Below are 57671 nucleotides of genomic sequence, written 5' to 3'. Positions count from 1 at the left end.
CTATCCCGAATATCGTATTAAGCGGTACAACGATACATGCAACGAGAAGTGTTAACCGAATTGCCGAAAATGCTTCTTGATCTGTTACGGCTGCAACGTATACATCAATCCCTCGTTCAAAAGCCTTTAGAAAAATCGTGATGAGCGGCAGTAATAGAAAGAGAGATAAAAATAAAACTGTAATCGTAATAAATACAATTGGTACAAACCTAGATTCTTTTTTAGGTGATTTGCTTTTTACTATTTTCTTTTCTAGTAATGTTGGTTCCATTTTCTCCCCTCCTATTCGCTTTTCAGTTCATGCCTTCTACTCCAGCTTTGAATCATATTGATAAGAAGAAGGAAAAGGAGAGAAATAATAAGCATGACAGTCGCTACAGCTGTTGCGCCCGCATAATCATATTGTTCTAGTTTTGTCATAATCATCAGTGGTGCGATTTCTGTTTTCATCGGCATATTCCCTGCGATAAAAACGACAGATCCGTATTCTCCTAATGCTCGTGCAAATGCGAGTGAAAAACCCGCCAGAAGAGCGGGAAAGATTTCTGGTAAAATGATTTTCACAAATATTTGAAAGCGTGATGCCCCTAAACTCGAGGCCGCTTCTTCTATTTCTTTATCAATATTTTGCAGTACCGGTTGCACCATCCGAACGACAAATGGTAAACCGATAAAAGTAAGTGCAACGATTATTCCAAGTTGTGTGAATGCTACTTTTATATGAAACACGCTTAATAATTTTCCAATCCAGCCATTTTCCGCATATAAAGTGGTAAGTGTAATACCAGCTACAGCTGTAGGAAGGGCAAACGGTAAATCAATGAGTCCATCTAATAGTCGTTTCCCTGGAAATGTGTATCGAACGAGTACCCAAGCAATTAATAAGCCGAAAATAGCATTTACAACGGCCGCTGCAAATGAAGTTGTCAAGCTAACTTGATAGGAATGTAATACACGCTCGTTCGTTATAACCCCAGCAAACTTCTTCCAACCTAACTGTGAAGTTTGAATAAATACGATAGAAAGTGGTATAAGTACGAATAAACTCATATACAGCATTGTAAATCCAAGAGATAATCCAAACCCTGGTAAAACACGTTTCTTTCTCATCTTCTTTCACCTCATCCCCCTTTAACAGCGCTCATTATTTTTGATACATTTTATCGAATACGCCGCCATCATTAAAGTGTTTTTCCTGTGCTTTTTTCCAGCCACCAAACAATTCATCTACCGTAAACAATTGGATTTTCGGAAATTGAGATGCATATTTTTCTGCTACTTTTTCATTACGAGGACGATAAAAGTTTTTCGCCGCAATTTCTTGCCCTTTTTCTGAGTACAAATATTCCAAATATCCTTCTGCTACTTTTTTCGTTCCTTTTTTATCAACGACTTTATCTACAACCGCTACTGGTGGTTCCGCAAGTACACTAATAGAAGGGGTTACAATTTCAAATTTATCTTTTCCAAGTTCTTTTTGTGATAACAACGCTTCATTTTCCCACGCAATTAATACGTCTCCAATTCCTTTTTCAACAAATGTTGTCGTTGCTCCGCGTGCTCCTGAATCAAGTACTTCCACGTTTTTATAAATTTGACCAACAAACTCTTTCGCCTTATCTTCACTATTATTATATTTTTTCAGTGCGTATCCCCACGCGGCTAAATAGTTCCAACGTGCTCCGCCTGATGTTTTCGGATTAGGCGTAATGACAGACACACCTTTTTTCGTTAAATCATCCCAGTCTTTAATTCCTTTCGGGTTTCCCTTTCGCACTAGAAATACAATTGTTGATGTGTACGGAGTTGAATTATCCGCAAATCGCTTCTGCCAGTCTTCTGCTAACTGTTTCTTCTTGCTAATCGCATCAATATCATAAGCAAGCGCTAGCGTAACAACGTCTGCTTCTAGACCATCAATAACAGAACGCGCCTGGCTTCCAGATCCTCCGTGTGATTGTTTTACATTTACCGTTTGCCCATTCTTCTCTTTCCAATACTTCGCAAATTCTTTATTAAAGTCTTGATATAATTCCCTAGTTGGATCATACGAAACATTTAACAGCTCAACTGTTTTTTTATCTCCACTTCCTTCAGAATTACTAGTGGATGTTGCCGAACCACACCCTGATAAAAGCACAACTGCTGATAATACAATACCTGTACTTTTCATAAACGCTGTCTTACCCCACTTTTTCATTGTTAAGCCCCCTTAGTTTATATAATAGAAAAAGGCACACAATATATTCACAAAAGTGAATATTGTGCGCCTTCAGTTTATCTGATTAGCTTCTCATGTATTTTATTCTATTCGATTTCTTTTCATTTTAATTCCGTAATTCATATGTGTCAACTTGGATTTTGTTTTTTCTTCCTAAATAAAAATCAGTGAGGATCGTCCCTCACTGATTACAGTTTCAATTTATTTCTTCAACTTATCCGTCTTCGCAATAAATTGTGCTGCTTCTGCGCGGCTTACCGCTTTATCTGGAGCCCAGCCATTATCTGTTCCATTTGAAATGTTTTCTTGGATTAAAATATCGGCGTATTTCGCACCCCAATGATTGTTTAAGTCAGCAAATTCTTTTGGTAGTTTAACATTTTCATTTCTTTCTAATTTATATGCATTTACTAGCATAGAAGCCATTGATGCACGATTAATTAACCCACTTGGGTTAAAGTTACCCTTCTCATCACCTTTTACAATACCTGCTTTTTCAACAGCGGCAATATATGGAGTTGCCCAATGATTTTGTGCATCACGGAATGATGGCTTTGCATCTTTCTTAATTTCTAAACCTAAAACAGTTGCTAATATTTTCGCAGCTGAGCCACGGTCGATATTTTCAGCCGGAGCAAATGTACCGTCTGGCTTACCGTGCACTGCTTCTTTATCTACTAAATATTGAACTGATTCTTGTGCCCAAGTCGGGACATCTGAGAATTTAGGCTTCTGTTCAATTGCACTTGCATCGATTTCAAACTGTAGTTGATATTTATGATCATATTTAATTGCTGGAATTAATATATGCATTTGCATATTATATTTTTTCGAGAACTCACCGATTTCAAATTGAACAACTTTCGTGCCATTATTCGCTTTATCTTCGGAGATTACTTTTACATCATGGAATGTCCCTACTTTATTTGGATCTTCTACTCTAAGATACTGAAAATAGCTGCTATCTTGAACTGTTAACGTAACGATTTTTTTATCACCTTGAATAGTTACTTTTGGATTTTTTAAATATGTAGATGCAACTGATGTATCATTCGTTTGATCTTTATAAGTCTTTAAAATAACATCATATGTACCATCTGCTAATTTGCTAGCTGCTTTCATTTCTACTGCCGCTTCTGCTTTCGCAATCGGTGCCATAATACCACTAAATGGAACCGCTAAAGTTGCTGCTATAACGAACGCATTAACATATTTTTTCTTAATCATTATCAACATGACCTCTCTCTTTATATGATTATACCCAACACAACTATCATATTGATAATGATTATCAATGTCAAATAAAAAATATCATTTCCTACACAAATATGCCTTTCGTTCATTTTTAAATAGTAAATAATGTGCCGTATGAACTTTCCGTTCTAAATAATCAATAGAATACGAGCTTGATGGATCAACTAAATCACCTATCGCACCTGAAAGATGATCAATGACTTGCTGCAAAATTTCTAAGTTTTCCTTCTCACTTTCCGCGTTCATTTCATCCATAATGTCACAAATAAGATATTGAACTCTCCGTAAACGTAATTCCTTTTGCTCCACGTATATCTCCTCCTTATTAGTCATATTACGGTTTAAATATATGGGGTTATAGCTTAATCAATTCTAAAAAATACAAAGGCAACCATCTTCATCAAGATGGTTGCCCCTATTTTTATACTTGCATCGCTTTCTCTTTTAACGCTCTTCTTAACAATTTACCCGTCGTATTCTTCGGCAATTCTGTTAAAAATTCGATACTCATTGGCACTTTATATTTTGCTAAATGTAACGTGCAATAATGCATCAGTTCTTCTTCTGTTACTTGAACTTGTTTCAGAACGACGTAAGCTCGTACTGCTTCTCCTAAGTTTTCATCAGGAACGCCAATTACGACAACTTCTGCTACAGATTCGTGTGTGTATAATACTTCTTCTACTTCACGAGGATATACGTTGTAACCACCAACTAAGACGATATCCTTTTTGCGATCAACGATATAGAAGTAACCTTCTTCATCCATTTTCGCTAAGTCTCCTGTATATAACCAGCCGTCTTTCAATGTCGCTGCTGTATCTTCTGGTGCGTTATAGTAGCCTTTCATAACGTTAGGTCCGCGAACAATTAATTCACCGACTGCACCAACAGGTACTTCTTCCCCAAGTTCGTTCACAATTTTATTTTCTACATGCCAAATATTTGTACCGATTGACCCTGGTTTACGCGGACGATCTAGCGGGTTAAAACAAGTAACTGGTGATGCTTCTGATAAACCGTATCCTTCTGAAACGATAACGTCAAAACGTTTTTCAAAGTTTTGCAGAAGAGCAACAGGCATGGATGCACCACCTGAAATACAAAGGCGAAGCGTCTTCACATCTTCTGCGCTTGCTTCTTCGAATAAATATAAATAATTGTACATCGTCGGTACACCAGCAAAAATCGTTGGCTCATACGTACGACAAATACGGAACACTTCTTTCGGACTAAATTTCGGTAACATTAAAATAGTCGCTCCGTTCACAATCGGTGCATTGACCGCCACTGTTAAGCAAAATACATGGAACATTGGCAGTGCCGCAACGACGCGATCAGCAGCAGTAAATTGTAAATACGACGCCACATCGTTCGCATTACTATATAAATTTTTATGTGTTAACATAGCGCCTTTCGGTTTTCCAGTCGTGCCTGAAGTGTATAGAATAACCGCTACATCTTCTTCATCTAGCTCTGGGCCTTCGTAAGTTACATCTCCAGCCCCTATCATTCTCGTAAACGTTTTCATTTTTTCGGTTTCTGTATGGTTAAAATCTGATGAGGTTTCGCATATGATGATGTTTTCAAGTGAAGGAAGTCTTGTTGTAAGAGATTGTATAACAGGTAGAAGGACGTCGAGTACGATGATTGTTTTTACATCTCCATTTTGTAAAATGTAATGCATTTCGTCTGCTGTATAAATTGGATTCACTGGAATGACAGTTGCTCCAGCTTTCATTGTTCCGTATAAACCGACCAAAAAATGTGGTGAGTTTCCAACAACTAATGCGACATTGTCCCCTTTTCCAATGCCCATTGCTGCTAAATTGCTAGAAAACCTTGTGACCATTTTGTTTAATTGGTCATACGAGACCGACTGATCCATAAATATATAAGCCGGTTTATCCCCCTTCTTTTTCGCCGTTTCAGCCAAAGATTGAACGAGATTCACACAAACCCCACCTTTATAAAATTTAGAATATTTAAAAATTCTAAATTAATTATATTAAAAGAAAATTAAAGTGGCAAGTGATATTCCATTAACTGCATATACAACGATCACCTCCTGTTGATTCACTTTGGAAGGATAAGGGAATTTCATTTGTTAGCAAATGATGAAACGAAGGCTAAAATCATTTCAGAATAATATGCACTCATCTTTTCACTAAGTTTTTCTAGTTCCTCTTTATTCAAGCTCGTATGCTCCCCATATAAGTTGATTGCATCCGCTCCATTTTCATGAAAGAACAATGTAACATATAACGTTGGTATTCCTTTATTGTCCTCATCTATCGACAGGACAAGATCTGGCGCTTTATTCACCGTACTAAACGTTTCATTTCTTTTCCATTTCTTATTTTGAAACATAGTTTGTATATCATCTATCTTTCGTTTGTTATCTGTATGCGTAAAATATATAACATGATCTTTCGCTGGCTTTCCAATAGATAAAAGTGTCCGACTTGAGGAAGTTTCATCGTTACAAGCTGTCATTCCGATGACGAAGCTAAGCAGTAATACAACGTACATTACTCTTTTCATTTCGAACCGCCTCCTTTGAATATATATATTCCTTTACGAGGGGCAAATGTACTGTGATTTTATGGTGAATGAAATGATATCGACGATTTTTCGAATATATCAACCGCAACTCGAAATATATCAGCGATTTTCCAAATATATCGACCGTAACTCAACTTATATCAGCGATTTTTAAAATATATCGACTTACCGACAAAACGTGACAATCTACGTAAAAAAAGAGGCTGCCCATTACGGTAGCCTCCCTCATTTTTAGAAGAATAAATGTAAGAAATCTTCTGTTGTAATATTACCGAAATAGCGTACGATATCTACGCCTTCTAAAGCTGCAGTGAATGCATCTTTATCAAATTGTACACCTGTTAGACGCTCTTCAATGTCATGTACATCTAGTGAACCGAAGAAGTCACCGTAAATTTTACATTCTGTTACTGTTCCTTTTTTCACTTCAAGACGAACATCAACTTGTCCAACTGGGAAGCGGTGTGAATGTTGTAAGTTGAACTTCGGAGATTTTCCGTAGTTCCAATCCCAATTTTGGTAGCGCTCTTCAGATAGTTTATGGATTTCTTTCCAATCATTTTCTGTTAATTCGTACGTTGGAATTTCTGTTTCCCCTTCGAAAATTGTTTCTAGAAGAAGTTGTCTAAACTCTTCTGTCGTCATTTTTTCGTTTAAGAACTCTGTAATGTTCGCAACGCGGCTACGGATTGATTTGATTCCTTTTGATTGGATCTTATCCATTTTTACTTTTAATGCTGATACGACGTGATCGATTTCAGAGTCAAATAGTAACGTACCGTGACTGAACATACGACCTTTCGTTGAGAACTGCGCGTTACCTGAAATTTTTCTACCTTCAGCTAAAATGTCGTTACGACCACTTAGTTCTGCATTTACGCCTAATTTACCAAGCGCTTTCGTTACAGGCTCTGTGAATTTTTTAAAGTTGCTGAAACTGTCTCCATCATCTTTCGTAATAAAGCTGAAGTTTAAGTTTCCTAAATCATGATATACTGCGCCTCCGCCTGATAGACGACGAACAACATGAATACCTTGTTCTTTTACGTAATCTGCATTAATTTCTTCTACTGTGTTTTGGTTTTTACCAATGATAATGGAAGGTTCGTTAATGTAGAACAGTAAATATGTTTCGTTAATATCTAAATTCTTCACACAATATTCTTCAATTGCTAAGTTTATTCTAGGATCTGTAATTCCTTTATTATCAATAAATAACATCGTATCACCTCATGAGTTCCAGATGTAACCACTATGCGCTAGCGTAATATGGCCACTGAAAATTTGTTTTGCTTCTGTTACTAAATCAGATGTGTTGCCTGTATGTGGTAAGTGCGTTAATAAAAGTTCTTTTACATTTGCATCTTTCGCAATACTTGCTACTTCTGTACTATTCATATGCCCTGCTTTTGCAGCCTCTTGATGTGCATACATATTACACTCACAAATGAAAAGATCAGCATCTTTTGTGAATGGAATAAATTCAGGAATATAACTGGAATCAGCGCTATATACTACAGCGTCACTACCAGCTGTAATGCGCATCGCAAAGCATGTAACAGGATGAACAGTTTTTAAGAATGAAATCGAGAACGGTCCAACTTGAAGTGTTTCTTCTGGGTTGTACGCGATTCCTTTCGTATGCGGTTCATGCGTTAAAGAATGGAATCCATTCTCGTCAAACGTATGACCGTATATTGGTAATTCCGGTAGTTGCCCCTTCGCCCCGCTCATAATTAATCTCGCATATTGCAATACCCCAATGTCTGCAACATGATCGTGATGATAATGCGAAAGTACAACTGCATCTATATCAGATGGTGTTATATATTTTTGGAGCTGTGCTAGTACACCACTACCACAGTCTACAAGTAAACGAAAACCATCGTGTTCAAACAAATACCCCGACGTTGCTTCTCCCGCTTCTGGAAATCCGCCCCAAAAGCCGACAACAGTCATTTTCATATGTATCCATCCTTTCTAAAACCGAGTAGGAATGCATGTTTCACTTACATCCTACATTGTTAACTATAATCCATTTCCTAAACTTTTTCATTAATTTTCAATTTTGTTATAAAACAGTTGTTGACTTTTACTTTTTGTACTAATACAATGATAGTAAGAAATGGAAATGGAGGGATTGACATGATCGATCAACCAATGGAGTTTTTCAGAAATTTACCGACGAAAACTTGTGCGCACTGCGGGAAAGAAATTGATGAGCAACACGAAGCATACCATAACAAATGTGATGACTGCGTTCACGAAGAATAGTAGTTTGTGAACATAAAAAAACCTAGCAGACATAGTCTACTAGGCTAATAACATCGTATCCTTCTTCATCGTTGAACCTTTCACCAAGAGCTCCAGTTCAAACTCATACAATTCTTTTTGTCGATAATTTTTCGTATGGATTTTATCCATCATCAGGTCGACAACTTTTCGGGCCATCTCATCGATTGGCTGTTCAATTGTCGTAATACCTGGCTCTGTAATCTGTGATAATATTTGATTATCAAAACCGATAACAGCGAGATCATCTGGAATGCTCCAGTCATGGCGTTTTGCCTCTGAAATAATTCCAGCTGCAACCTCGTCGCCTCCTGCCAAAATCGCGGTAGGATTTTTTTTGTCTTTTAATACTTCATGGAATATTCTCTTTCCATCGTCCCAAGAGAAAGCGTTTTCAAGAAAATCGATCGCTTCTACTTGGCGGCTCTTCTCTGTTATGGCACGTAAAAAGCCCATTTTTCGCTGTTGGCTAACCACTTTGGTTTCGTTTCCACGGCAAAAAATAAGATTACGATATCCTTGTTCTAACACATGCTTAGCAGCTATGTATGCTCCTTGTGCATGATCAAACTTCACTGTTGGAACATTTGCTTCCTCAATATATTCATTACATAACACGATTGGACCGTGCTGTAAGTATGGCTCTACATCTTCCCACGGATTTTCTAGTGAACATAGAATAATCCCATCTACTTGTTTCGTAGATAATAATTGTAAATACTCCATCTCTTTTTCCGGTAAATATCTTGTTTGACAAATAATCAGTTTATATTTATGTTCAGAAGCAGCAATCTCGATTGCTTCGATAAATCTACTGAAGAAAGGATTTGTAATCCTTGGAACTAGCACCGCAATTGTTTCCGTCTTTTGTTTACGAAGCCTTCTCGCCGCAGAATTAGGAACGAAGCCTAAATGCTTCATTGCTAATTGAACCCTTTTTTTCTTCTCATCTGAAACATATGGATGATTATTAATCACCCTAGAAACCGTTGTCCTTGATAACCCCGCTAATTTCGCCACGTCCTCTATAGTCGACACGAAATTCTCCCCCTTTGCATGAAAACGTTTTCTTAAATTGATTATATAGTATATTATTGGAAACTGCAATATGGGTTGTTATGATTTTACTATATTAATATTATACATAGGGAAAAGTCTGTTAATGGGAGGAGAGTTTATACTGCTTTTAGAAGTTTACAGTAGGCATATTTATAAAAGATACAGGGGGATATTTCATGAATCGGACGGATCGTTTATTAGCTATATTAATTGAATTACAAAGAAGACAAACTGTTACAGCACAAAGCTTAGCTGAAAAATTTGAGACAAGTATAAGAACGATTTATAGAGATATGGATGCACTTAGTGAATCTGGCGTCCCACTTTTCGCCATGCCTGGCCAAGGTTATTCATTAATGGATGGTTATTTCTTACCACCCATTCAGCTTACGTCTGAAGAGGCTGTTACTCTTTTATTAGGCGGTGATTATATCGAGAAAACTTTCACTTCTTCTTTCTCTGTACACGCAAAATCAGCAAAAGAGAAACTTGAGGTCGTCCTCCCTACTGATCAACAAAAGAAAGCCCGAGAGTTACGAGGGACTTTCCGTTTCCTTTCTCCTATATTTTCACACAAACAATCTGAACAAGAAAAACTTGAAAAACAACTTATCCTGTTGCAAGAATCTATCCAAAAAGAACAGGCTATCTCTTTTTCTTATCGTAAACCAAGAGAAACTACAAAAATAAAACGGACCGTTCATCCTTACGGTTTAGTCAATATTTCAGGAATTTGGTACATCGTTTCTCATTGTGTACTTCGAGAACAAATACGTAATTTTCGCTTAGATCGAATGGAGGAATTACAGCAAGTACAAGAATTCTTTACAAAACCCGAAGACTTTTCTTTGCAAGAATATCAGCCTGAAAGCAACCGTACTGTGATGATTCATTTATTATTCCCAGCCCATATTGCACATAAAATTATTGAATCACGATACTTCTTCATAGATTCATACGAGCATAGAGACAATGGTTTTCACGTCTTTTTGAAATCGAGAAACATAGACGAAGTATTTCAATGGGTATTAAGCTGGGGAAGCCAAGTGCAAGTACTTGAACCAAACGTTCTATCTGAGAAAATTCATGATGAAGCAAAGAAAATGTTAAAACTTTAATTGTTGCATTTCACTACTGACATAATGTTGTCAGCATTACTTCTTTATAGTAGGGAGTAACAAATACATTTTCATAAAAAGGAGTTAGTGATATGAAGAAATTTGAAGAGTTAGCAACGTACTACATAGAGGAATTAGAAAAGTACTCTATAGAACAATTTAGGATGAAGCCTTCTCATGAGGTATGGTCTCTCGGTCAAATGTATAATCACTTAATTTCAGCTACACGCATGCAGTTAGATGCAATCTCAAAATGCACAACTGAATTGCCTTCTGTAACTAACAAGAAAACAGATATGGGAGAAAAGGTATATATGATGGGAGCTTTCCCAGACATAAAAATCAAATTACCAGATCATCCTGGATATACGCCTGAAAACCCATCTAATAAAGAAGACGTACAGAAACAGCTTCTAGAATTAATTACAATTGTTAAAGACATTGAGCCAACACTTTCTTCTATCCCAAGTGATTGTAAAGTCGAACATCCTGGGCTTGGTTACTTACATGCAGCAGAATGGTTCCAGCTTATTTCTATGCATTTCGCACATCATCTTCGTCAGAAAGACAGACTGGAAACAGAAGTTTTAGTATAAAAAATGATAAAAGGTGGTTTGATCTATATCCAAACCACCTTTATATTTCTACTTCCCATATATCTTTACGGTTTAGATATTTCCTGCATAAATCCAGCCATACTCGCTAATAAACTAGTGAAAACGAAAAGGACAATAATAAGAGGAATAAGTTTCTTCTTATATAAATTTGTTATCGTTTTCAAACCGATGCCTAATAAAATGTAATACCAAATATTAAATATATCTATTCTTTGAGCGATTGTATGCAAAACCATGTTATCCGTTGCTATTGCCCCTAAACTCGTATAAGATATCTCATATCCATTTAGAGACAATGCAATGAATCCGTTTAAAATCATCCCTAATCGTAATACAAACGAAGCATAAATAATGATAGGAAATGTTTCTTTATAGGTAATATCAACCCCGAAAAAAATCATAATGTTTTTATAGAATATAGGCGCAAAAAATAAAGCTACGATTCCACTGACTACGGAAACCCCGAGTGTAGTAAAGAAAGTTATATATTTCGGTACCGTAAATCCCGTTTTATCATGAAACATACTAAACGCAGGATTGTTTAAAGTATTCCATGACATGAAAGCACTTGAAATTATAATTAGTACTATTAAAAGTACAAGTGGTAAAAGTATATTTCTTTGATTCTTCATCCTTTTAAATTGCACTGTTGGCGAAGTGAATATCCCTAAAATTGATGGTTTTCCCGAAATTTCTTCACGTATAAGACTACTAGCTTGCAAGACAATTCCCCTTCCTCATTACATTTATAACTCCTCCCACTTCGTCCAAACTTCTCTCCCGTTTATATGGTACATATTATCCTCTCGATCCATAAACCCGTGCACAATAAACTCACGTCTAATCGTACAAAAATCATCGTGATACTGTTTTATAAAAGTATTAATTTCTTTTTCCGTATATTGATTTCCAGCGTTTAACTTGCTAATTAAATGCTCTAACAATACTAGTTTTTTCTTCTTTTGACCTGGAATCGATTTTAGGCGGTCCTCTTTATCGAAAAAGTTACGAATCGTCGTATCTCTGAATTTCATTTCATTTTCGGTCATTTTGTTATCCTCCACCGTTTTTTTAATACTACAACTTTATTGTTCGTCCTTATTATTTTTCTTCATTCTTTTACTTACAACATCCATAAGGTAATACCCGCTAATTAGCACATAGTAAACTAAAAGTATTCCTAGTGCGTCTTTCATATTTGTATATTTTTCTTTATGAAACAAGATAGGTGAAAGGGCGTAAACAAGAAAGATGATTAGCGGATTTAAAATAAAATAATAAGTAAGATTTCCTTTCATCATATCAACTCCTCTATATCTAGTTTTCTCTATAAATTGTTGTAAATCCTTTTCTTTCGTCTCTATATCTTGTAAAAAGGTTTATATAAACTACAGAAAAGACCTCCTACATTAAAATAAAAAAGCACCGAAAAGGTGCTTTTTTTTCTACGCTTCAATCGATTGATTTTCCGCAATATTTTTAAATTGTCGTTTGTGCATCCAAGTTAAGGATGCAATTGTTCCAAGTGATAATACAACAATGAAAATCATGAGCACCCCTACGTTTTGCCACATGAAGTTAAAGTCTCCACTTGATACGACTGCTTTCAATCCTGATACAGAGTATGTCATCGGTAACCAAGCATTGAATGGTTGTAATAACTTCGGAATCAATTCTAGTGGGAATGTTCCAGCACTTGTTGTAAGCTGAATAATTAATGTGATGATGGCGATGAAACGCCCTGCATCACCGAATGCTGTTACTAAACATTGAATTAATGCGATAAACGCTAAACTTGTAACGATGCTAAAGAGTATGAAATACGGAATACTTTGTACTTCTACACCTAATCCGAATAGCAATATCACATCTGCTACTATCGCTTGAATAATACCGACTGATAATAACACGCCGAACTTACTAATAAACCAACTAAATCCTGATTTTGGAACGCCAACTGTATCACGTAATGGATATACGATTGATAATAGTAATGCCCCAACAAATAAACCGAGTGATAAGAAATACGGTGTAAATCCAGTTCCATAGTTAGGAACTTCCGCCATTTTCTCCGTCTTCACTTTTACAGGACTTGCAAACATATCATACGTTTTATCCGTCCCTTTCACTTCACCAGTTTTTTCTGCCCCTTCGCCAAGTTTCTCAGCAAGTTCGCCTGAACCGTCGTTTACTTTTACGAGGCCATCTGTTACTTTTCCAGAGCCGTCTGCTAGTTTATTTACGCCGTCGATTAGCTGGGTTGAGCCGGTAGACATTTGATTTAGGCCACCATTTAAATCGCCTAGGCCTGTTGTTACTTGATTTGAGCCATCTGCTAATTTGGTTACTCCTACAGATAATGTGCCTAAACCTCCTGTTACTTGACTTGAACCGTCCGCTAATTGATTTATTCCACCTGCCATTTGATTTGCTCCTACAGATAACGTGCCTAAACCTCCTGTTACTTGACTTGAACCACCCGCTAATTGCATTATTCCGCCTGTCATTTGGCTTGCTCCTGCAGATAATGTACCTAAACCTCCTGTTACTTGGCTTGAGCCATCTGCTAATTGATTTACACCACCTGCCATTTGGTTTGCTCCTGCAGATAATCTGTCTAAGCCACCTGTTACTTTACCCGAACCATCTGCTAATTGATTTATCGCATCAATTAATTGACCGGATTCGTTTTTAAATTTATTTGCCCCTTCTTTAGCGGTATTTAACTTCGTACCAAACCCTTGGAAATTTCCAACAAATCCTTTTTGTGCACTCGCTAATTTCTCAATACCATCTGTTAAAGATTTCAATTTCTCTGTGTCCGGTAGTTTGTTTTGCGTATCACTTGTGTTTTGATCTATTTCGCCTTTTAATTGTTTTACTTCTTCATTTAATTTATTTGTTCCACCCGCTACTCCCGCAGCTTTTTGCTGAACTGTCGCTGTACTTTTTACAGCACTTGTTATGAATGGTTGTAACTGCTCTTGATATTCTTTTGGTAAACTTTCAATTTGCTTTTGTAAATTCGCTACATCTTGCGCTGCATTTTTTGCATCTCCTGCTGTTGATTGCGTAAGTTCATTTAACTGATTTATATTCGCCCCAGCTCCATCTATTTTCTCATTTACTGTATTCAATATAGAAGGGCCTTTTGACTGCATTTCCTCTAAAGCTGCAGCAGAACTTTTCACTTTACTATTTAAATCTTGCAAACCTTTTTCAATGTTTTGAGAGGCTTCCTCTAATTGTCTTTGCCCCCCAACCAATTGTTCCATACCATTTGATAGATCCGTTGTTCCTGTTTTTAATTCACCGGATTTACTTACTAATTTGTTCAAACCACCGGTCACTTTCTCAGATCCATCATATAATTCACCAATTCCTTTTTGCATTTCACCCGTTTTGCTATTTAACGTATTTAAACCGTCTGTTACTTTTCCTGATCCATCTATTAATTTCCCTATACCTGTCTGCATTTCACCTGTTTTGCCATTTAGCGTATTTAAACCTGCTGTTATTTTTCCTGATCCATCTTGTAATTTTCCTATACCTGTCTGCATTTCACCTGTTTTGCCATTTAGCGTATTTAAACCTGCTGTTACTTTTCCTGATCCATCTTGTAATTTCCCTATACCGGTTCTGCTATTTAACGTATTTAAACCTGCTGTCACTTTTCCGGATCCATCTTGTAACTTATTAGATCCATCTGCTAATTTCTGAACCCCATCCTTCATCTCTCCAGACTTCCCTTGAAGTGTATGAAGGCCATCCGTCACTTTACTTGAACCATCATGCAACTCACTTGATCCGTCGTGTAGTTTATTTGCTCCTTCCGCCCCATCTGCTAATCCTTTTGAGACGTCTTGAATGGAATCGAACATTTTCTCTGCATATGTTTTCGTTAACGTACTTGATACTTCACCTTTAATTTTTTCAATGGCTGTTCCGCCAATTTGTGAAGATAAGAAGTTTAAGCTTTCGTTTGGAATGTATTCTAAGTTTAATGGTTTTGGATCATCTTTTAATAACGTTGTAGCGTTACTTGAGAAGTCATTTGGAATGCGTACTAACATGTAATACTTTCTACCTTCCATTCCTTTTTTCGCTTCTTTTTCACTTACAAATTCCCATTTAAAACTTGTGTTATCCTTTAAATTATCAACGAGCCCTTTTCCGACCTCAATTGGTTTCCCATCAAATACTGCACCTTTATCTAAATTGACTACCGCCACTGGTAAATCATCTAATTGTTTATACGGATCCCAAAAGGCCCATAAAAACATACCTGCATATAAAATTGGCACGAATAAAACCGCGATAATTGGAATTAATATTTTTTTACTTTTTATAATTTCAGTAAACTCTTTACGAAGTAACTGATTCCATTTCATCATTTCTCCCCCTTTTCTAAATGACCAAAATGTTCATTTAGTCATTTTTATCCAAACAAAAAGGCTATACCTATTCATACATATGCCTTATCCCCGAATTTATACTATGCAACTGTTCCTTACTATGAAATGAATATTTCTATTATCCCTCCCTAAAATAAATGTATGACCGAATTGTTCAAACAGTCACTTTTTATAATAATAAAAGGATTATCTTAGTTTGACAATCCTTTTAATAAATAAAGTTCAAATAATTCTGCGATTTTTTCTTTTTCTAGCGGTTCATGATTTTTTTCCCAATCAAAAATAAGCGATACGTATAAGCGAAGCATAATAAATGCTGTAATTTCTGGATCACATTTGCTAATTTCACCTTTTTCAATCGCAATCTTTAAATACGATTGAATGACGGAAACGATTTCCACATCTACTTGTTGCATCACTTCTTGTACTTCTTTCGTTCCCATATCACGCTCTTCTTGAATTAACTTAATCATGAGCTGATGTTCTTTTCTGAATTCTAATATGCTATATAATGCTCTATGTACATTTTCAAAAAATGAAACATCTGAACGAATTGCATTCTCTGCAACTTGCTTCATCTCTGTAATTAAATTAGAAATAATTTCACCAAATAGCTCTTCTTTATTTTTGAAAAAAGTATAAATCGTTCCTTTTCCTACATTCGCTAACTTCGCTACTTGATCCATCGTTGTTGCTTTATAACCGAACGCTGAAAAAGACTTTGTTGCAGCTTCAATAATAGAACGTTTTCGATCTATCGCCACATCGTCACCTCCAAAAATGACCAATTGGATAATATAGTCAATCAGTACATCTTTGATATTACCACACGCTTACATTCTATACAAGTTCTCTTTTTTATTATTTCCAGCATAAAAAATTCCAGTCAAGTTATATAATACTGTCATAGTGTATCAGAAGAAAAGGGAAAAAGAAAAGGTGTTCTGAAGATATACGATTAAACCTTACTTAACGACAACGAATTTCCCTTTTTTCAAATAATCAAATAAAAAAACAAGAAAATCTTTACATTTAATAGTAATATAGAAAATAGACAAGTTTATCCGACTTTAATGGGCAGTAAGACCCCCACCTCAAAATTCAGCGAAAGCAAAGAATTTAGGTGTGGAATCAACTGCCCATAAAAGTCCGATTGGTGAAGGCTAATAATCAGTGGGGGCTGAAGAACCCCCCCACTGATTAAAGTTTCACTTTATCAAAATAGTGGAGGCTTTTTCAGTCATGATGCGTGCGCTTCGTTTAAATATAAAGCAAGCTTTTTGTAATCGTGTTTCTTTAATTATTATGTTTAGTGGATTCGTTCTTATTTGTATTTATCACTATTATTATGTACTTCGTTATTTAGGAGACGCAGCGAATGGTCCTATATCAACAGATATGAAATGGATCGGATTTCGCGACAATGAAATGGATGTTTATTTACTATTAATGCCCGTTATTGCGAGTTTCCCCTTTAGTACAAGCTACAATTCGGATAAATCAGATGGTTTTAAACCGTTCGTGAGTAAAGGGATTTCTTTCTTTCCTTATTCAGTAACGAAATATATCGTTACGTTTTTTTGCGGAGGATTTCTTTATACACTTCCATTCATCTTATCGTTATTATTTTGCAAATTAACCATTCCAGACGGAGCACCTACGGCTGGTTCAGGTATCATAAATGATGATGGGATGTTCGCAAACCTATATTTAGATGCACCTCTCGCTTACATTACTGTATATATCGGAATTAATTTTTTATTTGCAGGTTTAATGGCCCTTTTAGGACTTGCTGCATCTGTATGGTCACAAAAAGACTATATGGCGATTCTCTTTCCATTTGCAGTTGCCTCCATTCCGTACGTCCTGCTAAATACAATATTCCCTACAATAGGCGGAGCACCTTTTCATTTATATGACCCAAAGCAACCATTACAAGGCATGTCACCGTACATTTTAACGATGCAATGTACCTTCTTCCTTCTCGTTAGCTTATTCATGTATATACAAGGAGTAAAGCGGGATAGAAAAAAATATAGAAGAAGACTGCAAAAAAGAGATCGGTGTAGAAAAGCGTTTCAAGCAATTTCAGACTAATTCATTGAACGAATAAGAGCGTAATTCCCTAAGCTAGCTTAGAGAATTACGCTCTTATTATCATGTAACCATCCCCTTTACGGCGTACCTGCCAATCCCCATAAAATAACGAACAACGCAAAATAAATCGCTTTAATACCTACAACTGAACATAATAAAATAATTGCATATTTACTTAATTCTCTTCTTGCACCTATTAAAGTAAAAATGACTGCCAAACTAAATGTTATATAGGACGATGCTGTATGTATTAAGTTATACGTGATATCTAAATTTTGAGTAAGTCCTGTTACATCTGCTACAAATTGGAACATGACGATTATACTAAATAAAATCGCTAACTGATTCATTAATTTTCCATTTATTTGTGCTGGCATCGTTGCCCCCCTCACAAAGACTGAATGTTCAATTAATTTTATCACTAGATTACATAAAAAGGAATCACCTCTTTATACCATTCTATGACGCTACAAAAACAAAAAAGAACGCTTAGTTCCCTAAGCGTTCCCCTCATTTAAGAAGCTTTCTTCAAATCAATTTGAGCAAGTACCGGATCATGGTCACTTACACGTCCGTGCTCTTTCATAATGTTTGAGTTTAAGTGTACTGGGTCTACAATTGTATATGGTGCGATGTTGTTTGTTACTAAAATATGATCTAACACTTGTGCATTTCCTTCATGAATGTACGTGTAGCGGTTCTCTTTCGACACTGTGTTTAACATATTTTTTAAGTTTGTTCCTTCTAGTGCTTTTAATGGTTTAGCAAACTCAAAATCGTTCATATCCCCTAACACAACAACTGGTGCATTCGTGTTCTTTTTCTGAATTCCTTGTACGAATTGATTTACTTCTTGCGCTAACTGAATTCGTTTTTCTTCACTCTTTAATACGAGCGGCTGCACTTTTCCAAATGGCGTTGCATCCCCTATTTTTGAGTTTAAGTGATTTGCAACGACAACAACGTTTTGTCCTTGGAACGTAAATTCTGCCGCAAGCGGTTTACGTGTACTTTCAAATAGTGGATTTTCGTCTCCAATGCGAACAACATTTTTATCAAGTAACTTCGGTACTGCTGCTAATTTCACACGTGATGGGTTGTAGAAGAAGCCAACGCGAATATTCGCTCCTGGTGCTCCTCCGTCTAGATTATTATGCGGAGCAATTTCTACATACTCATACTTTGGTCCGCGAATCTCTAGAACTGCATCAATGATACGTTTTGCGCTTAAAGAAGCATCTGTTGTACCATCATTAATCGTTCCGTTATTATCTTGCATTTCCTCTACACCGATAATATCTGGCATTTTTAAATTGTATTTAATAGAATACGCTAACGCTTTTACTTTTTCATCTGTTGTTTCTTTTTTATTCGCCGAGAAGTTTTCAATGTTATATGTAGCAACTGTTAACTTATCAAGACGAGGCTGAATATTTGCGCCTACTTGCTTAAATCCACCGTCCACTACAGATGGTAATTCCGTTATTGGCGAAATGCGGAACGAACCGTAATCATATCCGACTACACCTGTTATATCTCCAGTGAAAGTATCTCCTACTTTTGCCACATAATCACGAGGTACTTTGACAGAAAGACGCTCTGGGTTTAATTGATTGTCATCTAATACAGGTGTGCCGTATTTTGTTACGACTTTATTTCCGCCATTTTCTACTGTTACATATAAATTTCCGTTTTTCTGAGGTGCAATAATTTTTGGCGTTGGCATCGTAACGCGCATACCTTCTATACTTTCATAAAAGTCGATTGCATCTTCATTTGGATCAAATAAACCGAATGCATCATTATCGATAATTTGATCTGGGATTTTCACACCGTTTTCTCCAAGTACAATCGGTGCTGGTAAAGGTTGATCGTTTGCGATTACAGCAACGCGGCTCGCTTTAATTTCCGTCGTCGTTAAATCTGTGTCAAACCTTTCTGCATATCCTGGACCAACATATTCTTCTACTTCTCCATCAACTTGAATTAGGTCCCCTACCGCTACATTCGCATCTTTTTTGTACACATAAATACCTTCTGAAGTAGCTGGATCATTATCCGGCTGATTATCTTCTATATAAAAACCATTTTTATCAAGCGTTGTTACAACGCCTTCCACATTGTATACTTTCTTCCCTTTGTAAGGAGAAATATGTGATTTTCCTTGAATATCATGAATACGTACTGGTTCATTATTTACGATAATAAATGAAAATGTTGAAATCGCTGAAGAAGTAAGCCCTTCTTTCTCTGCGATTGCTTTAATTACACTATTTTCATTCACTACAATTTGTCCGTTATAACGAACACTCTTATTTGTAGGATTAGAGCCATCTAACGTATAGTAGATTGTTGCTCCTTCTGTATTCGTTGTTAATGTTACCGCTGTTCCCTTCGCAACTTCTCCGCCACCTGGTGAAGCTACTACATCGCTAACACGGTTTTGTCCTTCCCCTTGAAACTTATGAGCTGTTACTGATTTTAAACCAGGGCTACTAAAATATAATTCAAGCGTCCCTGTTAAACTAACTTTCTTCCCGATATTTTCAGGATGATCTTTCACATTTACTGCCGCTCTCACATCGCCTTTTGGCAACTGAACAGGCATGATTTTGTCTGGATTCGTTTCATTTTGCGAATCCGCAATTGCTACGTTTGTATCATCAAACTTAGCCGGATCTTTCGTGTATTTAGAAGGACTTTGCGTATATCCGACAATATATCCTTCCACGATCCCCTTCGTTTTACCTTGCTGCTTAAATACTTGAATTGCTTTTTCTACTGACATAGAAGTCGTTTCTTCTGCTTGTACTAAAGTTCCAGTAAATGAAAGCAATAGTATAAATGATAAAAAGACACTTAACAATTTCTTCACAGCCATTTTCCTCTCTCTATTTCATATTTTTTCAACATGTCTATCATAACAAATGATTCGTTATATAGAACCATACTTCGACAAGTTTTACAAAAAATTTATTTAATTTACAAGCTTTCAAACTATAATACAAAATAATAATTTTACACCTTCTAAGAATGCACTCTATAATGTTAGAGAGAGAAAACAGAAAATATCGAAATTTTATTGGCATGTAAAATGGATTCATTTGAATAGGAGTGATTGGATGGAAGTGCAAACAGAAACATACCGCGCAGCTATGAATGGAACATTAGAACGTCATTTTTCAGATATGATTGCCGTTATACCAACTAGAATTACAATTAAGCAGTTAAAACAGCGGTTAGAAACGATCGCTACTAAAGTTGACGAATTGAAAATTGTTTATAGTGATGAGACAAGCATTATTGTTGAGTTGCATATGGATGAAACAATCATACCGTATGAACTGCATATTGATGAGGCGAATGACCCAGAAGAATATAAAATGTACAATAAACAAGATTCTACAATCGTAGATCGTCATTTTGAAGATGCTGCTTATGGTACTGAAATTTTCACTCGTACGCTATTTGTAGGCGATGTGCTGGACTGCTTTTTCCAGCAGTTACAGTTTTTATGGAACCTAGCTCCAGACTTGTTATTTGTAATCGATTCAAGTGCCGCAATGAAAGTGATATCTAGAAGCTATATTGAATATCACGTTGAAAATGAATTGTTGCCTGACATTCCTGATTTATACGTTATTCATTCTGTTTATGAAGACGGTAAAGACGGTGAGCCTACGCAATATTGGTTTCATACACATGGTCTTTTAAGAGCAGGTGTGACAGAGATAGAATTAATTATTCCAAACCGCATTTCTTCCTACTACGGTATTGGCGATCTTTTTCAAACGTTTGCTAATAATGCCGTTGAAAATGGACAAGTCCCTATGAATGAGCCTATCGTTATCGCGCATAGTCAGCAAGGTTCTATACATACAGTAGCTGTTCCATGGGAAAAAGGATTATCTTATATTGGGCATAAAACGAGTATGGATCAATTATCTTCAATTGAGGATGAAGAAGTGAAACTACAACCAATAGATGCGCAAAACGTATTTCTTGGCGGAATGGATGACCGAGATGAATACCATCAATCTCCATCCGTTCTCTTATTCAAATTAAATACTTCAGAAGAATATATTGAAAGTTTTTTCAAAGAATACGAGGAAGCTACAGGTCTCATGTTCTATAAAACAAATAGTGAAACCGATCGTATGGCTTACAATGCGAAGAATACTTTCGGGTATTTCAGCAACATTTTTCACATTGAACAATCAAATGAAGATTTTCGTTTCCTCGCTAAGTTTGGTGTCTCTTACGAAGAAGGAAAAAGTGAACATATGTGGTTTGAAATGCAAAACATTACGGAAGATTTCATTCAAGGAATACTCATTAACGAACCATATTTTATAAAAGATATGAGTGAAGGAAATAGTTATCATTTAGATTTTGATAACTTAACAGAGTGGATTATTTATGCAGGGGATGCCGTTATAAAGCCAAATAACTTATATATGTTTGTTGGCGAATAAGTAACAAAACGCCTTCAATATGATTGAAGGCGTTTCACTTTATTGTGCGATTAATTCCGTATCCATTACTTTCTCCAGATGAGATAGTACACGCTTTGCCGCTAACTCACCTTGATCAATACAGTCCGGAAGACCAGAACCAGCGTAAGAACTACCTGCCAAGTATATACCTGGCAACTCTTTCTCCATAAATGTCGTGAGTTTCTTCATTCGCTCGTTATGGCCTACTGTATATTGGGGCATTGCTTCTTTCCAGCGGCTTACGACTGTAAATTCTGGATCCTCTGTAATATCCATCGTCTTTCGTAAGTCTTCTAGTACAAGCCTAACAAGTTCCTCTTCTGTTTGTTCTACAACTGCTTCATCACCAGGGCGTCCAACGTAACACCTAAGAAGCATTTTTCCTTCTGGCGTTGTATGTGGCCACTTTTTATGTGTCCACGTACATGCTGTAATGGTGTAATCGTTATTTCGAGATACGACAAACCCTGTACCATCAATATCACGCTGAATGGCTGATTCTTGGAAAGCCATTGCCACGTTCGCAACTGATGTGGACGGAATATTGCGGAAGAAACGAAACTGCTTGTACTGCGCAAACATAGATGGCAGTACTTTATGTGATGTTGCCACTACGACCGCGTCCGCTTCTATTTCTTTTCCGTTACTAAGAGTAATCGTATAACCATCACCAAGTTTTGCAATTTTTTCAATGCGAGTGCCCTTTATTATCGTACCTTCATGCATCTTCATTTCGAGAGATTCTACGATAGATTCTAAACCGTTTTTCACTGTTTGGAAGATTCCTTTTTTCGGTTCAGTTTTCTCTTCTTTCGGTGCAAGTGTACGCATACCGAGTGAAATACTGCGATGTTTCTGCTCGATTTGATACATTTGCGGGAATGTTGACATTAAGCTCATTTCATCAATATCCCCTGCATAAATACCCGATAGTAATGGTTCGATTAAATTTTCAACCACTTCGTTGCCGAGGCGATGTCTGAAAAACTGCCCGAGTGATTGGTCAGATACTGGCTTTGATCTCGGCATTAACAGATCAAAGCCAGCTCTTAGTTTACCAATTGGAGAGAGCAGCCCGGAAAATAGAAACGGCGTAATTTGCGTTGGAATTCCCATCATTGATCCGCTCGGCATTTTATGTAACCGATTGTTTACGAGGATAAATGATTGACCGCCCTTATTATTTACAAGTTCATCGCCAAGACCTAATTCTCTCGCTAATCTTGCTGCACTTTCTTTTCGTGCTAAGAAAGAATCCGGTCCGCGTTCAATTGTAAATCCATCTTTTCGAACGGTTTGAATTTTCCCGCCAAGTTTACCCGATGCTTCTATCAGTAATGTATCGATCGGCAAGTTGTTGTCACGAATTTCTTTTTGCAAGTTATACATTGTTGTTAATCCTGTGATGCCACCGCCGATGATTACAACTTTTTTCCTCAAGCAGGCTCCCCCTTTCTTCTTACAATACAGATTCTTTTTTCTTTAATACAACATCTGTTAAGCAATCAATAAATGCGTCCGATGCATTTGGCATTTCTGGACGATAATATTTCGCGCCAATTTCATCTGTTACAACTTTACACTCAAAGTCGTTGTCATATAAAACTTCTAAATGTTCCGCAACAAATCCAACTGGTGCGTATACGAATGAAGTATAACCGTACTTTTCATTTAATTCTCTCGTTAAATCTTGTACATCTGGACCAATCCAAGGATCTGGCGTGTTTCCTGCACTTTGCCAACCTACTGCATAGTTTGCTACTTCCGCACCTCTTGCGATATAGTCAGCTGTTTCATTTAATTGATCTGGATATGGATCGCCAAGTGCGATAATTTTTTCTGGTAAGCTATGTGCAGATACGATTAATACTGCTTTTTCGCGTTCTGCTTCTGCCATACCGCTATATATACCTTTCACTGCATCAACCCAGTACTGGATGAATTTCGGTTCTTTATACCAGCTATCAATGCCGTGAATTGTTAAGTTTCCAAGTTTCTCTGCTTCTTCTTGTGCTCGTCCTACATACGATTTCACGCTAAATGTAGAATAGTGCGGCGCAAGAACAAGTGCGATTGCATCTTGTATACCGTCGTTATGCATATCTTTCACTGCATCTTCAATGAACGGTTCGATATGTTTTAAGCCAAGATACATATGATACTCTACTTCATCTTGTACTTCATTTAAACGCTGTTCTAACTTTTTAGCTTGCTCTAATGTAATAGTAGCTAAAGGAGAAATACCACCAATTGCACGGTAACGCTCTGTTAAATCTTCTAGCATTTCAGGACTTGGCTTTCTTCCTCTGCGAATATGTGTATAGTAACGTTCAATATCTTCTTCTTTATATGGCGTTCCGTATGCCATTACAAGCAAACCAATTTTCTTTTTCATACAGCAATGCTCCTTTACTTCGCTAACTGCCCTTTAGAGTATTCATGAATAAATGTAGTTAAACGTTTTAATGTATCTGGATTTACTTCTGGGAATACACCGTGTCCTAAGTTAAAGATATAACCTGGCTGTTTCATTCCTTGATCTAAAATACCTTTTACATGTTCTTCAATAACAGACCATGGTGCAAGTAAGAATGACGGGTCCATATTACCTTGTACCGCCTTATGAACGCCACGCGTGCGTGCCTCTTCAATCGGTAAGCGCCAATCTAAGCCTACTACATCAAGTGGTAAGTCGTGCCATTCATTTACTAAATGTGCAGCTCCTACGCCGTGCATAATCATTGGAACACCCATCGGGCGAACTTCTGCAAAAATACGCTCCATTGCTGGTTTAATAAATACGCGGTAATCTGCTACATTTACTGTTCCAACCCAAGAATCGAAAATTTGAACCGCTTTTGCTCCTGCGTTAATTTGCGCTTTTAAATATGTAATAACCATATCTGCTAGCTTATCCATTAAAGCGAACCAAGCTTTCGGCTCTGCATACATGAACGCTTTCGTATTATGGTAGTTACGAGATGGACCGCCTTCAATCATGTAGCTCGCTAATGTAAATGGTGCTCCTGAAAAACCGATTAACGGTACGTCTAACATTTCCGTCGTTAATAAACGAATCGTATCTAATATGTACGGCACGTCATCTTCTGGATTGATTTCCCCTAGCTTTTCTACGTCTTGTAAAGAACGGATTGGGTTATCAATAACCGGACCAATACCTGATTTAATTTCTACATCCACACCAATTGCAGGTAATGGTGACATAATATCTTTATACAGAATTGCTGCGTCTACATTATATTGATCAACTGGCAACTTTGTAACGTAAGCACATAACTCTGGATTATGTGTAATTTCAAATAAAGAATACTTTTCTTTTATCTTTCTATATTCCGGCTGTGAACGACCTGCTTGACGCATATACCATGCTGGTACATAATCAGTACGTTCCCCCCTACATGCTTTTAAAAATGTCTCATTTATATTTCTTACCAAGACCCTTGCTCCCTTCCTTGCCAATGCTTTTGCTCTAAATACGTTCTATTCCGATATTTATCTTTTTTTACTATACAGCTTGTAAAAACAAAATGCATAATATTATGTACGTTGTTCATTAAATTGACACAAACATTCTTAAAAACGCTTACTATTTTCACAACATTCTTATTATAACACAGAGAAAAACTATGGTTTAGCTACTTTTGACTTTTCTCCCTCGCGATTCGTTTGTGTGTTATATGGCACAACGTAAAAACTCGGTTTTGAAAAGATGTTAACGAACTTTTCTTCATATTCCCCGGCACCATTTACAGTTGCTACATGCGTATGGGCTCCGTTTTCTACTCTATAAATACGATACATAATTCTATCATCTGGAAGTGGTGTCCAGCTTAATTTCGCTTTAAATAAACCGAAAGGGCTAAAAGCTAATTTCATTTTCACATCTTCAATTTTGCGCAGCCGAATTGGAGCACCGATTGTTTCCACACCTTCTGGTTTCATAAACTGCTCTTTCTGTTCTACATTTGCCTTCGTTAAAATTTTCTTAAACAATTTCGTTGCTGACGCACTTTCTCCTTGCAGCTGATGCTCTTTATCCGTACGGTCATAACCAATCCAAACAGCGCCTACTAAATTTGGCGTATAGCCAACGAACCACATATCTCTCGCTCCATTATCGTCATTTGGTAAGGAAGTTGTGCCTGTTTTCCCAGCTAACGCCCCGTTATATACACCGGCTTTCGCTGTCCCTTCCTTCACAACTCCTTCAAGCATTTTCGTCATATACCATGCCGTTTGTTTCGAGAAAATTTTCGTTTCTACTTTTGGTGATTCTCCAATAACTGCGCCGTGTCTATTGAACACTTTATCAATCACGTGCGGCTCAATAATAGCGCCATTTGCTAAAAACGCACGATACATTTTCACGAGTTCAAATGTTGAAACACCGTTTTTCAATCCGCCAAGCGCTGTACTTAACCCCGCATCGGCAATATGAACATTGCCTTTCTCTAAATATTGCTTTCCTTCTTCTACCCCTAATTCATTTAATAAAGAAACTGCCGGTACATTTGCTGACTCTAAAATCGCATCGTACATCGTCATTTCTTTCGAATACGTATGGTTGTAATTTCGAGGTTCATAGCCTTCAAATGAATTTCTTTCATTCGTTAATAAAGAATACGGATTATACTTTTTCGTTTCGAGTGCTGGCGCATAGACGATAAGTGGTTTTAGCACAGAACCGGGCTGTCTTTTTGCGAAAACACGATTAAAACCTCTCGGGACATACTTTCTTCCGCCAATCGCCGCTTTAATTCCGCCCGTACGATTATCCATTAATAAAAAAGCACCTTGCGCCCCCTCTTCTTTCCCAGGGAAATTCCGTGCATCTTGAAACTGGTTATACGCTACCTTTTGAATCTTTTCATCCATCGGAACGACAAACGTATATCCTCCGCGGAGCACTTCTTGATGAGACAATCCATATAAACGAGCTGCTTCATCTATAACCATATCAATATACGGCATATATGCGAGCTCATTCTCATCTAAGTTTTTATATAGCGCAATCGTCTTTCCTTGATAACGTACACTTTCTTCTGCAGTCAAATAGCCTTGTTTATGCATAAGTGACAATACGAGATCGCGGCGCTCCTTACTTTTCTCTGGAGAGAAATACGGTGAATATCCGTTTGGCGACTTCGGAAGACCTGCAAGCATTGCCCCTTCTTCTACTGTTAAATCTTCTACATTTTTATTAAAATACAACTTTGCTGCCGCTTGAATACCGTAAGCCCCATGGCCAAAATAAATATGATTCATATACATTTCAAGAATTTGTTGTTTCGTATATTTTTGCTCTAATTGAAGGGAAATTGCGACTTCCTTCAATTTCCGCGTAACTGTTTTTTCACGAGTTAAAAAGACGTTTTTCGCTAGTTGCTGCGTAATCGTACTACCACCTTCGACCTTCTCTCCAGCTAACGTATCTTTATAAAGAGCCCTGAATATAGACGGGTAATCAATTCCTTGATGCTCATAAAAACGAGAATCTTCCACCGCAATAAACGCCTGCTGCACGTATTTCGGAATTTGCTCGACTGGTACGAGGTCTCTATTTTCTACATATAATTTCGTAATTTCTTTCCCTTTCTGGTCAACGATACGTGATGAAGAATGGAAAACGAGCTGCTTTTCATCCATCATATAGCCACCAGCTAACACAATAAGTTTATAAAGTACAATCGCTAATACAAGCGTTGCTAATCCACCTAATAAAGTCCACTTTACTTTCTTCATACATCGGCCTTCTTTCCAAATGATGGTACATTTATTATTTGAAAAAGAAGTATCTTTATGTATATAATCTTCGAAGTTTTTTAAGAGAGTTGATATAATAGAAACAAACAATTAAGGGGGCATTAAAATGAAGGCTATTATTTCATACGAAACACCTATAGAACAAGCACATTTCACTGCAAAAAATAATGAAAAAGATATGTTTTATAAAGAAAATACAGAAGAATCTGTAGAAGGCTCACTTAGCTATGACGTACTAGACGCTGTTGGCGAATTTAAAGGACAACCTGGCTATATCGTTTGTAACAACATTTCTGTCACAGATGAAGGTCGCCCAGTATTTGAAAACCGTTTTAAAAACCGTGCGGGCCTTATCGAAAACGAACCAGGCTTCCAAGCAATTCGAGTTCTACGCCCATTAAGTAACGATACATATGTCATCTTAACAATGTGGGAAACAGAGCAAAACTTTAAAGACTGGACAGAATCACGTTCATTCGAAAACGCTCACAAAAAACGCCCTGCACAAGCAGAAGGACAAGGTCAAGGTCAAGCTCAGGCTCAGGCTCAAGCGCATCCACATGCGGAACAGCAAAAAAGTATTTTCTCTCGTCCGTCATTTGTGACTACTTTTGATGTGTTAGTTTAAGGGGTTTTGTGCTGTGGTTGCTCCAAGTCTGCGGTACATGAAATTATATCGGCGATTTCCCGAATATATCGGCGCAACTCGAATTATATCAGCGATTTTTGAAATATATCGGCGCAACTCAAATTATATCAGCGATTTTTCGAATATATCGACTTATCGACAAATCACGACACAAAAAAGGAAACACCATTACGCACCGGTGTTTCCTTTTTCTTTGTACCAATTATATATACGAAGCGCATCTTCTTTTCGCATATGCTTCACTTCATAACCATGTCCCGCTACTGATACGGCAGCTGTACATAGCTCGTCTTTCTTTTGAAAATACGATTGATTGTATCCTACTGCTTGAACATGCCTTCTTCGCATGATCCCAGTATATTTCGCAAGGCCACGGTATACCATGACTAACTGATTGTCTCGTATCATATATCCACCACTTGTATACCGGGCGTATGAGAGTAACGTAAATATGATAAATAGTGGTATTAACGTGAATAACGCCATATTTTGCTTAAAATATATACTCGCACCGATAATCGGCACAGCGAGTACAGCACTTGTAATCCAGCCCATTATTACGTAACGACGTAATGCAGCCTTCGGTAAATGAACGATTTTCTCTTCCATTTCATACGGCAACTGCAAATACGTAAGTAACTGCTGGACATCTTTCTTTTTCATAAAAGGATGTAACATTACTTCATGCCCTGCTGCTTCTATACTTTGAATAACTTCCACTTCGACAGAGCAATAACCGAACGGCTGGCGAAGAATTCCTTCTTTCACCGTAATTGCTTGAATGCGGTGTAGTTTTAAAACAAACTCTTTTTTATCAAATAACCCTTGCACGATGCGAATTTCATTTCTGTTTCGCTCAATTTTAAAGTTCGCATATTTTAACGCATAACCAGCTGTCGAAACGACCCACGAAACCACCATTAAAATCGCAGCCATAACAATTAATTCATATACACCGTTATCCATCACATACGCTTCTACTTTATTAATGAGCCATTCGGGTAGAAATTGATTAAACTCTGAGTAAATAAGAAGTAATCCAGAAAACACTAATCCGAATCTACCAGACGTAATGGAAGCTGCTAAAATCTCTTTCACCGTTAACTGATAAACTGTCTTATTTTCTGCTGTCGCGGGCTCTTCTTCAGTCACAACACTTCTCTCTTTATGTAATAAAGAAATCAGTTCCTTCGCTTCACTTTCTCTAATGCCAGCTAACATCACTTCCGGTTCAGTACCGCCGCCGGCTACTTCTATGTTTAACTTCGTCAGTCCAAGCACTTGATAAATGATGTTAGAAGACGTACTAATATTTTGCACACGTTCTTTATTTAAGTAACTTTCCTTCTTAACGAACACACCGTGCTTTATATGTACAATATTATTTTCAACCCAGTACACTTTGAAATACCATTTTATAGCTGAGAAAATTGCCATAATGAATATAATAAACAAGATGAAAAGATAAAAGACATACCAAGGTTTCACTTGTTCTTCAGGTTTAAACATAACAAGGATAATAAGTGGAAATAAACTCGAAATCCTAATACCTAATAAAATCGTGATCGGATGTTGCCTCTTATACATCCTCATCACTCACTTTCGCGAGTTCTCCAATTTGTCTTTTCAGCTGCTCTGCTTCTTCTTTCGTTAAGCCTGGAATACTATGAGAAGTTGCTGCTGTTGAAATATGTAATTCTGCTAAATTATACTTTCTCATAATTGGTCCTTGTTCAATCGTTACGTGCTGCACGCGCATCATCGGAATAAGTACGCGTTTTACAACGAACATTCCTTTTTGAATCTCAACCTCTTCTTCATTTAATCTGTAACTATAATAGCGTTGACGTAAATTTGGAAACACGAAATAATCAAGCGGGATAAATAGAATAGCACCTGTTACTAACAAACCAAACAACCAACCCCACCAATTAAAATTGATCATAAAAAAGAAATATGCAATTACGACTGCTAGTATAACTGCCGCCCCAATTAAAGCGTGAATCCTCCACACTTTCAGCATATTAGAATGAATCTCCCTTTCTAACGGCTGCATCTCATCACTCCAATTATATGAATTTATTAATTATATATTAGCAGAAATTAAGGTTTTATATACAATTTTGTAAAATTATAGTTTTTACATCGTATCCATCATTTCTTTAAAATTCCCTTCATTAACCGAATACACATGAAACTGAATGTAATCTATTTCATTCGTATTCGGACGGGCATATGGCAAAATGTTAAATTTAGAAGCTGATCTTCCTAACATATCTATAATCATTAAAGAAACGTCAATATATTCGAAGTCTACACGGAATACTACTGCTTCTCCCGTAAATTCATAATCTTTAATCGCATCATAAGATTTATTCGCACTAATTAACGTTATTTTTAATAGTTGGTTCAAATTTTCTGGTTTAAAATTAATCATATACGTAACTCCTTTTTTTAATAAAACACTATGAAAACAGTGTAATCTTATCATTTCATAGCTTTGCACATCAATTACATAAAAAATAAAGCTAGTTTTTTATAAATTTTTTGATATAATTACTTACGGGAAACGGGAAGATATTTATCTTCCCTTGTGTTTTTATTTGCATCTAGTACTTTTGCTAGATGCCTTTTTTTATGCTAAAAAAGGTACCCTCATATACTTTGAGGATACCTTTTCCATCAAATTAGTGCATTTCAACGATTGTACCATCTTCGAATACTTTGAATACACCAGTAAATCCTGGTCCACCTGCACCTTCTACTTTATATGTCGTATGCACTCTTATTTGATAATATTTCTTTCCATTCTCTACTTGCGTATTCTCTAACGTGTAATCATAGTCTTCTTTATATTCATTTTTGATATATGCTTTCGCTTTCTCAAAAGTAAATGCATCTTGAGTCTTTCCTGTCTCTACTTTTTGGTTCTTTTCTGTTACTACCTTCTGATTTTTTTCTGTCTCAGTTTTGCCGTTCTTTTCTGTTGCTACCTTCTGATTCTTTTCTGTCTCAGTTTTTTGGTTCTTTTCTGCTACTACCTTTTGATTTTTTTCTGCCTCAGTTTTTTGAGTCTTTTCTGTTGCTACCTTTTGATTCGTTACTACATTTGTTTTTTGTGCTTTCGCTGCTGCTTCACTCTTTGCAGTTTTTTCTTCTTCATTTATTTTAGTAACTAATCCTACCGCTTTTTTATTATATTCTTCAAGTTTTTTGTTATCTTTTGTTTCTGCAACTAGCTTATTTAATATCTCTTTCGCTTCTGCATAATTTTTCTTACTTATTAACTCTTCACTTTTCGTCAGTTGCTCGCTATACTTCTTGTTTTGCTCTAAGATGGCTAGTAATGCTGTGCGTTCTTCCTTTGCTTGTTTTACAAGCGTAGCATTTCCATTCTTCATGTTCTCTACTTTTTCAAATGACTTGATTGATTCTTCTACCTTTGTTTCTTCTTTTAACTTCACTGCTTCTATCATTATTTTCGTTTGTTCTACAAGCATCATTGCATCTGAATCATCTTTTTTCTCACCTAGCGCTTTTTCAAATGATGATAATGCATTTTTATATTCTTTATTCGTTAACGCAGTCTTTCCTTCATCCATTGCTTTGTCAAAATTCCCATTGCTACATCCAGCTAACATTAAAAACGTAAGCCCAATTACCATTAATAACTTTCTCATTTTCTCTCCTCCTATATATCCCTAAAACAATAAATAACAGCATATGTATAAAAGTCTGTGTAGTAATTAGACTGAAAATAAAGATGTACTTTGTGTGTGGGAAAGGAAGTACATTTCATTTACTATCATTACTTAAAACTCCTAAATAGTTGGTAGTTGGTTTTCTTCTTCTTTTAAAAACAGAAAGGAATTTTAATAATGTGCGTAAAAATCTCACCAGGCTCTTTACTACACACACTCTTATACACATAGAAAAACTATTTTTAGGTTGCTATTTTTTTAGCTTTACATATCCTCACTTTGTAACACACTGAAAAACAAAAGAAAACAATCCGTAACATAAGTTACGCTTTGTAACTCTTCTGTAACACAAATGTAACATAAGGTTTTGAAACATACAATAGTTTTTTTACATTATTTTCCCCAGTCTATATTTTCGGAAAACAAAAAATGAAACTTTAATCGGTGGGGGTCTTACTGCCCATTAAGGCGGGATAAACTTCCAATCCTTAGTGTAAATAAGGATTCTTCATAAAAGCATACAGGTATCTCTCCTCATTATCATCAAGTTGAAAAATAAACAATACTCTGAAACAAAAATCCCTTACGCTATGCAAAACTAAATAAAAAAGCCAACTTCTTTACATGAAAAGAAATTGACCTTTTATTTTATTCACGTTAATCCCTATGTATTAAAAAATTTATTCATTAGTCTCAAAAAACTACAAACCACCGTTTATGAAACCTGCCTAACGTATCGTAAATCCAAGTTTTTAATGAAATAATCCATTAGCGTTTGATATTAAAAAAAGCCTACTAATGAAAGTAGGCTTAAAATAATACCGTATACATTATATTTTTTTAGAGTATCAAATTAATAGTTTGTCAGTTCATTTTCAGGAGTCTGAATAATAACAGGGTTTTTCCCTGGATCAATCCATCTTAAAATATCAATCACATTTTGTTTATCTACACCTGTACACCCTTCTGTCCATGAGGTAGAGACATGGAAGAAAATCGCGCTTCCTTTGTATGGTGTACGTGATTCCGTATTATAATTAATGACGAATCCATAATCATACGCCGGGATATACATATTTTCAGCTGATTTCCATCTACCTCTTACAGGCTTTTCTTGCAGGGTATTATAGTATGGGGATGTAGAATCATCTACCCAAACATGATTTGGTGTTAAATGAATAAAGGGCAGCTTCGTACCAGGATTCCCTTGTCTACCAAAAGCTGAACCAATTGTGTATTTTCCTCTTGGCGAACTCACACCACTTTCACTCATCTCAACTGCAAAACCTGTTTTTCCAATATATCCATTTATATTCTTTTGCTCTCTCCATTTTCCATTTGAATTTTCAAATGTACGAATTTGAGCTTGATTCGTATGATAGCCTTTTGTTGTAACTAAAATAACTTGTTGATTATTTTGGATCGTTTTTAAGTTGTCGATTACTGTTCTAGATTCATTCGTATTCATCCATTGAAGACCAGAACCAGTTCTTATACGCAACCACGTACCTCTTTCTTCAACTACTGTCACCGTTTGCGCCGTATATTTTAACAGTACATTCGCTGAGTCCGCTGGATAATCGTATGTGAAAAAGTCTCTATTAATATGAATTCTTTTTTCGTTTAATAAGATCCATTTGAACCCTTGATTTGTATGGATTTTAACCCAGCCATCTCCTCTTTCTTCATACACTGTTACAGCTTGTGGTGTACTTTCAAAAGCGATTCCTGAAGATAATGAGGCATCGTGATAAGCAAAGAAAGATTTGGACATCTGAATTTGTTTACGCTTAAACTCTTTATCTTTTGAAGTATCTGTTCGAGCGACTAAACTTACCGTTTCAGCACGAGTAATCGTTTGATCAGGCTTCCAATTATCATGACCGTACCCATTTGAAATACCTAATTCAACCAAGATATTTACATATTTCTCGCTCCAATGCCCTTTTAAGTCTGTAAATACTGTTGGTGGATTCCCTGTCACTTTCTCTTGTAATTTATATGCATTTACTAACATAGAAGCCATCGCGCCTCTCGTTAGCTTTCCATTCGGGTTAAACTTCCCGTTCCCATCCCCTTTAATAACACCCACTTTTTCTATAGTCGCAATATACGGCGCTGCCCAGTTCCTTTTTGAGTCATCAAAAGTAGGCGTTGCCGATTGATCGACAGGAAGGTCCAATATTTTCGCCATCATTTTTGCGGCTGAACCTCTATCTATCTCTAAATTTGGTGAAAACGTGCCATCAGGCATACCTGACAATACATTTTTATTTATAAGATAATCTACTGATGGCTTTACCCAACCCGGAACATCAGGAAAGCTACTTGGAGCTGCTTGTGCTTCATTCTTCGTTACATTTTCCATTTCAGCGAAAGAACTTGAAGAAATAGAAAGAGATCCTACCGCAATCATACCTATCGTTGCTATTTTTATAAGCTTCATATTTATATATGTTCCCCTCTTTTTAATTAAACTAACTCGTAGTACTATTGTGATTTGTTTCACAAAAACTATCATAATGACAAATCACACAAATGTTAATTATAACCTTTTATCCTAAATATTCCAATGATAATATAAAAAGAAATAATGTACTACCAGTTTACTGTTTATTTTAGAAGCGAAAAAATAAAGCTAGTTTTTTATACACTTGATATAATCACATATAGAAGATGGAAGATTTTCATCTGCGTCTATTTCTATTGCTACATGCCATTTTACATAGTATCGGGGGATAATAATGAAGAAATTTACTGTTAGCTATATAGCATGTTTACTAGCTTTCTCTACTATTGTGAATGTTTTACAGTATACAAGCGTTCCAAATTATGCGGATTCATGGGGGCCGATTTGGGTATCTATTATTATGTTTTCAATTCTTGGAAGCATTCCTGTTCTTATCGGTTGTTTATTAGGTGAATTTTGTTATAGAAAAATAAAAAGAAGCAAAGAATTAAAAATCGGTATTCCTTTATTTATATTGTTAGGTATTTCCTACAATCATTTCTTCTTTATGTGGTTTAACAACAGAGATTTTCTATCCTTTACTTTAGAAACCTTTCTGAATACTGGCCTTCCTATTACTGTATCATCTTTACTGTTTTATCTTGTAAGACGGCGTTAATCCTTTATTCACTACATAAAAAAATGTTATTACTCCTGATAAATTGAGTAATAACATTTTACTTACTAAATTCGTTTCCAACTAGCATCCTTCACATCTTCACTAGTTGGTTTTCTAACTGATTTCACAAAAGCTTCCTCGCAAGCACAAAATGCAATGAAGTTTTTCTATGCTGTCTTAACGAAACTTCATTCGCCCCGCCTTCCGCAAAAGACGAGCCATTCTATTTAATTCTCACTTATTCTCTTCTTATACCAATCCTGCATTCTCTCCGCATCTTCTACTCTCGTATGTTCTAATTTATACTCCGATGATGCGTTAGAGAACTTATACGTACATAGATTTGCACGGCGCTGGAAATATGATTGTGTCTTTTCCATTGATTGGACGTGTCTTCTTCTGACAAGTCCTGTATGTTTTCCGACGCTGCGATATACAAGCGTAATTTGCTCGCCGTTTACACTGTAACCATTTGTTTTAAATGTTGCGTATCCAAGTGTAAAGATGAGAATCGCGAGCGGAATGAATGCCCACATGATGTAATACTTTTCAAAGTATATGCTTATCCCAGTAAGCGGGATTGCTAGCATTGCGAAAAAGATGAAACTATCAATGAGATAGCGGCGTAATGCTGCTTTTGGTAATGAAATAATGTTTGTATTCAGTTCGTATGGTAGTTGTAAATGTGCGAGTAACTGTTGTACACGATCTTTTCGAATGATTGGGTGCAGTGTAACTTTCTCTTTCTCGTCACCCAGTCCTTTACTTTGAATCACTTCTACTTGCACAGCGCAATAACCGAATGGCTGACGTAACATACTTTCTTTTATCGTAATACCTTGAATGCGATGCAATTTTAGGACGAGTTCTTTTTTCTCAAGTAATCCTTGCGAAATGCGGACTTCATCATTTCTTCGATTCACTGTGAAATCTCCATGTTTTAGCGCATAACCGATTGTCGATATAACCCACGAAAGGACGATCAAAACGGCCACCATGAAAATCCAGCCATATATATCATGTTCCATTACATACGACTTTACACCATTCTCTATCCATTTCGGAATGTACTCATCTACTTGGTGGTACACGAAAAAGATTAACGAGAATAATAGTCCAAACTGACCAGATGTAACAGACGCTAATAAAATCTCTTTCCAAGTTAACTTGTATTCTGTCGATTGTTTTTCCTCTGTAACAATTTCTTTTTCTACTGTATGTTCTACTGCTTCGTCTAACGTTTCTTCTGCTTTCACTTCCGGAGTTGGCTCATTTAGCATGGCAATAAGCTCTGTTGCTTCTTCTACTGTAATACCAGCTAAGCTAACTTCTGCATCGTCGCCCCCACCAGCTGTTTCGATTTGAATTTTCTTTAAGCCAAGCATTTGATATAACACGTTTGAACTTGTATTAATTGTTTGCACACGTTCTTTGTTTAAATAGCTCTCCTTCTTCACAAAGAGCCCTTCTTTCACATGTAGTACGTTATTTTCAACCCAGTATGTTGTGTAGTACCATTTTTCAAACGCTGAAAAGACGGTGAGTAAACCGAATGCAGCGGGAATTAAATACCAAAACGGGAACTTTCCGTTTAAACTAAACATGAAAATAATGAGTGGTATAAAGTCTGTTATTTTTAATTCTAATAACATCGTGATCGGATGCTGCCTCTTATACATCCTCATCACTCACTTTCGCTAATTCTGCGATTTTCGTTTTCAACATTTCTGCTTCATACATCGTTAAGCCTGGGATGCTGTGAGAAGTTGCTGCTGTTGAAATGTGCAATTCTGCTAAGCCATATTTTCTCATAATCGGCCCTTGTTCAATCGTCACGTGCTGTACACGAATCATCGGTACTAATACGCGCTTTACGACGAAAAGACCGTGTTGAATTTCAAGTTCTTCTTCATTTAGTTGATAGCTATAATAACGCTGACGAAGTTTCGGGAATACGAAGTACTCCAATGGCGCTAGTGCAACCGTTAACCCGATTAACACGTACAAAATCCACGCCCACCAATCAAACTTTATCATGAGGAAAAGGTAAGCTAAAATGACGAGAATACCGATTCCTTCTTCAATTACAGCACGAACTTTCCACACCTTGACCATGTCAGGGTGAATTTCATTTTTCAATGGATCCATGTAACCACTCCAAATCTAGTAATCTAATATATGAATACTCTCAATCTATATTTTACATAACTTTACAGAAAATTAGTATTTATTCTTCTTTATCTTTCTTCTCTGGAATAAAATATCCGAACCAAAGTAGCCAAATAAACCCGATTAACTTCATCCAACTTCCATCCGCTTGAAAAGCTTCAATCATACCTGGTATTTTATAAATCCCAATGAATCCAAGAAAACCGAGCCACCAGTTTTTTGCATTTTCATTTTTATTCTCCCTTCATTACGTTTTTCACATTTTGAATCCAAATCTCTTTATACTTTAACTGGAATCCCATGAGCATGTAATTACTCATATTATCGATCACGAGCGCTAACGTATGAGCATTTTCTTCTGTTGCATGTTGTGACACAACGTCGAGTTCCACACCTTTCTTCAATAAATCGTGGAAACCATTTAAGAAATCTTCTTGTATTTCAAATAAACGTTTCTGATACTTTTCATTTCGCGATGCAGTTACGATAAATTCATTTATAACACGTAATATTCCTTCTTGCCCTTCATACTCAGAGAGCATATGTAACCCATCGGCAATTAACTTTTCTGCAAAGTTTTCTTTCGTATATTGTCCTTTATCGAAATAACTCACGAAATGATACCCCGAAAAAATTTCTTCAAATAAAAAATCAACTAGCGCTTCTTTAGAAGAAAAATGATAATAAATAGCCGGTTTTGAAATACCTACCTCTTTCGCAATCATGGAAAGGCTCATCTTCTCAATGCCGTGCTCTGCCATAAGTTTAAATGATGCCTCTACAATGTTTTGCGATGTTTGTAAATTCTTTGTCATACTGTACCTCACTTATTTTTACTTACCGGTCGGTAAATAAATTATAAAATGAAACAAAATGATTTGCAAGTTAGTTAGTATCTCCAGAAGGGGTTTATTGGTAAGTACAGAAAAGTATAAAGTAAAAGCAACATATAACAATAAGGAGGATATTCCTATGGGACTTGGCGGTAAAGGCGGTAGTGGTGGCACTGGCGGTGGTGAAGCTGGACAAGCTGGTAAGGGCGGATTTCCATTCATCGTTGTACTCTTCATCGTATTGATTATTGCCGGAGTTAGTTATATCGGCTTTAACTTCTAAAAAAAGCACCCTACATTACACATGTAGAGTGCTTTCTTTTTAATTTCTATTCAGTAATCGCATACGATAACAATTCATCGTCACTTCTCCGAGTCTTTGCAGTAATTGATAGTTCGCATACGCGCCGACCGGGGCACCGATTATTGGTACGAGCTGAAGCATTTTCGCTAAATCGATATAGTCTCGGTACTCTGTTTGGAACTTTTCCCAGTCCATATGATTTTCTTCTTCTGTATCCCACGTTTCAATTGCTTTCCATATTTCTTTTCGGTGGTCGTCACTTGAAAAGGCAAGCTGGAAAACGTGAAGGATAAAAAGGCGCTCTTCTTTGTTGCTCGTATCAAACCCGTACAACGTTGCTGCATCAAATAAAAATTTAATTTTAATGCCGAGTAAAAGCGGAAAGTCAGCAAGACCGAGGAGAATACCGCCAGCTCCCGTCCCTGCTCCTTCTGCCGCTGCTATTTTTTTATACTCATCCATTTTTTTACGTACTTCGTCGTCTCGCCTTTGCAATGACCAGTTCGTCTCTTTTAATTTCGGCTTTATAAAGTTTGATCCGGCACTAATCGTTTGCACCATCATCCGAATCGTTTCTGTTAATACTTTTTGCACTTTCGCCGGAATAAGCTGTTGTACTTTCGTCTGCACTTTCTTAGAGAACCGTGTCATCATAGAAGAATCTTTCATGAATGTAGCTTTCCACTGCTCCAATTCTTTTATAACCTTCTCTTCATATGTAATCATAGGTTCATTCCCTTCAATTTAAACGCTCAATACGTTTCGCCCCGTATTGATAAACGAAACCGATACTAAATACTATGCTTACGACTAATAAAATTCCCGTCATCATGAAATCTTTCGTCGCAAGGGCGAATATAACTGTAAATATCACGCTACCGATAATAAGGATTGCATTTAATAAGACAAGAAAATCTTTCTTCTTCTCTTCTCCCCCGACCGGATACAAATCAAGCCAAATCTTCATGCGGTGATGTTTCCATAAAGTTAAGAGCTGATAACCGATTAAGTATAGGAAGATTAAGCTTACGATAAATCGTCCATATAAAAACGGAATAAAGTAAAGAATAACTCCGCCAAGAGCGAGCAGGCGCACATATAAGCCAAAATAGTTACCAGATCGTAAAAACGTTCTCGTATATAAGTATAAATAGGTACGCTTTTCACCGATCATCGAAAGGATGAAATCAAGCCATTTTCTACGTGCTACTCTTTCTTTTAATGCTGGTACGTCAACGAACATGTTCGCGATGCGGTACAGCAGCATCATTTTCTTACCTTCTTCAGAAATTAAATACTCCCAGTTTAGTGGCTTTCCCTTCACCATTTGATGCAATACTACGAGGTATAACATCATGAGAAGGACGATTCCACCAATAAACATAACGGAAGTACGTTCTACAAGGACGTACACAAATAAGCCGTTTAAAATAAAACGAATGAACCAATCAGCTCTTTGTATATTTTGATCTGTTAAAAATGATTTTTCCCACGCGACGAATAAGTTCCACGCTTTTACAATGACAAACGCGAGTACAATCCATATGTAAGCCGCTCCTGTTTGCTTCATTTGCTGGAAGTATAACGGGGCAAGCGCTGCTGCAACGATTGCGATTATGTATAACTGAATCATAAACGTAAAGAGAAATGCCTTTGTGAAGTAAGGTTTTAACTTTTCTTCAACTGGTAGTAAGTAAACGAGATCCGCTTCTTTTAATAACGTTTGGATTGACCCAGCGGTTAATATGAGTCCGAGTAACACTGCCATAACGAGCGCCGCTGGAAACGAAGGTGTTAACGTTTGTAACCATTGCTGGTAATAATACGCTCCTGCGCCGATGATAAATACGAAAATAAATTTCAAATGATCATTAAATACGTATTTACTATATGTACGAACTTCTTTTAGAAAGTGACGAAATCGTTCTTTCCATAATACTGTGCTATTCATAATCTTCTTCCTTCGTTAATGCAATATAAATATCATCTAACGTTGCACCTGGCATATTAAACTGTGATTGCAGTTCAGATAATGTTCCCTTCGCTCTTACTTCACCTTGATGCAGAATAATGAATGAATCACAATAACGCTCTGCCGTCGCTAAAATATGTGTACTCATTAAAATACCTGCGCCACTTTTTTTCATTTGATCCATCATTTGAAGGAGTGATTGAATTGCTAACGGATCAAGTCCAACGAATGGTTCGTCCACAATGTAAAGAGATGGCTCCACTAAAAACGCACTCATAATCATTACTTTTTGTTTCATCCCTTTTGAGAAATGAGATGGAAACCACTTTAAACGATTTTTCATACGAAATTCTTGTAATAGTTGTCCTACACGTTCTTCGTATTGTTTTTCATCGACACCGTACGCCATCGCTGTTAACTTCAAATGTTCTTCTAGCGTTAGCTCGTCATATAATACTGGTGTTTCTGGGATGAACGAAAAACTAGAACGGTACGCTGTCATATCATCACGAATTGTTTTCCCATTAATTGTGACAGTTCCTTTTTTCGGTTCCATTAAGCCGATAATATGTTTAATCGTCGTACTTTTACCCGCTCCATTTAAACCGATTAAGCCGACAAGTTCGCCTTTATTCACAGAGAACGAAACATCTTTTAGTACAGGGCGTTTCGTATATCCTCCTGTAACATTTTCTACACGCAATAACTCGCTCATATGACACCACTTTCTTCATTAGTATTCATTCTATATTCATCTTACCAAAAATAGCGCTGCACTACATAGTATCGATGCCCTCAAAAAAAATTTAAATTTGTTCGCATATATTTTTACGAAAGCGGACATCATAATTAAGGAAGAAGGAACACATTGAAAAAGCAACCACCAATTGATGAGTACAACAACATAGTGAAGTCATCATGAAATGGGGTGTCCATGTTGGACAAAGAAATTTACACATAACCAGATCATTTGTTTCATTTTAGAAACGGGGTGTCTCCGAAAGAGCATATACTGTTTTAAAAAATAAACAATTTCCCTTTATAAAGATTGCAATTCATTTCACTTGAAAATGGGGTGTCTACGGCAGAAACTTTAGCCGATTTACCGTGCATTTCTTAAATAAATGAGGTGTCTGCGAAACGTAAATTACGATAATGCTTTTTCAATCCCTCTTCAGAAAACAGGAAGCTGAGTCAGCTTCCTGTTTTTCGTGTTTGTTCTCTTATGTAATTATGGTAAAATACGGCTAAGGATATTTGAAAGGATGAGATCAATGAATCATACAGCGGACAATTGTATTTTTTGTAAAATTATTGATGGGCAAATCCCTTGCTCAAAAGTATACGAAGATGAACATGTGCTTGCATTTTTAGATATTAGTCAAGTAACAAAAGGACATACTCTTGTTATTCCAAAAGTTCACAAACAAGACATTTTTGCGTTAACGCCAGAAATCGCATCACACATTTTTTCTGTCGTTCCGAAAATCGCAAATGCGATTAAAGCAGAGTTTAATCCAGTTGGCTTTAACCTACTTAACAATAACGGTGAAAAAGCTGGACAAACTGTGTTCCACTTCCACCTTCATTTAATTCCACGCTACGGTGAAAACGATGGTTTCGGTGCTGTTTGGAAATCACATCAAAATGAATACACAATGGAAAATTTACAAAACATCGCAAGTACAATTGCAAATAGTGTGAAATAGTGACACTATAATAAGAAGTAATACATAACAAGCCACTTTCCTAAAGTGATTAAATATTGCACGGCTTGTTTCTTCACTCAAGATGCTAGGGACTGTGCACTGCACACTTTTCTTGCCCTTGTCTTAAAGATATGCATATTTTTTCACATCATGAATACGAACAAAAAATAAGGAGGTTTCCTTTTATGTCAAAAGCTAAATCCTTTATTACAGGTGTCATTTGCGGCGGAGCAGTTGCTGGACTAGCCGTTCTTTTCTCTACTCCTTCTTCTGGTAAAGCTATGCGCGGCAAGCTGAAAGAAAAAGGAACTGATATTAAAAAGACTTTAGCTGATATTACAGCTGATACAAAATTATTAAAACGTCAAATCGTTGAAACTGCTTCAGAAGGTAAAGAAGTGTTTCAAGAATTAAAAGACGATATGCAAGACACGCTTTCGAACTGGAAGCAAGACATTTCTCAAAACAAACGCCATATTGAGAAAGAGATTTTGGACATTCAAAAATCAATTGAGAAACTACAAGAAGCTGTTCCAGAAAAAGCGTAAACAAATTCCTGCTTAGTTTTTTGCATATAACAAATATTTTTTATATAAATTGACCTTAACACGGCATATCACACAGATATGCCGTGTTTTTATGCATTTACAATATATGTTATCACTTAACATGTATGGACAACGCATGTATTCACGACTCATAAAACGCTTCCATAGTTATGCATGATTTGTATAGAATGTCATTTTTCCAAAAAATTTTCACAATTCTCACAAAAAGACTTTATTAATTTTTATTTTACTGGCATAATAGATAGTAATGAAAAAGAATGTTAAAGTGGGTGAGTAAATGAAAAGTGGAGAAAAAGATTACTCGGTAAAAGAAGCGATGATTTTCAGCCAACGCATTGCTCAATTATCGAAAGCGTTATGGAAATGTGTAGAGAAAGATTGGCAACAGTGGATTAAGCCTTACGATTTAAACATTAATGAGCATCATATTCTGTCAATCGCTTATCATTTAAAAGGGGCTTCTATTTCTGAGATTGCTAAGTTTGGAGTTATGCACGTATCAACGGCGTTTAACTTCTCGAAAAAGCTGGAAGAACGCGGCTATCTTGTATTCTCGAAAAAAGAAGATGATAAACGAAATACGTACATTGAGATTACAGACAAAGGGGAAGAATTACTACTTCGCTTAATGGAGGAGTATGATCCTGAAAATAACTCTGTATTTAATGGGGCTCTTGCACTTCGTAATTTCTATGGTAAGTTCCCAGAAAATATCGAACTTATCGCTATCTTGCGTAACATTTACGGACAAGACTTCATCGATATTTTTGAGAAATCATTAGAGAATATTGAGGAGAATTTTACGGAATCCGATCAGAAGTTAGTTAAGAAGTAATCTATTTATTTTTTCGCAATCATGCTTAAGAATTCATTCATAAGCGGGTTAAATAAACCTTGTTTTGCTAGCGCTTCCGCAGTTTCGTGTACTTCGAGCTGATGTGGAAGCGCTTTTTCAAATTGATCTAACAGCGCATCGAACAACAGAAGCCCTTCTGCTTTTTCCACTACATATTGCTCGTTCAGTATTTCACAAAGATTTAGTATACGTTCAATATCTTTTTTGCGAGCTTTTTTCTTTATGATTAAAGAATAAAATGGACACTTTTCTTCATCAATCATTTTAAATAGTAGGTCTACGTAGTATTCAGCTTGTTCTAATCTTCTAACAACGTCCATTTTCTCCCTCACTTTCTAACACAAAGTCTTCTATTTCTGAATTTTATAACACGAACAAAATATCGTATGATACAATATATAAAGTATATGTATTTTAGCCAAAAGGAGGTCTCGCCTCATGACACTTATAACAGTTGTTTTTGTCGCATTCGCACTTCTTGTTATATTTTACACGAATTTTATGACACATACACTGTGTGAACGAAAACAAATAGCTGCGAGCCGCCAACCCAGTGTCTTTCGGGTTATTAATGTATGTATAACAATTTTATTAATTTCTAGTTATATAGAAATTATATTTCATGGAAAGTGAGGAAGGAAGCCCCTTCCTCACTTTTTTCCTCTATAAGCAAATTATACCTACTATAACCAATAAAATAAACAGTACAAGTAATAAAATAAGTTGAGAATTCATCCCCATCCCCTCCTCTTTTCTGTATATGCGGCATGCGCCCAATATGGAACACCTTCAAAATCTGACACATACTGGTTAAATTTTCTTTATCAATATGAAATCGAGTCGAAATATGATATATTAAATTTTGTACATATTGCTTATACTATGAAATAAATGACACGCATCTTAACTTTATCCTAAAGCCTCGGTAAGCCCTGTTAAGCGCGCTTTACCAATACAAAAAGCAAAAGTATCAGTGAGACTTAATCGGGCTCTTGTGAACTAAAATTCATTGGGTAGGATAAATTAAAAATACATAATAGTAGGAGTGTTTATCGAATGAAGAAAGCTATGCTTGCCTTAGCCGCAACAAGTGTAATCGCATTATCAGCATGTGGAACATCATCATCAGACAAAATTGTTACATCTAAAGCTGGTGACATTACAAAAGACGAGTTCTACGAGCAAATGAAAACACAAGCTGGTAAACAAGTACTAAACAACATGGTTATGGAAAAAGTACTTATTAAAAACTACAAAGTTGAAGACAAAGAAGTAGACAAAAAGTTCGATGAAATGAAAAAACAATACGGTGATCAATTCGATACACTATTAAAACAACAAGGTATTAAAGAAGAAACGTTAAAAACTGGTGTGCGTGCTCAATTAGCGCAAGAAAAAGCTATCGAGAAAACAATCACTGATAAAGAATTAAAAGATAACTACAAGCCTGAAATTAAAGCAAGCCACATTCTTGTAAAAGATGAAGCGACTGCTAAAAAGGTAAAAGAAGAACTTGGACAAGGTAAATCTTTCGAAGAGTTAGCAAAACAATACTCTGAAGATACTGGTTCAAAAGAAAAAGGTGGCGACTTAGGATTCTTCGGACCTGGTAAAATGGTTAAAGAATTCGAAGATGCTGCTTATAAATTGAAAAAAGATGAAGTAAGCGAGCCTGTGAAATCACAATTCGGTTACCACATCATTAAAGTAACAGACATTAAAGAACCAGAAAAATCTTTCGAACAATCAAAAGCTGACATCAAAAAAGAAATCGTTCAGAAGAAAGCACAAGACGGCGAATTCATGAACGATCTTATGATGAAAGAAATCAAAAAAGCTGACGTAAAAGTTGATGATAAAGATTTAAAAGATCTTTTCAAAGAGCAAAAAGCTGACGCTAAAAAAGACGAAAAGAAATAATGAAGTGAAAAAAGCTTGGGCTTCGGCCCAAGCTTTTTACTTAATATCAGTTTCTTCGATTTTCATCAAATTGTCACGAGTTAAATTTACACCTCGTAAACGTACTGCTTGATTTCGTTTTGTTTCCTCATATACATTACGTACATATCTTCCGTTACCAAATTGTTCTGCTGTTCGAGCTATTTCAGCCTTCTCTCGAAGTTTCTCATAAGCAGCCTCTGTTAACGCATATCCGTTCTCTTTAAACATTTTCTCTCCCATTTGCAGTAGCTCATCAACACTATAATCTTTAAATTCAATTCTATTTGGAATACGTGACCTCAGTCCTGGATTTGTATTTAAAAACCCTTCCATTTCATCCGTATAACCAGCAAGAATTACGATTAAATCTTCACGATGGTCTTCCATCGCTTTTAATAACGTATCAATCGCTTCCTTCCCAAAACCATGGCTAGTATTTACATCTTTAGCTAGAGCGTAAGCTTCATCAATAAATAGCACTCCACCAAGGGCAGATTGAATCACTTCTTTTGTTTTTATAGCCGTTTGACCTACATATCCAGCGACAAGACCAGAACGATCTACTTCAATTACCTTATTAGAAGAGAGAATTCCTAGATGATAAAGTAATTCTGCCACAACTCTTGCTACAGTCGTTTTTCCTGTTCCTGGATTACCAGTGAAGATCATATGTAATGCAGATCCTTCATCTACTGGCAAACCTAAGTTTTTCCTTGTTTGTGTAATTCGAATTTGATCTTGTAAACTTCTCATAAAGTCTTTCACTTCATTCAGTCCAATAATTGCTTGTAAATGTTCTTCTAATTGGAATTCCGCACTTGTATTATTTTGTTCCTTCTCAAAATCTTCAGGAAGGAAAGTAACCATTTCATTTTCATCTAGAATTCCTTCATTTACAATCCGATTATCTAACTCTCTCTTAGCTTTCTCAATCACATTTCGTACCAATCTTCCATTTCCTGCATCGGCTTTCAAACGTTTAACCTCTCTTGCAAGCACTTTCGACAACGGTGCAATGGACTCCTCTGCTAATACCAGTCCTTCTTTTTCTGTCGTTACCTTTGCAATCTCTACTAATTCAGCAACCGAATAATCCGGGAAATATACATCATTCGGGAATCGAGATTTCAGGCCTGAGTTAGCTTGTAAAAAGTCCCTCATTTCTTTCTCATATCCAGCTAGTATAACGATAACGCTATCTCGATGATCTTCCACTAGTTTCACTAATGTATCAATCGCTTCTCTACCAACATTATCAGTACTCAACGCATATGCTTCATCTATAAACAGTACTCCACCAAGCGCGGACATAAATACTTCTCTTACCTTCTCAGGCGTTTGACCAGCGTAAGGGGAAATAAGATTACTCTTATCCACCTCAACCAATTTACCGCTTTTTAAAACCCCCATTCTCTTTAGTAAATCACCAACTACACGAGCTACAGTCGTTTTTCCTGTCCCTGGATTACCAGTGAAAATCATATTTAAATTTTGAGAAGACTTCTGCCTAATCCCAACGCTTTGGCGAAGTTGCTGGGCAATTAATTGTTTTTCTAATGAACGGACGAAATCTTTTATGTCTGTTAATCCAACAATCGTTTCTAGTTCTTTTTCTAAATCAAATTCTTTATCTCTTGTATCTACGAGAAAATCTGATGCTTTGAAAGTAATAAGTTCTGTAGAATCCGTATATTCGTATCCATCTTCACTAATTCGTGCTGACTGTCTACGCTCCCCTTCTTCCACAATATTTCTAATCAGTCTTCCGTTTCCTGACTCTGCGGAAGATAGCTGCATTTCAGATTCTACTCTTTCCATTAAAGCCTCTCTTGCCTCTTCTGTTAAAATAAATTCTCTTCCTTTAATCATGCTTTCTCCAATCGCAACAAGCTCCTGTAGAGAGTAATCTTTGAAGTCAACATTTAAAGGGAATCGAGATTTCAGACCTGAATTTGTTTTGAGGAATTCTTCCATTTCTTTCTCGTATCCAGCGAGAATGACAATTATATTCCCACGATGATCTTCCATAAGTTTTACAATTGTATCGATCGCTTCTTTTCCATAACTATCAGTAGCTAACGCATACGCTTCATCTATAAATAAAATCCCGCCTAAAGCAGACATAAATTTGTCAGTTGTTTTCGGTGCTGTTTCTCCTACATACCGTCCAACAAGCCCACCTCGATCAACTTCAACAAAATGTCCAGATTTTAAAATTCCCATTCTCTTTAGTAAATCACCAACTACACGAGCTACAGTCGTTTTTCCTGTCCCCGGATTACCAGTGAAAATCATATTTAAATTTTGAGAAACTCTGTTTTTAATCCCTGCACTTTGGCGAAGCTGCTCAGCACTTAGTTGTTTTTCTAATGAACGGACGAAATCTTTTATGTCTGTTAATCCAATAATTTTTTCTAGTTCTTTTTCTAAATCAAAATCTTTATCTCTTTTATCTATGAGAAAATCTGGTGCTTTGAAAGTAATAAGTTCTGTGGAATCCGTATATTCGTATTCACCTTTACTAATTCGTGCTGACTGTCTACGAATCCCTTCCTCCACAATATTTCTAATCATTCTTCCGTTTCCTGATTCTGCGGAAGATAGCTGCATTTCAGATTCTACTCTTTCCACTAAAGCCTCTCTTGCCTCTTCTGTTAAAATGAATTCTCTTCCTTTAATCATGCTTTCTCCAATCGCAACAAGTTCCTGTAGAGAGTAGTCTTTGAAGTCAACATTTAAAGGGAATCGAGATTTCAGACCTGAATTTGTTTTGAGGAATTCTTTCATTTCCTTCTCATACCCAGCTAGTATAACGATTATATTCTCTCGATGATCTTCCATAAGTTTTACAATTGTATCGATCGCTTCTTTTCCATAACTATCAGTAGCTAACGCATACGCTTCATCTATAAATAAAATCCCGCCTAAAGCAGACATAAATTTGTCAGTTGTTTTCGGTGCTGTTTCTCCTACATACCGTCCAACAAGCCCACCTCGATCAACTTCAACGAAATGTCCAGATTTTAAAATCCCCATCTCTTTCATCATTGTCCCTAATAATCTAGCTACAGTTGTTTTACCAGTTCCAGGGTTACCAGTAAAGATCATATTCAAGCTTTGATTCATCGTAGAGTGTAATCCAGCAGTCTTCCTTTTCTTTTGCGCTACAAGCTGAAGTTCCATCTCCCTCATAAATTCTTTCACTTGATCGAGACCAATGATTTTATCTAATTCAGCATTTAAGTCAAATGTATTTTCGGCACCCAATCCAAAATCTTCTTTCGTTAACATATTTAATTCTTCATCACTTAAAAGTTTTAATGTATCACCAGAATTTTGAAGTCTAGCCGCTTGCTCCACCATAGCCTTCTCAACAATATTTCTTGCCAATCGTCCATTTCCAGAATCATTTTTTCCGGGTATTTGTTTTCTCGTAAATTCTTCAATCAAATCATCTTTCAAATCATCTTCAATTGTAAACCCTTCACTTTCTACAATTTTTTCAGAAATCATGAAAAGTTCTTCAGATGTATAATCCGGAAAATCTATATGATTATTAAATCTAGATTGCAGGCCTGGATTCGTCTTTAAAAAACCGTCCATTTCATCCTTATATCCAGCAAGAATTACAACTAAATCTTCTCTAAGATCCTCCATTCCTTTAACTATAGTGTCAATGGCTTCTTTCCCAAAATCATTTCCTCCACCTCTAGCTAAGGAATATGCTTCGTCGATAAATAAAACCCCGCCTTTTGCAGAATCAATCACAGCTTGTGTTTTTGGCGCTGTATGTCCTATATATTGACCGACTAAACGAGATCGATCTACTTCCACTAAATGACCGCTCGATAAATAACCTAAAGCCTTTAAGTATTTCGATACTAATCGTGCGATAGTAGTCTTACCCGTACCTGGGTTTCCTGTAAAGATAAAATTCATCGTTAAACGCGTTTGTTTCGACCCGCGAGTTTGTCTAATCTTTTGTAATGCCAAAAACTCTTCCAGCTGAAAAACTCTTTCTTTCACTGCATTTAAACCAATAACTTTTTCAAATTCTTTTTTAATATTTTCTAAATTTTCTGCCCCTGCTTTTTTACGAGTAACTTGTATTTTCTCCACACCATCATCTAAATATAATTCATCTGATGCTGTAAGCTGATAAATGATGCCGGGTTCTACTTTTCCTGATATGCGTAAATTAGTAATAGCTTGATAAATATCGTCTTCTATATAACTCTTAATTCCGTGTACACCCATTGCTAAATTGGCTTTCTCAACAATAAAGTCAGATACACCATGAGTGTAATTCATATTCACTTGTAATTTCGTATGAATACGTTTTTGATATTTTTTCAAATAACGATCTGATATTTTTGTCAAAGTGCGAAGCGGTAATACAGACGTTTGCGGATAATCTACTATTTTCTCTAATACAGTAGCTGGGAACATTGTACGAATATCTTTCAAATCTTTTTCGGTAGATAAAATAATTAACTTATTTTCTATTTGAATCGAATCAATGCTTTTCTCCGCTAAACTGCTATATGTTTTTTCGAGCGCTTGCCAATTCGCATTGTAAATATAGCGATCCTTCAACTTAATTTTCCCATTCATAATTAATTCTGATAACTTAGAAATTAAATTAGGCGGACATTTGTCCACATTATCAAAGTACAGTACATCTGATTTAGACCTGATTCCTCTATATACATCTGATAAAAAAGTACTTTCAATATCTGACGCTCCAAGCGAACTGCTAATATCGATATAGTGTACATCTGGTTTTTCATATAAATCATACTCATTCATAATCGCTGTTAAATATTTTACGGATTTATATATACCTGTACCTTTTCGACCAGAGACAAAAATAACATTTCTTAAGTTCGCATCTGGACGTTCGTAAATAAAGCTTCTCATATAACCCGTACATAACTGATCTATAAACTCTTCCTGACCGAGTATATAGCTATTTAAACGTTTTTTCCCATCTTCAAATACCCTTTTATACTTATCGATTTCGTTGTTACGATTTTGCTCCCCCGTATTTGAATCATAATTTGGGTCTCTTCTTCTTTGCTGCTTATATTCCTCTTTAGGAGGTTGTTTCATATCTACTCCTTGAGCTTGTAGCATTAACTCACGGAATCGATCAGCCCACGAGGAATTCGGATTTCTCATCAAAAATTTCTTACAACACTTTATGCATTGCGCTTCCATTTCTGACTGTAAAAGAGCTTTCGCATAGTAATACTCTAATTCTTCACTCTTTCCGCTTTTCAACGCCTGTTCAAAATACGTAATTGCTTGTTGCACATGTTTTTTTTCAAATAGATAAGCTTGTCCAATTCTAAAGTTCGCTTCATGGTGCGATGCATCTTGACTTAAAACTTTATTGAAATAAAATCTAGATTTCTCGTAGTTTTCCTGTTTTAAATATAATTTTCCTAACCCCATTAACGTAGTAATATCTGCTTCACCTAAATTATATGCACTTAGAAGCAATGTTTCTGCTTGATTAAGCTCATTCAATTCTACGTAAGTTATCCCTAAATACACCATGTATTCACTATTGCTCTCGTCTAATGATAATGCTTTTTCAAAATACATTTTTGCCTTATCATAATTTCGATTATGTAAAAATAACAATCCCGCTAAATAAAATAACCCTGGATGATCAGGATACTTCGCAAGTAATCCCTCAATTTGAGTCAATGCTTTTGACAATTCTCCTGAATGGACATTTGCTTCAAATAATGATTTAAAAGCCAAAAACTCTTCTTTGTTATATAAATTTGTCGTTGACATTGTATCCCTCCTATAAAGCAATTAAAGATTTATGAATAAAGAAAACTCCTATATAGGAGTTTTCAAAGTGTTTCATCATCTTCTACCAAATACAACCGCTATGGCGGTTAAAATACTTCGATTTCGCTTCTCTCTTTGGCCCGTATGAACTTCTTTATTATCAAGCCAAACTGGAATTCTACTAATTTTCCAAACAAAATAAAGCAAAGCTCCACTAATTATTAAACTAATAAATGAGAAAGAAAATAGTGCATTTAAGAACCATATTGCTGGAATAAATCCTAAACCAACAAAACGTCCTACAAGGAACTTTGTTTGTAATGCTTTTTCACCTAAATCAATAAATGTTTGAATGAGTCCAAGTAAATCTCTATCTGTCGCATAAATCTTAGCTTCTCTTAATAATATTAGCCCTTGTTCAGCGCTCTCTTGAGAAATATAGCTATAATAAGTCTCACCATTACTCTCTTGAGCATATAGCATCGATAAACACTTATAATAGTAATTATAAGCTAATTCATTACCTAAACTTGGGTCTTTCCCATATGTTTCAATTAATTGATGTAAAATATCAATCGCTTGATCATAATTATCTCTATATCGTGCGATTACTGCCATTCTGAAACGATATGCTCGCTCGTTCGGGTTAATACTTAATGCTTGTTGAGTTAATCTTTCGACATGATCTAATCGCTCTTCAAAGCTTAATTTCGGATGGTCGAAATACACATCAGATAAATCATAATAGAATACATCGTTATTTGTTTCGATGTCCATCGCTTTTCTATACTCATAAATCGCATCATCATACTCATTCCACATATAATGCGCTCTCGCTAATATCGCCCATCCATGTGCGTTAGCTCCATAATCTTCAGTGACTTTTTTTCCTACAACAATTGCATCTGCAATTCTTCCTTCTTCTAATAGACTCCATGCATAATCTATTAATTCTTGTGCAGTAGATTCTGTTGTATTATCAAACTGTTCTTGTTGATTCGTATTCACTTCAGGTTCAGAACCTTCTAGCATACGATTATACTCACTTCTCTTCGCTTCATCCAAAAGGATTACCTCAGCTTCAGCGAGAATCTCAACTTTTCGTTCCGCTTCCTGTCTACGCTTTAAATCAGGTGCATTTGTTCTCCCTAACCATTTTCGCTGTGCCTCAGTTAACTTCTCTTTCAGCTCACTTGCTCCAATATTCGGATCGACCTGCAGCAATTCATAATAATTCTCCAAAGGTTAAACACCCCTATCCGTATAAAATACATCAAAAAAAATCGTTATTCTACTGAAATTCCTGCTAATTTTTCAGCTTTTTGTTCAATTGCTGCTTCTGTTAAATTTGATTTTCTTTCAATTTGCATTTCCCCTAAATGTTGACCAGTATTTTCATCTTTTCCATAAACGTGTACAACGCCATTTTCGTCATATGTAAAAATGAAGCGAACTGGGTATCCTTGTGGTTTTGGTCCTCTTAAATCTAAATTCGATCGACCGATAACTTTTACAAAATCAGGGTCACTGTCTTCCCCTTCTGTTACTTGAACGTGAAGAGATGTTTGCCCCTCATTAACTGTATAAAACACAGCTTCTTCACTAGCTGGGATTGGTGTATTTCGAACAATAATTTTTTCGTTAATGAATCCACCAGTGTTATTATCATGAATTAAAATCCCTAAACTATGCGAGTTTACATCTACTACTCTCGTTTTCGGTTTAAACTCTTCTGCATTGTCAGACGCTTCATTATCTACTTGTAATAAGCTCCCTTGAATAGCAGCTCCTAATGCAACTACTTCATCAGGGTTAACATCTTTTGAAGGCTTAATTCCTGTTGTACGTTCAATTAAATCTGAAACAGCTGGAACTCTTGTCGATCCACCAACAAGTACAATCTTATCAATGTCTTCCCAAGCTAAATCAGCATCCATTAAAACATTCTTCATAATTAAAGCAGTACGACTTAAAAGAGGTGAAAGAAGTTCATCAAATTTTTCTTTTGTCACTTCGACTTTTACTGTACGCCCTTGAGATGAAAGTGTAATAACCGATTTTTTACGAGATGATAGCATTTTTTTACAAGCTTCTGCTTTCTCACGTAAATCTTGTACTGCATTTAAATCATCGTATAAATCTAATCCATGCTCTTCTTCAAATTTCTGCTCTACTAATTCAAAGATTTTGTTATCAAAATCGAAACCGCCTAAGTTACGATCTCCCCCAGTAGCCTTAACAATTACTTCATCTTGATTTAGTTGTATCAGCGTCACGTCAAACGTACCTCCGCCTAAATCGTACACCATTACATTCTGCTTTTGCTCACGATTCGCTAAACCATATGCTAATGCAGCAGCCGTCGGTTCGTTAATTACCTTAAGTACTTGTAAGCCAGCAATTCTCCCAGCATCTTGCGTTGCTTTTCTTTGCGCATCATCGAAATATGCTGGTACTGTAATAACAGCTTTCGTCACTTTAGCGCCTATTGCTTCTTCTGCATCTTCTTTTAAACGTTTTAAAATAAGAGCCGAAAGATCCTCAGGTGTAAATACCTCTCCACCTATCGGGAATTTATAACTTGCATTCCCCATCTGTCTCTTCACAAATTGAACAGTATTTGTTGGGTCTGATACAGAAATACTTTTTGCAGTTGAACCTATAACAGGCGACCCATCTTCAAAAAATATAACTGATGGAGTAACTCTTTCTCCCTCACGGTTTGGCAGAATTGTTGGGTTTCCACTATCATCTATGTATGCCACCGCCGAGTTGGTTGTTCCTAAATCGATACCAATAATCACCTAATCAGCTCCTCAATATCCTTTTTTCACTACATATTGTTATAACAAATAAGATAAATCTAACATTTTTTTCACAAATTTGCCATAAGCACGACTCATTAATTATAATAAATAGTTAAAAAAGTTCCGTCAATGAAAATTTCCCTTAATTTAACTACATCATTTTATGTATATTTTATACCTTCTACGACCATTTTTGTTGTATTTTTTCAGAAAAATCATAAAATAATTTCTGATATAAAAATAAGGCGGCTTTAGTAAGCACACTACAAGCCACCTTAACTACAAATATATTAAATTTTTTCATCTACAATACGAATCATAAAGTACTCAACAAGCGATTCAATTGTTAGAAACTTAGTCCCAACTTCGTTCAAATCTATTTCAAAGTTCAGCTCGAAAATATCATGTAATTCAATAAGAGCTGAAATAAACATCCCTACATCCCCAGTGTATGCAACAGGGGATCCATCTATCTTCAACTCTTCTACTGGCTTCAATCCTTTTTCCGAAATCACCGCTAATACCGATGCAATTACAGATTGTATTAAATTTTCTTTTATTGTTTTTAATGTTGACACTTTATCCACCTCATAAATATTTTATTAAACTACTATCTTTTTCGCTTATACAACAGTTTTCCTAATTTAATAGTCAGGAGAGGGATAGCAATCGTAGCGTACGTAACGTGGCGCCCCACATTTTTAGCTTCTTCTCCCAGACCTTTCGCAAATTCTCTCGTAAATTCTTTCCTTCTAATTAATTCCTTATAATGTGTCATGGCATTTTTCCATTGTTCTACAAATGTATCTCCTTCACCATTTGCTTTTCCTTCCTCAACACGTGTACGAACGTGACGAAGAAATGGAACAACTTCTCCTAACAACCATTCCGTTACTTCACTTGCAAATTCGTCTATAACTTCTTCTATTTCCCCTTGTAATGTTTCACTTATTTCTTCGGGAATTTCATCTATACCAAGTTTACCTTTCACATAATGGTCTACCGATTCTACGAGTATACTATTATTTCCTTGCAGCGATTCCATAAGGTCACTTACGTCTGCATCAACTTTTACTTCTTGTATTTCTTCGGCAAACTCATTTATCGTATTCTCTGTCTCCGTTGACAGTAACCCCGGCGTCGCCTCTGTAAATTGCTTTTCAACATCTTCCCAGCCATCTAAATATAATTTACTAGATATTTTCTCTCCAAGATTATCAATAAATATTCCTCTAAGTGTTGTATCAACCTCCACTTGTAACACTTCTTCTACAATACATTCTTTCACATAAGCTTCCGCCGCCAGGTCAATCACTGTATCCCTAACTTCTTGTATACTTTCCTTTTTAAATTCTTCTTTCTCTTTTCTTCTGGCCGTCTCCAAACCAATTTCTTCCTGCAGTTCTGCTACCAATTTTTTATAATCGGTCTCCTTAACACTTTCAATTTCAGCACTCATTTCATCGAAGAAAGATGGTGGAAGTTGCTCTTCATACTTAATTGAATCATCCGTCTCTACTTGATTCTCTATCCCGACTCTTTCTATTTCTCTAACCTTTTTTGTATCATCTTTTTTCTCAGAAGCCTTATCATCAACTTCATCAAATAACCCTGGTGTGTCCATATATTTGATAAGATACATTCTTCCATCTTCAAACAGATGTCTCGTTTCTCTCTGAATACCTTTTATATTATAATCCCACCATGCTTTTGGACTCTTATTAGCTGCCTCTAGCTGCGCCTTAAAACTACTTATTATCGTATTTGCTTCACCAGCTTCTCTCCATTTTTTATCACGTGCTTCCAAAATATCTCTTGCATCAGCTAACGGTTTATACTTATCAATGATTTTATTCGCTACTTTCATGCTATCTTCATACACTGTTTTTATTTCTCTACTAAACTCTTCTTTATTATATTTAAACCATTCTGCCGGGCCTTGCTTTATCGCTTCTATTTGTGCTTTAATACTACCTTTCAATGTGTACTTTTCGTCTCCAGACTCGCTCCATATTTTCTCGCGTTCTATGGCAACTTCTTTTATAGAAAATAGTATTTTATTACCTTCTATCATTTTATTTGCTACTTTCATACTATCTTCATATACATTTTTTATTTCTTTACTAAACTCTTCTTTGTTATATTTCAACCACGCTTTCGGACCTTCCTTTGCCGCATCTATTTGTGCCTTCACACTATTTTTACACATTTCCAATAGCGTTGCGCCCTCGCCATCTTCTATTCGCTTTTCATGTCGCTCTCTCAATGATACTTTTGCATTTGCTATTACCTTATAAGTATCAGTAATTTTATCCGCTATTTTCACGCCGTCTTCATACACATGTTTTATTTCTTTACTAAACTCTTCTTTGTTATATTTCAGCCACGCTTCCGGACCTTCTTTTGCCGCATCGATTTGTGCCCTCACGCTATTTTTACACATTTCTAATAGCGTTGCGCCTTCACCATCTTCTATCCGTTTTTGATGTCGCTCTTCCAGTGACACTTTTATATTTTTTAACGTTTGATAATTGTCGGTGATTTTATCCGCCATTTTTGCACAATCTTCATATGCAGTTTTTATCTCTTTACTAAACTCTTTCTTATTGTACTCCCACCATGCTTTTGGCCCTTGTTTTGCGGCTTCTATTTGCGCCTCAATACTACTTTTTAATGTGTACTTTCCTTCACCAGCTTCATTCCATTTTTTATTCCGCTCTTCCAGTACTTCTTTTATAGGACCTAATATTTTATTATTTTCAATTACTTTATTCGCTAACTTCATTCCATCTTCATACACATGTTTTATCTCTTTACGAAACTCTTCTACGTTATATTGTATCCAAGCTATCTTACCTTGTTCTTTCGCTTCTCTTTGTGCTTGTATCGCATTCTTACACATTTCTTTAAAACTATCACCATAGCCAGCTTCTCTCCAAGCATCTTTTCTTTCTTTTAAAATTTGTCCAATCGTTCGTTGATCTATCTCTTTCTTTTTCTGATCAAACAATTCATCTAAATCGAATCCCGATTCTTCTTCTGTCTCGCTTCTCGGCTCAAACTCTTTTTTAACAGTTTCTTCTCTTGGACCTTCCGACGAATCTGTTCCTTCTATATTCTCTCTTGTCTCAGAGGGGTTCTCATCCTCTTGCACTTCTTGTTCCGTTGGTTCTTCCAACTGTTCAAGTTTCTTACCTTCATCTGTTTCTTCTTGCTTCGGCATTTCTTCTACTTGCTCTGGTTTCTTTTCTCCAGCTTCTTCCGTTGGTTCTTCCAACTGTTCAAGTTTCTTACCTTCATCTGCTCC

At 36.2% G+C, this 57671-nt stretch carries 52 protein-coding genes and 1 pseudogene (1 of these 53 running past the window's edge); 13 read left to right on the top strand and 40 right to left on the bottom strand.

Going from position 1 to position 57671, the window contains the following annotated elements:
- The 9 genes from cysW to BAQ44_RS09995 all read right to left on the bottom strand — a co-directional run.
- Positions 1 to 271 carry the 5' end (the start) of a sulfate ABC transporter permease subunit CysW gene (gene cysW / locus BAQ44_RS10035; RefSeq protein ID WP_048545281.1) on the bottom strand. 587 nt of this gene lie to the left of the window's left edge, so the window shows 271 of its 858 coding nt (coding positions 1-271); its start codon is at positions 269 to 271; its stop codon lies off the left edge, out of view.
- Positions 272 to 282: 11 nt separating this feature from the next.
- Positions 283 to 1110: a sulfate ABC transporter permease subunit CysT gene (gene cysT / locus BAQ44_RS10030; RefSeq protein ID WP_071721571.1), complete on the bottom strand. Its 828-nt coding sequence runs from the start codon at positions 1108 to 1110 to the stop codon at positions 283 to 285.
- Between the two features lie 34 nt (positions 1111 to 1144).
- Positions 1145 to 2200, bottom strand: a complete 1056-nt coding sequence (locus tag BAQ44_RS10025) for a sulfate ABC transporter substrate-binding protein (RefSeq protein ID WP_071721570.1) — start codon at positions 2198 to 2200, stop codon at positions 1145 to 1147.
- Between the two features lie 222 nt (positions 2201 to 2422).
- The gene (locus BAQ44_RS10020; RefSeq protein ID WP_071721569.1) at positions 2423 to 3448 is read right to left on the bottom strand and encodes an S-layer homology domain-containing protein; all 1026 of its coding nucleotides are present in this window, start codon (positions 3446 to 3448) and stop codon (positions 2423 to 2425) included.
- 84 nt (positions 3449 to 3532) lie between these two features.
- A complete protein-coding gene (locus BAQ44_RS10015) occupies positions 3533 to 3784 on the bottom strand; it encodes a hypothetical protein (RefSeq protein WP_071721568.1) in 252 nt (83 codons plus the stop codon).
- Positions 3785 to 3896: 112 nt separating this feature from the next.
- The gene (locus BAQ44_RS10010; protein ID WP_071721567.1) at positions 3897 to 5429 is read right to left on the bottom strand and encodes a fatty acid--CoA ligase family protein; all 1533 of its coding nucleotides are present in this window, start codon (positions 5427 to 5429) and stop codon (positions 3897 to 3899) included.
- Between the two features lie 146 nt (positions 5430 to 5575).
- Complete coding sequence (locus BAQ44_RS10005; RefSeq protein WP_071721566.1) at positions 5576 to 6019, bottom strand: hypothetical protein; 444 nt, start codon at positions 6017 to 6019, stop codon at positions 5576 to 5578.
- Positions 6020 to 6271: 252 nt separating this feature from the next.
- Positions 6272 to 7261: a lipoate--protein ligase gene (lplA, locus tag BAQ44_RS10000; RefSeq protein ID WP_063261987.1), complete on the bottom strand. Its 990-nt coding sequence runs from the start codon at positions 7259 to 7261 to the stop codon at positions 6272 to 6274.
- Between the two features lie 9 nt (positions 7262 to 7270).
- Positions 7271 to 8005, bottom strand: a complete 735-nt coding sequence (locus BAQ44_RS09995) for an MBL fold metallo-hydrolase (RefSeq protein ID WP_071721565.1) — start codon at positions 8003 to 8005, stop codon at positions 7271 to 7273.
- Positions 8006 to 8185: 180 nt separating this feature from the next.
- Here BAQ44_RS09995 and yhfH point away from each other — a divergent pair, with 180 nt between their 5' ends.
- The gene (yhfH, locus tag BAQ44_RS09990; protein ID WP_000567010.1) at positions 8186 to 8314 is read left to right on the top strand and encodes a protein YhfH; all 129 of its coding nucleotides are present in this window, start codon (positions 8186 to 8188) and stop codon (positions 8312 to 8314) included.
- 39 nt (positions 8315 to 8353) lie between these two features.
- Here the strand turns inward: yhfH and BAQ44_RS09985 are convergent, their stop codons facing one another.
- Entirely contained in the window at positions 8354 to 9370 is a 1017-nt protein-coding gene (locus BAQ44_RS09985; RefSeq protein ID WP_000103724.1) for a LacI family DNA-binding transcriptional regulator, read from the bottom strand.
- Between the two features lie 197 nt (positions 9371 to 9567).
- On the opposite strand from BAQ44_RS09985, the gene BAQ44_RS09980 reads away from it, so the two are divergent.
- Together BAQ44_RS09980 and BAQ44_RS09975 are read left to right on the top strand one after the other, a co-directional pair.
- Positions 9568 to 10509 carry a helix-turn-helix transcriptional regulator gene (locus BAQ44_RS09980; protein WP_071721564.1) on the top strand — a complete coding sequence of 314 codons (942 nt, stop codon included), beginning with the start codon at positions 9568 to 9570 and terminating at the stop codon, positions 10507 to 10509.
- A 92-nt stretch (positions 10510 to 10601) separates the two neighbouring features.
- Positions 10602 to 11105, top strand: a complete 504-nt coding sequence (locus tag BAQ44_RS09975; RefSeq protein WP_071721563.1) for a DinB family protein — start codon at positions 10602 to 10604, stop codon at positions 11103 to 11105.
- A 65-nt stretch (positions 11106 to 11170) separates the two neighbouring features.
- Here the strand turns inward: BAQ44_RS09975 and yknW are convergent, their stop codons facing one another.
- The 5 genes from yknW to BAQ44_RS09950 all read right to left on the bottom strand — a co-directional run bounded on the left by yknW (position 11171) and on the right by BAQ44_RS09950 (position 16305).
- The gene (gene yknW / locus BAQ44_RS09970) at positions 11171 to 11848 is read right to left on the bottom strand and encodes a YknW family membrane protein (RefSeq protein WP_071721562.1); all 678 of its coding nucleotides are present in this window, start codon (positions 11846 to 11848) and stop codon (positions 11171 to 11173) included.
- A gap of 24 nt (positions 11849 to 11872) precedes the next feature.
- Positions 11873 to 12175, bottom strand: coding sequence for a DUF2087 domain-containing protein (locus tag BAQ44_RS09965; protein WP_071721561.1), 303 nt, complete (start codon positions 12173 to 12175; stop codon positions 11873 to 11875).
- Positions 12176 to 12211: 36 nt separating this feature from the next.
- Positions 12212 to 12427, bottom strand: a complete 216-nt coding sequence (locus BAQ44_RS09960; protein WP_071721560.1) for a hypothetical protein — start codon at positions 12425 to 12427, stop codon at positions 12212 to 12214.
- A 144-nt stretch (positions 12428 to 12571) separates the two neighbouring features.
- The gene (locus tag BAQ44_RS09955; protein WP_071721559.1) at positions 12572 to 15517 is read right to left on the bottom strand and encodes a YhgE/Pip domain-containing protein; all 2946 of its coding nucleotides are present in this window, start codon (positions 15515 to 15517) and stop codon (positions 12572 to 12574) included.
- A gap of 215 nt (positions 15518 to 15732) precedes the next feature.
- Positions 15733 to 16305: a TetR/AcrR family transcriptional regulator gene (locus BAQ44_RS09950; protein ID WP_000963378.1), complete on the bottom strand. Its 573-nt coding sequence runs from the start codon at positions 16303 to 16305 to the stop codon at positions 15733 to 15735.
- A gap of 478 nt (positions 16306 to 16783) precedes the next feature.
- On the opposite strand from BAQ44_RS09950, the gene BAQ44_RS09945 reads away from it, so the two are divergent.
- The gene (locus BAQ44_RS09945) at positions 16784 to 17638 is read left to right on the top strand and encodes a hypothetical protein (RefSeq protein ID WP_063261998.1); all 855 of its coding nucleotides are present in this window, start codon (positions 16784 to 16786) and stop codon (positions 17636 to 17638) included.
- Positions 17639 to 17715: 77 nt separating this feature from the next.
- Here BAQ44_RS09945 and BAQ44_RS09940 read toward each other — a convergent pair whose 3' ends face one another.
- Together BAQ44_RS09940 and BAQ44_RS09935 are read right to left on the bottom strand one after the other, a co-directional pair.
- Positions 17716 to 18015, bottom strand: a complete 300-nt coding sequence (locus BAQ44_RS09940) for a hypothetical protein (RefSeq protein ID WP_061676550.1) — start codon at positions 18013 to 18015, stop codon at positions 17716 to 17718.
- Positions 18016 to 18152: 137 nt separating this feature from the next.
- Entirely contained in the window at positions 18153 to 20519 is a 2367-nt protein-coding gene (locus tag BAQ44_RS09935; RefSeq protein WP_071721558.1) for a DUF6359 domain-containing protein, read from the bottom strand.
- Between the two features lie 241 nt (positions 20520 to 20760).
- Here BAQ44_RS09935 and BAQ44_RS09930 point away from each other — a divergent pair, with 241 nt between their 5' ends.
- Positions 20761 to 22113 (top strand): DUF4026 domain-containing protein, encoded by a 1353-nt coding sequence (locus tag BAQ44_RS09930; RefSeq protein WP_071721557.1) that lies wholly within the window; start codon positions 20761 to 20763, stop codon positions 22111 to 22113.
- 39 nt (positions 22114 to 22152) lie between these two features.
- Here the strand turns inward: BAQ44_RS09930 and hemY are convergent, their stop codons facing one another.
- The 4 genes from hemY to BAQ44_RS09910 all read right to left on the bottom strand — a co-directional run bounded on the left by hemY (position 22153) and on the right by BAQ44_RS09910 (position 27897).
- Positions 22153 to 23574 carry a protoporphyrinogen oxidase gene (gene hemY, locus BAQ44_RS09925; RefSeq protein WP_063262002.1) on the bottom strand — a complete coding sequence of 474 codons (1422 nt, stop codon included), beginning with the start codon at positions 23572 to 23574 and terminating at the stop codon, positions 22153 to 22155.
- 19 nt (positions 23575 to 23593) lie between these two features.
- Positions 23594 to 24529, bottom strand: coding sequence for a ferrochelatase (gene hemH, locus BAQ44_RS09920; protein ID WP_071721556.1), 936 nt, complete (start codon positions 24527 to 24529; stop codon positions 23594 to 23596).
- Between the two features lie 14 nt (positions 24530 to 24543).
- Positions 24544 to 25590, bottom strand: a complete 1047-nt coding sequence (gene hemE / locus BAQ44_RS09915; protein ID WP_063262004.1) for a uroporphyrinogen decarboxylase — start codon at positions 25588 to 25590, stop codon at positions 24544 to 24546.
- A 189-nt stretch (positions 25591 to 25779) separates the two neighbouring features.
- A complete protein-coding gene (locus tag BAQ44_RS09910; RefSeq protein WP_071721555.1) occupies positions 25780 to 27897 on the bottom strand; it encodes a transglycosylase domain-containing protein in 2118 nt (705 codons plus the stop codon).
- Between the two features lie 127 nt (positions 27898 to 28024).
- On the opposite strand from BAQ44_RS09910, the gene hmoB reads away from it, so the two are divergent.
- Positions 28025 to 28546 carry a heme-degrading monooxygenase HmoB gene (hmoB, locus tag BAQ44_RS09905; RefSeq protein WP_071721554.1) on the top strand — a complete coding sequence of 174 codons (522 nt, stop codon included), beginning with the start codon at positions 28025 to 28027 and terminating at the stop codon, positions 28544 to 28546.
- A 189-nt stretch (positions 28547 to 28735) separates the two neighbouring features.
- Here the strand turns inward: hmoB and BAQ44_RS09900 are convergent, their stop codons facing one another.
- The 5 genes from BAQ44_RS09900 to BAQ44_RS09880 all read right to left on the bottom strand — a co-directional run bounded on the left by BAQ44_RS09900 (position 28736) and on the right by BAQ44_RS09880 (position 34714).
- The gene (locus BAQ44_RS09900; protein ID WP_071721553.1) at positions 28736 to 30154 is read right to left on the bottom strand and encodes a PH domain-containing protein; all 1419 of its coding nucleotides are present in this window, start codon (positions 30152 to 30154) and stop codon (positions 28736 to 28738) included.
- Positions 30147 to 30623 carry a PH domain-containing protein gene (locus BAQ44_RS09895; protein WP_063262008.1) on the bottom strand — a complete coding sequence of 159 codons (477 nt, stop codon included), beginning with the start codon at positions 30621 to 30623 and terminating at the stop codon, positions 30147 to 30149. The genes BAQ44_RS09900 and BAQ44_RS09895 overlap by 8 nt, the downstream gene beginning before the upstream one ends.
- 84 nt (positions 30624 to 30707) lie before the next feature.
- Positions 30708 to 31004 carry a protoporphyrinogen oxidase gene (locus BAQ44_RS09890; RefSeq protein ID WP_071721552.1) on the bottom strand — a complete coding sequence of 99 codons (297 nt, stop codon included), beginning with the start codon at positions 31002 to 31004 and terminating at the stop codon, positions 30708 to 30710.
- Between the two features lie 250 nt (positions 31005 to 31254).
- Entirely contained in the window at positions 31255 to 32247 is a 993-nt protein-coding gene (locus BAQ44_RS09885; protein ID WP_071721551.1) for a hypothetical protein, read from the bottom strand.
- 874 nt (positions 32248 to 33121) lie between these two features.
- Positions 33122 to 34714 (bottom strand): S-layer homology domain-containing protein, encoded by a 1593-nt coding sequence (locus BAQ44_RS09880; protein ID WP_071721550.1) that lies wholly within the window; start codon positions 34712 to 34714, stop codon positions 33122 to 33124.
- A gap of 298 nt (positions 34715 to 35012) precedes the next feature.
- Between BAQ44_RS09880 and BAQ44_RS09875 the strand changes: the two genes are divergently transcribed.
- Positions 35013 to 35396: a hypothetical protein gene (locus BAQ44_RS09875; protein WP_071721549.1), complete on the top strand. Its 384-nt coding sequence runs from the start codon at positions 35013 to 35015 to the stop codon at positions 35394 to 35396.
- A gap of 65 nt (positions 35397 to 35461) precedes the next feature.
- Here BAQ44_RS09875 and BAQ44_RS31575 read toward each other — a convergent pair.
- From BAQ44_RS31575 to BAQ44_RS09855, 4 genes and pseudogenes are all read right to left on the bottom strand, one after another.
- A pseudogene (locus tag BAQ44_RS31575) lies at positions 35462 to 35601 on the bottom strand (CPCC family cysteine-rich protein); the annotation flags it as partial.
- 22 nt (positions 35602 to 35623) lie between these two features.
- Positions 35624 to 37075: a PH domain-containing protein gene (locus BAQ44_RS09870; RefSeq protein WP_071721548.1), complete on the bottom strand. Its 1452-nt coding sequence runs from the start codon at positions 37073 to 37075 to the stop codon at positions 35624 to 35626.
- Positions 37068 to 37544: a PH domain-containing protein gene (locus tag BAQ44_RS09865; protein ID WP_000371354.1), complete on the bottom strand. Its 477-nt coding sequence runs from the start codon at positions 37542 to 37544 to the stop codon at positions 37068 to 37070. Before BAQ44_RS09865 ends, BAQ44_RS09870 begins: the two co-directional genes overlap by 8 nt.
- A 254-nt stretch (positions 37545 to 37798) precedes the next feature.
- A complete protein-coding gene (locus BAQ44_RS09855) occupies positions 37799 to 38380 on the bottom strand; it encodes a TetR/AcrR family transcriptional regulator (RefSeq protein WP_063262017.1) in 582 nt (193 codons plus the stop codon).
- A gap of 157 nt (positions 38381 to 38537) precedes the next feature.
- On the opposite strand from BAQ44_RS09855, the gene BAQ44_RS09850 reads away from it, so the two are divergent.
- Positions 38538 to 38681, top strand: a complete 144-nt coding sequence (locus BAQ44_RS09850; protein WP_084669490.1) for a YjcZ family sporulation protein — start codon at positions 38538 to 38540, stop codon at positions 38679 to 38681.
- Between the two features lie 39 nt (positions 38682 to 38720).
- Here BAQ44_RS09850 and ecsC read toward each other — a convergent pair whose 3' ends face one another.
- The 3 genes from ecsC to ecsA are packed head-to-tail and all read right to left on the bottom strand — an operon-like array spanning position 38721 to position 41389.
- Positions 38721 to 39428 carry an ecs operon protein EcsC gene (gene ecsC / locus BAQ44_RS09845; protein WP_000634133.1) on the bottom strand — a complete coding sequence of 236 codons (708 nt, stop codon included), beginning with the start codon at positions 39426 to 39428 and terminating at the stop codon, positions 38721 to 38723.
- Positions 39429 to 39441: 13 nt separating this feature from the next.
- Positions 39442 to 40653, bottom strand: a complete 1212-nt coding sequence (gene ecsB, locus BAQ44_RS09840; protein ID WP_071721545.1) for an ABC transporter permease EcsB — start codon at positions 40651 to 40653, stop codon at positions 39442 to 39444.
- Positions 40646 to 41389: an ABC transporter ATP-binding protein EcsA gene (gene ecsA, locus BAQ44_RS09835; RefSeq protein ID WP_001292603.1), complete on the bottom strand. Its 744-nt coding sequence runs from the start codon at positions 41387 to 41389 to the stop codon at positions 40646 to 40648. Before ecsA ends, ecsB begins: the two co-directional genes overlap by 8 nt.
- Positions 41390 to 41948: 559 nt before the next feature.
- On the opposite strand from ecsA, the gene BAQ44_RS09830 reads away from it, so the two are divergent.
- The 3 genes from BAQ44_RS09830 to BAQ44_RS09820 all read left to right on the top strand — a co-directional run bounded on the left by BAQ44_RS09830 (position 41949) and on the right by BAQ44_RS09820 (position 43787).
- Positions 41949 to 42383: an HIT family protein gene (locus BAQ44_RS09830; protein ID WP_001016840.1), complete on the top strand. Its 435-nt coding sequence runs from the start codon at positions 41949 to 41951 to the stop codon at positions 42381 to 42383.
- 185 nt (positions 42384 to 42568) lie between these two features.
- Positions 42569 to 42931 (top strand): YtxH domain-containing protein, encoded by a 363-nt coding sequence (locus BAQ44_RS09825; protein WP_000030296.1) that lies wholly within the window; start codon positions 42569 to 42571, stop codon positions 42929 to 42931.
- A gap of 298 nt (positions 42932 to 43229) precedes the next feature.
- The gene (locus BAQ44_RS09820; RefSeq protein WP_000834920.1) at positions 43230 to 43787 is read left to right on the top strand and encodes an HTH-type transcriptional regulator Hpr; all 558 of its coding nucleotides are present in this window, start codon (positions 43230 to 43232) and stop codon (positions 43785 to 43787) included.
- 5 nt (positions 43788 to 43792) lie between these two features.
- Here BAQ44_RS09820 and BAQ44_RS09815 read toward each other — a convergent pair whose 3' ends face one another.
- On the bottom strand, positions 43793 to 44128 hold the full coding sequence (locus BAQ44_RS09815; protein WP_048561777.1) for a DUF1878 family protein: 336 nt from the start codon (positions 44126 to 44128) through the stop codon (positions 43793 to 43795).
- A 118-nt stretch (positions 44129 to 44246) separates the two neighbouring features.
- Here BAQ44_RS09815 and BAQ44_RS09810 point away from each other — a divergent pair, with 118 nt between their 5' ends.
- Positions 44247 to 44441, top strand: coding sequence for a hypothetical protein (locus BAQ44_RS09810; RefSeq protein WP_000172691.1), 195 nt, complete (start codon positions 44247 to 44249; stop codon positions 44439 to 44441).
- A 30-nt stretch (positions 44442 to 44471) separates the two neighbouring features.
- Here the strand turns inward: BAQ44_RS09810 and BAQ44_RS31660 are convergent, their stop codons facing one another.
- A complete protein-coding gene (locus BAQ44_RS31660; RefSeq protein WP_002007073.1) occupies positions 44472 to 44585 on the bottom strand; it encodes a hypothetical protein in 114 nt (37 codons plus the stop codon).
- A 279-nt stretch (positions 44586 to 44864) separates the two neighbouring features.
- Here BAQ44_RS31660 and prsA point away from each other — a divergent pair, with 279 nt between their 5' ends.
- Positions 44865 to 45728 carry a peptidylprolyl isomerase PrsA gene (gene prsA, locus BAQ44_RS09805; protein ID WP_071721544.1) on the top strand — a complete coding sequence of 288 codons (864 nt, stop codon included), beginning with the start codon at positions 44865 to 44867 and terminating at the stop codon, positions 45726 to 45728.
- A 36-nt stretch (positions 45729 to 45764) separates the two neighbouring features.
- Here the strand turns inward: prsA and BAQ44_RS09800 are convergent, their stop codons facing one another.
- The 5 genes from BAQ44_RS09800 to BAQ44_RS30820 form a co-directional block, all read right to left on the bottom strand.
- Positions 45765 to 51557 (bottom strand): AAA family ATPase, encoded by a 5793-nt coding sequence (locus tag BAQ44_RS09800; RefSeq protein WP_071721543.1) that lies wholly within the window; start codon positions 51555 to 51557, stop codon positions 45765 to 45767.
- 75 nt (positions 51558 to 51632) lie between these two features.
- Positions 51633 to 52799: a tetratricopeptide repeat protein gene (locus BAQ44_RS09795; RefSeq protein ID WP_071721542.1), complete on the bottom strand. Its 1167-nt coding sequence runs from the start codon at positions 52797 to 52799 to the stop codon at positions 51633 to 51635.
- A gap of 44 nt (positions 52800 to 52843) precedes the next feature.
- Positions 52844 to 54361 (bottom strand): Hsp70 family protein, encoded by a 1518-nt coding sequence (locus tag BAQ44_RS09790; RefSeq protein ID WP_071721541.1) that lies wholly within the window; start codon positions 54359 to 54361, stop codon positions 52844 to 52846.
- Positions 54362 to 54654: 293 nt separating this feature from the next.
- The gene (locus BAQ44_RS09785) at positions 54655 to 54942 is read right to left on the bottom strand and encodes a hypothetical protein (protein WP_071721540.1); all 288 of its coding nucleotides are present in this window, start codon (positions 54940 to 54942) and stop codon (positions 54655 to 54657) included.
- A 32-nt stretch (positions 54943 to 54974) separates the two neighbouring features.
- Positions 54975 to 57671 (bottom strand): hypothetical protein (locus BAQ44_RS30820; protein WP_161491755.1); only part of this gene is annotated, 2697 nt, incomplete at its 5' end.

Origin of the sequence: Bacillus mobilis (assembly GCF_001884045.1) — a bacterium.
GTDB lineage: Bacteria > Bacillota > Bacilli > Bacillales > Bacillaceae_G > Bacillus_A > Bacillus_A mobilis.
This window is presented reverse-complemented; position numbering and strand designations above follow the sequence as displayed.

What these genes read in the sequence shown, in the direction of transcription:
- BAQ44_RS09945 (WP_063261998.1), top strand. Translation starts at nt 16,784, where the DNA reads ATGATGCGTGCGCTTCGTTTAAATATAAAGCAAGCTTTTTGTAATCGT.
- BAQ44_RS09875 (WP_071721549.1), top strand. Translation starts at nt 35,013, where the DNA reads ATGAAGAAATTTACTGTTAGCTATATAGCATGTTTACTAGCTTTCTCT.
- BAQ44_RS09820 (WP_000834920.1), top strand. Translation starts at nt 43,230, where the DNA reads ATGAAAAGTGGAGAAAAAGATTACTCGGTAAAAGAAGCGATGATTTTC.
- yhfH (WP_000567010.1), top strand. Translation starts at nt 8,186, where the DNA reads ATGATCGATCAACCAATGGAGTTTTTCAGAAATTTACCGACGAAAACT.
- BAQ44_RS09885 (WP_071721551.1), bottom strand. Translation starts at nt 32,247, where the DNA reads ATGAGAAAGTTATTAATGGTAATTGGGCTTACGTTTTTAATGTTAGCT.
- prsA (WP_071721544.1), top strand. Translation starts at nt 44,865, where the DNA reads ATGAAGAAAGCTATGCTTGCCTTAGCCGCAACAAGTGTAATCGCATTA.
- BAQ44_RS09980 (WP_071721564.1), top strand. Translation starts at nt 9,568, where the DNA reads ATGAATCGGACGGATCGTTTATTAGCTATATTAATTGAATTACAAAGA.
- BAQ44_RS09810 (WP_000172691.1), top strand. Translation starts at nt 44,247, where the DNA reads ATGACACTTATAACAGTTGTTTTTGTCGCATTCGCACTTCTTGTTATA.
- BAQ44_RS09865 (WP_000371354.1), bottom strand. Translation starts at nt 37,544, where the DNA reads ATGGATCCATTGAAAAATGAAATTCACCCTGACATGGTCAAGGTGTGG.
- ecsB (WP_071721545.1), bottom strand. Translation starts at nt 40,653, where the DNA reads ATGAATAGCACAGTATTATGGAAAGAACGATTTCGTCACTTTCTAAAA.
- BAQ44_RS09900 (WP_071721553.1), bottom strand. Translation starts at nt 30,154, where the DNA reads ATGTATAAGAGGCAACATCCGATCACGATTTTATTAGGTATTAGGATT.
- ecsC (WP_000634133.1), bottom strand. Translation starts at nt 39,428, where the DNA reads ATGATTACATATGAAGAGAAGGTTATAAAAGAATTGGAGCAGTGGAAA.
- BAQ44_RS10005 (WP_071721566.1), bottom strand. Translation starts at nt 6,019, where the DNA reads ATGAAAAGAGTAATGTACGTTGTATTACTGCTTAGCTTCGTCATCGGA.
- BAQ44_RS09930 (WP_071721557.1), top strand. Translation starts at nt 20,761, where the DNA reads ATGGAAGTGCAAACAGAAACATACCGCGCAGCTATGAATGGAACATTA.
- hemH (WP_071721556.1), bottom strand. Translation starts at nt 24,529, where the DNA reads ATGAAAAAGAAAATTGGTTTGCTTGTAATGGCATACGGAACGCCATAT.
- BAQ44_RS09940 (WP_061676550.1), bottom strand. Translation starts at nt 18,015, where the DNA reads ATGCCAGCACAAATAAATGGAAAATTAATGAATCAGTTAGCGATTTTA.
- BAQ44_RS09890 (WP_071721552.1), bottom strand. Translation starts at nt 31,004, where the DNA reads ATGATTAATTTTAAACCAGAAAATTTGAACCAACTATTAAAAATAACG.
- BAQ44_RS09995 (WP_071721565.1), bottom strand. Translation starts at nt 8,005, where the DNA reads ATGAAAATGACTGTTGTCGGCTTTTGGGGCGGATTTCCAGAAGCGGGA.
- BAQ44_RS09825 (WP_000030296.1), top strand. Translation starts at nt 42,569, where the DNA reads ATGTCAAAAGCTAAATCCTTTATTACAGGTGTCATTTGCGGCGGAGCA.
- BAQ44_RS09880 (WP_071721550.1), bottom strand. Translation starts at nt 34,714, where the DNA reads ATGAAGCTTATAAAAATAGCAACGATAGGTATGATTGCGGTAGGATCT.
- BAQ44_RS09910 (WP_071721555.1), bottom strand. Translation starts at nt 27,897, where the DNA reads ATGAAGAAAGTAAAGTGGACTTTATTAGGTGGATTAGCAACGCTTGTA.
- BAQ44_RS09870 (WP_071721548.1), bottom strand. Translation starts at nt 37,075, where the DNA reads ATGTATAAGAGGCAGCATCCGATCACGATGTTATTAGAATTAAAAATA.
- ecsA (WP_001292603.1), bottom strand. Translation starts at nt 41,389, where the DNA reads ATGAGCGAGTTATTGCGTGTAGAAAATGTTACAGGAGGATATACGAAA.
- BAQ44_RS09855 (WP_063262017.1), bottom strand. Translation starts at nt 38,380, where the DNA reads ATGACAAAGAATTTACAAACATCGCAAAACATTGTAGAGGCATCATTT.
- lplA (WP_063261987.1), bottom strand. Translation starts at nt 7,261, where the DNA reads ATGTTATTTATTGATAATAAAGGAATTACAGATCCTAGAATAAACTTA.
- BAQ44_RS09850 (WP_084669490.1), top strand. Translation starts at nt 38,538, where the DNA reads ATGGGACTTGGCGGTAAAGGCGGTAGTGGTGGCACTGGCGGTGGTGAA.
- BAQ44_RS09800 (WP_071721543.1), bottom strand. Translation starts at nt 51,557, where the DNA reads ATGTCAACGACAAATTTATATAACAAAGAAGAGTTTTTGGCTTTTAAA.
- BAQ44_RS09975 (WP_071721563.1), top strand. Translation starts at nt 10,602, where the DNA reads ATGAAGAAATTTGAAGAGTTAGCAACGTACTACATAGAGGAATTAGAA.
- BAQ44_RS09965 (WP_071721561.1), bottom strand. Translation starts at nt 12,175, where the DNA reads ATGACCGAAAATGAAATGAAATTCAGAGATACGACGATTCGTAACTTT.
- BAQ44_RS09955 (WP_071721559.1), bottom strand. Translation starts at nt 15,517, where the DNA reads ATGAAATGGAATCAGTTACTTCGTAAAGAGTTTACTGAAATTATAAAA.
- cysT (WP_071721571.1), bottom strand. Translation starts at nt 1,110, where the DNA reads ATGAGAAAGAAACGTGTTTTACCAGGGTTTGGATTATCTCTTGGATTT.
- BAQ44_RS09960 (WP_071721560.1), bottom strand. Translation starts at nt 12,427, where the DNA reads ATGATGAAAGGAAATCTTACTTATTATTTTATTTTAAATCCGCTAATC.
- BAQ44_RS09895 (WP_063262008.1), bottom strand. Translation starts at nt 30,623, where the DNA reads ATGCAGCCGTTAGAAAGGGAGATTCATTCTAATATGCTGAAAGTGTGG.
- BAQ44_RS09815 (WP_048561777.1), bottom strand. Translation starts at nt 44,128, where the DNA reads ATGGACGTTGTTAGAAGATTAGAACAAGCTGAATACTACGTAGACCTA.
- BAQ44_RS09830 (WP_001016840.1), top strand. Translation starts at nt 41,949, where the DNA reads ATGAATCATACAGCGGACAATTGTATTTTTTGTAAAATTATTGATGGG.
- BAQ44_RS10020 (WP_071721569.1), bottom strand. Translation starts at nt 3,448, where the DNA reads ATGATTAAGAAAAAATATGTTAATGCGTTCGTTATAGCAGCAACTTTA.
- BAQ44_RS09935 (WP_071721558.1), bottom strand. Translation starts at nt 20,519, where the DNA reads ATGGCTGTGAAGAAATTGTTAAGTGTCTTTTTATCATTTATACTATTG.
- BAQ44_RS10025 (WP_071721570.1), bottom strand. Translation starts at nt 2,200, where the DNA reads ATGAAAAAGTGGGGTAAGACAGCGTTTATGAAAAGTACAGGTATTGTA.
- hmoB (WP_071721554.1), top strand. Translation starts at nt 28,025, where the DNA reads ATGAAGGCTATTATTTCATACGAAACACCTATAGAACAAGCACATTTC.